The 57,671-nt window shown below is 41.2% G+C and carries 44 protein-coding genes, 3 tRNA genes and 3 rRNA genes (1 of these 50 only partly in view); 29 read left to right on the top strand and 21 right to left on the bottom strand.

All coding sequences use genetic code 11. The annotated features are described in order from the left end of the window. Both C6N34_RS05505 and C6N34_RS05500 read left to right on the top strand, forming a co-directional pair. Positions 1-1,000 carry the 3' portion of a VWA domain-containing protein gene (locus C6N34_RS05505; RefSeq protein WP_057179111.1) on the top strand. It extends 728 nt beyond the left edge of the window, so 1,000 of the gene's 1,728 nt are visible here — the last part of the coding sequence; its start codon lies beyond the left edge, outside the window; the stop codon is at positions 998-1,000. Positions 1,001-1,033: 33 nt separating this feature from the next. Then, on the top strand, positions 1,034-1,405 hold the full coding sequence (locus C6N34_RS05500) for a hypothetical protein (RefSeq protein ID WP_057179110.1): 372 nt from the start codon (positions 1,034-1,036) through the stop codon (positions 1,403-1,405). A gap of 38 nt (positions 1,406-1,443) precedes the next feature. On the opposite strand, the gene dnaK is transcribed toward C6N34_RS05500, so the two are convergent. Together dnaK and C6N34_RS05490 are read right to left on the bottom strand one after the other, a co-directional pair. Continuing rightward, positions 1,444-3,342, bottom strand: coding sequence for a molecular chaperone DnaK (gene dnaK, locus C6N34_RS05495; RefSeq protein WP_006278041.1), 1,899 nt, complete (start codon positions 3,340-3,342; stop codon positions 1,444-1,446). Positions 3,343-3,877: 535 nt separating this feature from the next. Beyond that, complete coding sequence (locus tag C6N34_RS05490; RefSeq protein WP_115538940.1) at positions 3,878-4,570, bottom strand: hypothetical protein; 693 nt, start codon at positions 4,568-4,570, stop codon at positions 3,878-3,880. Between C6N34_RS05490 and C6N34_RS05485 the strand changes: the two genes are divergently transcribed. Further along, on the top strand, positions 4,557-5,579 hold the full coding sequence (locus tag C6N34_RS05485; protein ID WP_236107419.1) for a hypothetical protein: 1,023 nt from the start codon (positions 4,557-4,559) through the stop codon (positions 5,577-5,579). The two genes, C6N34_RS05490 and C6N34_RS05485, sit on opposite strands and share 14 nt — an antisense overlap. A gap of 347 nt (positions 5,580-5,926) precedes the next feature. Here C6N34_RS05485 and C6N34_RS05480 read toward each other — a convergent pair whose 3' ends face one another. From C6N34_RS05480 to C6N34_RS05455, 6 genes are all read right to left on the bottom strand, one after another. After that, positions 5,927-6,835 (bottom strand): hypothetical protein, encoded by a 909-nt coding sequence (locus C6N34_RS05480; RefSeq protein WP_115538938.1) that lies wholly within the window; start codon positions 6,833-6,835, stop codon positions 5,927-5,929. A gap of 322 nt (positions 6,836-7,157) precedes the next feature. After that, positions 7,158-7,275, bottom strand: a 5S ribosomal RNA gene (gene rrf, locus C6N34_RS05475). A 77-nt stretch (positions 7,276-7,352) separates the two neighbouring features. Next, positions 7,353-10,173, bottom strand: a 23S ribosomal RNA gene (locus tag C6N34_RS05470). A 127-nt stretch (positions 10,174-10,300) separates the two neighbouring features. After that, positions 10,301-10,373: transfer RNA gene (locus C6N34_RS05465), tRNA-Ala, on the bottom strand. A gap of 3 nt (positions 10,374-10,376) precedes the next feature. Beyond that, positions 10,377-10,450 (bottom strand) — tRNA-Ile (locus tag C6N34_RS05460). Positions 10,451-10,565: 115 nt separating this feature from the next. Next, positions 10,566-12,053: ribosomal RNA gene (locus C6N34_RS05455) — 16S ribosomal RNA — on the bottom strand. The 16S, 23S and 5S rRNA genes sit together here with 2 tRNA genes alongside, the layout of an rRNA operon. A gap of 408 nt (positions 12,054-12,461) precedes the next feature. Between C6N34_RS05455 and glyQ the strand changes: the two genes are divergently transcribed. The 5 genes from glyQ (at position 12,462) to C6N34_RS05430 (ending at position 18,596) form a co-directional block, all read left to right on the top strand. Beyond that, positions 12,462-13,349 (top strand): glycine--tRNA ligase subunit alpha, encoded by an 888-nt coding sequence (glyQ, locus tag C6N34_RS05450; RefSeq protein WP_057177606.1) that lies wholly within the window; start codon positions 12,462-12,464, stop codon positions 13,347-13,349. After that, complete coding sequence (locus tag C6N34_RS05445) at positions 13,346-15,685, top strand: ComEC/Rec2 family competence protein (RefSeq protein WP_057177607.1); 2,340 nt, start codon at positions 13,346-13,348, stop codon at positions 15,683-15,685. Before glyQ ends, C6N34_RS05445 begins: the two co-directional genes overlap by 4 nt. A 146-nt stretch (positions 15,686-15,831) precedes the next feature. Next, a tRNA-Ser gene (locus tag C6N34_RS05440) sits at positions 15,832-15,916 on the top strand. A gap of 30 nt (positions 15,917-15,946) precedes the next feature. Next, positions 15,947-17,758, top strand: coding sequence for a proline--tRNA ligase (gene proS / locus C6N34_RS05435; protein ID WP_115539115.1), 1,812 nt, complete (start codon positions 15,947-15,949; stop codon positions 17,756-17,758). Between the two features lie 226 nt (positions 17,759-17,984). Further along, positions 17,985-18,596 (top strand): GerMN domain-containing protein, encoded by a 612-nt coding sequence (locus C6N34_RS05430; protein ID WP_006276251.1) that lies wholly within the window; start codon positions 17,985-17,987, stop codon positions 18,594-18,596. A 54-nt stretch (positions 18,597-18,650) separates the two neighbouring features. Here C6N34_RS05430 and accB read toward each other — a convergent pair whose 3' ends face one another. Together accB and efp are read right to left on the bottom strand one after the other, a co-directional pair. Continuing rightward, positions 18,651-19,133 (bottom strand): acetyl-CoA carboxylase biotin carboxyl carrier protein, encoded by a 483-nt coding sequence (accB, locus tag C6N34_RS05425; RefSeq protein ID WP_006276250.1) that lies wholly within the window; start codon positions 19,131-19,133, stop codon positions 18,651-18,653. Positions 19,134-19,413: 280 nt separating this feature from the next. Next, a complete protein-coding gene (gene efp / locus C6N34_RS05420; protein ID WP_006276249.1) occupies positions 19,414-19,986 on the bottom strand; it encodes an elongation factor P in 573 nt (190 codons plus the stop codon). A gap of 153 nt (positions 19,987-20,139) precedes the next feature. On the opposite strand from efp, the gene C6N34_RS05415 reads away from it, so the two are divergent. Further along, positions 20,140-21,237, top strand: a complete 1,098-nt coding sequence (locus C6N34_RS05415) for a peptidylprolyl isomerase (protein ID WP_006276248.1) — start codon at positions 20,140-20,142, stop codon at positions 21,235-21,237. A gap of 19 nt (positions 21,238-21,256) precedes the next feature. Here the strand turns inward: C6N34_RS05415 and C6N34_RS05410 are convergent, their stop codons facing one another. Next, positions 21,257-22,336: an AI-2E family transporter gene (locus C6N34_RS05410; protein WP_057177609.1), complete on the bottom strand. Its 1,080-nt coding sequence runs from the start codon at positions 22,334-22,336 to the stop codon at positions 21,257-21,259. Between the two features lie 378 nt (positions 22,337-22,714). Here C6N34_RS05410 and C6N34_RS05400 point away from each other — a divergent pair, with 378 nt between their 5' ends. From C6N34_RS05400 to C6N34_RS05385, 4 genes are all read left to right on the top strand, one after another. Next, positions 22,715-23,383 (top strand): DUF1614 domain-containing protein, encoded by a 669-nt coding sequence (locus C6N34_RS05400; protein ID WP_096545670.1) that lies wholly within the window; start codon positions 22,715-22,717, stop codon positions 23,381-23,383. Between the two features lie 152 nt (positions 23,384-23,535). Next, positions 23,536-25,473: an ATP-dependent zinc metalloprotease FtsH gene (gene ftsH, locus C6N34_RS05395; protein WP_096545668.1), complete on the top strand. Its 1,938-nt coding sequence runs from the start codon at positions 23,536-23,538 to the stop codon at positions 25,471-25,473. 453 nt (positions 25,474-25,926) lie between these two features. After that, complete coding sequence (locus C6N34_RS05390) at positions 25,927-26,394, top strand: hypothetical protein (RefSeq protein ID WP_057177613.1); 468 nt, start codon at positions 25,927-25,929, stop codon at positions 26,392-26,394. Positions 26,395-26,410: 16 nt separating this feature from the next. Continuing rightward, positions 26,411-29,185: a KGGVGR-motif variant AAA ATPase gene (locus C6N34_RS05385; RefSeq protein WP_115539114.1), complete on the top strand. Its 2,775-nt coding sequence runs from the start codon at positions 26,411-26,413 to the stop codon at positions 29,183-29,185. Here the strand turns inward: C6N34_RS05385 and C6N34_RS05380 are convergent. Next, positions 29,153-30,601, bottom strand: coding sequence for a TM0106 family RecB-like putative nuclease (locus tag C6N34_RS05380; RefSeq protein ID WP_040008294.1), 1,449 nt, complete (start codon positions 30,599-30,601; stop codon positions 29,153-29,155). The two genes, C6N34_RS05385 and C6N34_RS05380, sit on opposite strands and share 33 nt — an antisense overlap. A gap of 69 nt (positions 30,602-30,670) precedes the next feature. On the opposite strand from C6N34_RS05380, the gene C6N34_RS05375 reads away from it, so the two are divergent. The 11 genes from C6N34_RS05375 (at position 30,671) to C6N34_RS05325 (ending at position 44,185) form a co-directional block, all read left to right on the top strand. Next, the gene (locus C6N34_RS05375; RefSeq protein WP_115539113.1) at positions 30,671-31,864 is read left to right on the top strand and encodes an aminotransferase class V-fold PLP-dependent enzyme; all 1,194 of its coding nucleotides are present in this window, start codon (positions 30,671-30,673) and stop codon (positions 31,862-31,864) included. A gap of 10 nt (positions 31,865-31,874) precedes the next feature. Continuing rightward, positions 31,875-32,963, top strand: a complete 1,089-nt coding sequence (locus C6N34_RS05370) for a glycosyl transferase (RefSeq protein ID WP_115539112.1) — start codon at positions 31,875-31,877, stop codon at positions 32,961-32,963. Further along, on the top strand, positions 32,960-33,373 hold the full coding sequence (locus C6N34_RS05365) for a secondary thiamine-phosphate synthase enzyme YjbQ (protein ID WP_006276236.1): 414 nt from the start codon (positions 32,960-32,962) through the stop codon (positions 33,371-33,373). Before C6N34_RS05370 ends, C6N34_RS05365 begins: the two co-directional genes overlap by 4 nt. A gap of 143 nt (positions 33,374-33,516) precedes the next feature. Then, positions 33,517-34,305 (top strand): Nif3-like dinuclear metal center hexameric protein, encoded by a 789-nt coding sequence (locus C6N34_RS05360; protein WP_115539111.1) that lies wholly within the window; start codon positions 33,517-33,519, stop codon positions 34,303-34,305. Between the two features lie 186 nt (positions 34,306-34,491). Then, entirely contained in the window at positions 34,492-35,160 is a 669-nt protein-coding gene (locus C6N34_RS05355) for a hypothetical protein (RefSeq protein WP_057177619.1), read from the top strand. A 198-nt stretch (positions 35,161-35,358) separates the two neighbouring features. Next, positions 35,359-37,995, top strand: a complete 2,637-nt coding sequence (gene alaS / locus C6N34_RS05350) for an alanine--tRNA ligase (RefSeq protein ID WP_115539110.1) — start codon at positions 35,359-35,361, stop codon at positions 37,993-37,995. An 86-nt stretch (positions 37,996-38,081) separates the two neighbouring features. After that, positions 38,082-38,564, top strand: a complete 483-nt coding sequence (locus tag C6N34_RS05345; protein WP_115539109.1) for a hypothetical protein — start codon at positions 38,082-38,084, stop codon at positions 38,562-38,564. A 198-nt stretch (positions 38,565-38,762) separates the two neighbouring features. After that, a complete protein-coding gene (locus C6N34_RS05340) occupies positions 38,763-39,806 on the top strand; it encodes an agmatinase family protein (protein ID WP_115539108.1) in 1,044 nt (347 codons plus the stop codon). A gap of 36 nt (positions 39,807-39,842) precedes the next feature. After that, positions 39,843-40,601, top strand: a complete 759-nt coding sequence (locus C6N34_RS05335) for a TIGR00297 family protein (RefSeq protein WP_057177623.1) — start codon at positions 39,843-39,845, stop codon at positions 40,599-40,601. A 178-nt stretch (positions 40,602-40,779) separates the two neighbouring features. Further along, entirely contained in the window at positions 40,780-41,538 is a 759-nt protein-coding gene (locus C6N34_RS05330; RefSeq protein WP_057177624.1) for a foldase protein PrsA, read from the top strand. Between the two features lie 115 nt (positions 41,539-41,653). After that, positions 41,654-44,185 (top strand): type I secretion system permease/ATPase, encoded by a 2,532-nt coding sequence (locus C6N34_RS05325; RefSeq protein ID WP_006278241.1) that lies wholly within the window; start codon positions 41,654-41,656, stop codon positions 44,183-44,185. A 176-nt stretch (positions 44,186-44,361) separates the two neighbouring features. Here C6N34_RS05325 and C6N34_RS05320 read toward each other — a convergent pair whose 3' ends face one another. The 3 genes from C6N34_RS05320 to gyrA form a co-directional block, all read right to left on the bottom strand. Continuing rightward, positions 44,362-44,826 carry a DUF29 domain-containing protein gene (locus tag C6N34_RS05320; RefSeq protein ID WP_115539107.1) on the bottom strand — a complete coding sequence of 155 codons (465 nt, stop codon included), beginning with the start codon at positions 44,824-44,826 and terminating at the stop codon, positions 44,362-44,364. A gap of 327 nt (positions 44,827-45,153) precedes the next feature. Further along, positions 45,154-45,333: a chlorophyll a/b-binding protein gene (locus tag C6N34_RS05315; RefSeq protein ID WP_057177627.1), complete on the bottom strand. Its 180-nt coding sequence runs from the start codon at positions 45,331-45,333 to the stop codon at positions 45,154-45,156. 210 nt (positions 45,334-45,543) lie between these two features. Continuing rightward, positions 45,544-48,060, bottom strand: coding sequence for a DNA gyrase subunit A (gyrA, locus tag C6N34_RS05310; protein WP_115539106.1), 2,517 nt, complete (start codon positions 48,058-48,060; stop codon positions 45,544-45,546). Positions 48,061-48,397: 337 nt separating this feature from the next. Between gyrA and C6N34_RS05305 the strand changes: the two genes are divergently transcribed. Then, on the top strand, positions 48,398-48,808 hold the full coding sequence (locus C6N34_RS05305; RefSeq protein ID WP_057177629.1) for a response regulator: 411 nt from the start codon (positions 48,398-48,400) through the stop codon (positions 48,806-48,808). A gap of 7 nt (positions 48,809-48,815) precedes the next feature. On the opposite strand, the gene C6N34_RS05300 is transcribed toward C6N34_RS05305, so the two are convergent. Continuing rightward, on the bottom strand, positions 48,816-49,694 hold the full coding sequence (locus C6N34_RS05300; protein WP_115539105.1) for a tetratricopeptide repeat protein: 879 nt from the start codon (positions 49,692-49,694) through the stop codon (positions 48,816-48,818). A gap of 313 nt (positions 49,695-50,007) precedes the next feature. On the opposite strand from C6N34_RS05300, the gene C6N34_RS05295 reads away from it, so the two are divergent. The 3 genes from C6N34_RS05295 to C6N34_RS05285 are packed head-to-tail and all read left to right on the top strand — an operon-like array spanning position 50,008 to position 53,510. Further along, positions 50,008-51,474 carry an efflux RND transporter periplasmic adaptor subunit gene (locus C6N34_RS05295; RefSeq protein ID WP_115539104.1) on the top strand — a complete coding sequence of 489 codons (1,467 nt, stop codon included), beginning with the start codon at positions 50,008-50,010 and terminating at the stop codon, positions 51,472-51,474. A 17-nt stretch (positions 51,475-51,491) separates the two neighbouring features. Continuing rightward, on the top strand, positions 51,492-52,709 hold the full coding sequence (locus C6N34_RS05290) for an ABC transporter permease (RefSeq protein WP_115539103.1): 1,218 nt from the start codon (positions 51,492-51,494) through the stop codon (positions 52,707-52,709). A 24-nt stretch (positions 52,710-52,733) separates the two neighbouring features. Next, the gene (locus tag C6N34_RS05285) at positions 52,734-53,510 is read left to right on the top strand and encodes an ABC transporter ATP-binding protein (RefSeq protein WP_057177634.1); all 777 of its coding nucleotides are present in this window, start codon (positions 52,734-52,736) and stop codon (positions 53,508-53,510) included. Positions 53,511-53,796: 286 nt separating this feature from the next. On the opposite strand, the gene C6N34_RS05280 is transcribed toward C6N34_RS05285, so the two are convergent. Genes C6N34_RS05280 through C6N34_RS05270 form a run of 3 tightly spaced genes read right to left on the bottom strand, consistent with a single transcriptional unit; the run spans position 53,797 to position 55,862 of the window. Continuing rightward, positions 53,797-54,507: a hypothetical protein gene (locus C6N34_RS05280; protein ID WP_057177635.1), complete on the bottom strand. Its 711-nt coding sequence runs from the start codon at positions 54,505-54,507 to the stop codon at positions 53,797-53,799. A 41-nt stretch (positions 54,508-54,548) separates the two neighbouring features. Next, positions 54,549-55,385: a 4-hydroxy-tetrahydrodipicolinate reductase gene (gene dapB / locus C6N34_RS05275; RefSeq protein WP_057177636.1), complete on the bottom strand. Its 837-nt coding sequence runs from the start codon at positions 55,383-55,385 to the stop codon at positions 54,549-54,551. A 54-nt stretch (positions 55,386-55,439) separates the two neighbouring features. Further along, positions 55,440-55,862, bottom strand: coding sequence for a DUF29 domain-containing protein (locus tag C6N34_RS05270; RefSeq protein ID WP_006278230.1), 423 nt, complete (start codon positions 55,860-55,862; stop codon positions 55,440-55,442). 76 nt (positions 55,863-55,938) lie between these two features. Here C6N34_RS05270 and C6N34_RS05265 point away from each other — a divergent pair, with 76 nt between their 5' ends. Further along, complete coding sequence (locus C6N34_RS05265) at positions 55,939-56,313, top strand: hypothetical protein (RefSeq protein WP_231922741.1); 375 nt, start codon at positions 55,939-55,941, stop codon at positions 56,311-56,313. Positions 56,314-56,344: 31 nt separating this feature from the next. On the opposite strand, the gene C6N34_RS05260 is transcribed toward C6N34_RS05265, so the two are convergent. Both C6N34_RS05260 and hisF read right to left on the bottom strand, forming a co-directional pair. Then, positions 56,345-56,536 carry a hypothetical protein gene (locus C6N34_RS05260; RefSeq protein WP_057177637.1) on the bottom strand — a complete coding sequence of 64 codons (192 nt, stop codon included), beginning with the start codon at positions 56,534-56,536 and terminating at the stop codon, positions 56,345-56,347. A 101-nt stretch (positions 56,537-56,637) separates the two neighbouring features. Beyond that, positions 56,638-57,411, bottom strand: a complete 774-nt coding sequence (hisF, locus tag C6N34_RS05255) for an imidazole glycerol phosphate synthase subunit HisF (RefSeq protein WP_006278227.1) — start codon at positions 57,409-57,411, stop codon at positions 56,638-56,640. Between the last annotated feature and the right edge of the window lie 260 nt (positions 57,412-57,671).

Raw genomic sequence — 57,671 nt, 5'->3', positions numbered from 1 at the left:
TCATCAACAGAATGGTCAACCTTTAACTACCTTAGATTTACAATCTCCCAAAGTCAATTCTTTATTTCAAGCTTTTCAAAAACAAGTTTTAGTAACGGGATTGACCACATTGGAACTAAAGGATATTGCCATAAGAGATCCTAAAAAACTATCTGTTTTTGTAAGTGAAGGATTGACCTTTAATGCGTTGAAAAAAATTCCTGAATTTGCTAACTCAATTTTTATTCCTTTTGGGGTTCCCCATAATAATCCTTTAGTTAAATTTAAATGGACAACTCCGGAGCAACAGCAAGGGTTAGAACAATTTGCCAAATTTGCTCAATCTGATACAATGCAAAATTTAGCACCTCAAATGCCTCCAGAAGTTGCACAATATCTCGCACAAAAACAGGTCCCTCCTGTTCCTTCTGGCAAGGTTTTAAGTTTAGGACAAACATTTTGGAAAACACAAAAAGACACAGGAAAAACGGTTTATTTAATGGCCGTTATTGATACCAGTGGCTCTATGTATGGAGATCCTTTAAATGCTGTTAAAGATGGCCTACGCATTGCCAGCCAACAAATTAATCCAGGCAATTATGTGGGCTTAGTTACCTATGGAGATCAGCCTGTTAATTTAGTGAAACTGGCCCCCTTTGATGACCTTCAGCACAAACGTTTTTTGGCAGCTATAGACAATTTGCAAGCAGATGGTGCCACGGCAATGTATGATGGCATGATGGTGGCTTTATCGGAACTGGTACAACAAAAGAAAACCAATCCTAATGGTAAGTTTTATCTGTTATTACTGACGGATGGTCAAACCAATCAGGGGTTCAATTTTGAAGAAGTAAAAGAGATTATTGAATACAGTGGTGTGCGCGTTTATCCCATTGCATATGGTGAAGTCAATGAAGCAGAATTAAATGCGATCGCAGCTTTGCGGGAATCTACTGTGAAAAAGGGAACTCCTGAAAACGTGCAAGAGTTGCTCAAGGGATTATTCCAAGTCAATTTATAGGTTCATTGAGTATTTTCAAATAGGAGTGTCAGCATGAAGAGCGTCCTCAACCACAGATTAATTACCATTGTTCTCACCGGTTGGATCAGCCTTTTCGTTTCTGGGTTAGTGCTGGTGTTAGCAACCCCCAGTATTACAGTAATTATAGATCGTAGCTATTGTCCTTCCGATCAGTGGCAAACCCAAGTGGTTATTCCCTACCGAGATCTGTATCAAAAACATCAAGATAAACAGTTAAAAATTGAGTCAATTACCCTCTTGAGTGATCTCGGTCAAGAATCCTCCAAAAAAATTCCCACACCAGAAGAAATTGCTATCCTAAACACCTATGGAAAGTTAAGTAGCGATCGCCAAAAGTCCCTAGAAAAACTGTCCCAGAAGGCAAAACTATTGCGGTGTCTATGATCTATAAGACGGGGAATTGACTCCCCGTCCTTCAACTCTTAGCGAGTTTCAGTAAAGTCGGCATCAATGACATCATCACCACTAGAAGATCCAGTAGTTCCACTGTTGGGGGCTTCAGCATCAGGAGTAGCACCACCGGGTTGCTGATAGATGTTGCTACCTACAGCAAACAATGCTTGTTGCAATTCCGGTGTTAACTTCTTAATTTGCTCATCATCTTCCTTAGCTACAGCTTCCCGCAGCTCTTTGACTAAACCATCAATTTTGGTTTTGTCCGCTTGTGGTACTTTATCCCCTAGGTCTTGCAGTTGCTTCTCTGCTTGATAAGCTAAAGAGTCAGCCTGGTTTTTGCGCTCAATCTTTTCACGACGTTCCTTATCTGTGGAAGCATTTTGTTCCGCTTCCCTAACCATGCGCTCTACATCAGACTTATCTAAAGTAGAAGCACCAGTGATGCTAATAGACTGTTCCTTACCAGTTCCCTTATCTTTGGCGGTAACGTTGAGGATACCATTAGCGTCAATATCAAAAGTCACTTCAATTTGTGGAACACCACGGGGTGCAGGAGGAATACCATCCAAACGGAAAGTTCCTAAACTCTTGTTATCATTAGCAAATTCCCGTTCACCTTGGAGAACATGAATTTCCACATTGGTTTGACCATCTACCGCAGTAGAGAACACCTCAGACTTCTTGGTAGGAATAGTAGTGTTCCGAGGAATAATCTTAGTCATTACTCCGCCCAGGGTTTCCACACCCAAAGACAGGGGAGTCACGTCTAATAATAATATACCCGTTACATCACCAGCAAGCACACCAGCTTGAATCGCAGCACCTACAGCTACCACCTCATCTGGGTTAACGCTTTGATTAGGGTCTTTACCTAAAACTCGCTTTACAACCTCTTGAACTGCAGGAATACGGGTAGAACCACCCACTAGAACCACTTCATCAATATTGCTCTTATTTAATTTGGCATCGCGCAGCGCATTTTCCACCGGTATGCGACAGCGGTCTATTAAATCGGAGCAAAGCTCTTCAAATTTAGCTCGAGTTAAGGTAGTATCTAAATGCTTTGGACCATCCTGAGTAGCGGTAATAAAAGGAAGGTTAATTTCCGCCTGAGTAACGCTGGAAAGTTCAATTTTAGCCTTTTCAGCTGCTTCAGTCAATCTTTGTAGAGCTTGTTTATCTTTTCGCAGGTCAATGCCCTCTACTTGCTTGAACTGCTCCGCCAAGAAGTCAACTATTTTCTTATCAAAGTCATCACCGCCCAGGTGGGTATCACCAGAGGTGGCCAACACTTCAAAAACGCCATCCCCCACCTCTAGCACAGATACATCAAAAGTACCACCACCAAGGTCAAATACTAGAATAGTTTCATTACTCTTCTTATCAAAGCCATAAGCCAAAGAAGCTGCTGTGGGTTCATTGATAATCCGCAGTACCTCAATGCCCGCAATTTTACCAGCATCCTTGGTAGCTTGGCGTTGGGAATCGTTGAAATAAGCGGGGACAGTAATTACTGCTTGAGTAACGGTTTCACCCAGATACTTACTGGCATCTTCTACCAATTTACGCAGGACTTTAGCAGAAATTTCCTCCGGTGCAAACTGTTTACCAGCACCGGGAGATTGTAATTTAACATTACCGCTACTACTAAGAACTTTATAGGAAACTTCTGTAGCTTCATTGGTAACCTCATCAAAACGGCGACCGATAAAGCGTTTTACTGAATAAAAAGTATTTTCAGGATTCATCACCGCTTGACGCTTAGCGATCTGACCCACTAGGTTATCACCATTTTTAGCGAATGCTACCACAGATGGAGTGGTTCTAAAACCCTCAGCATTAGCAATCACAGTAGGTTTTCCACCTTCCATTACTGCTACGCAAGAGTTAGTTGTGCCTAAATCAATTCCTACTACTTTTGCCATTTTAGCTGCTGCTTCCGTATAACTACAAATGAATGGGATTATAAAGGGCTGTATGTTTAACCTTTTGAACCAACTGATGACAATCAGCAGTTAGTTGAGCATCATTTAACCAGTTTTTAGTTGAAACCGTAAATTACGCCGATATATATACTGAACTTGTGTAGTCAGTCCCTGAAGGGCGGTTTCCCGAACCTAAATGGGGTTTGAAACGGTTTGCTCATGGATTGAACTTGTCATTACCTGTGAATAATGTATGGGAATTAATACGTTTCCGAATTGGTGTCAACCGTAATTTTTGAGTCGTATTTCCCGTTAAGAGGGGGGAGTGTAATATTCCGACACCGTAATAGTTATAATGCTTTTTAGCAAGATGTAACGCAACAAAAGTAGTCTTTTTACGTCAATATTTAATATGCAGGCTCTCTCATTCTTCTCAGGCGATCGCACTAGATTTTGCCAGGAGAACAGCTAGCCCGCTTTTCTGAGTAGTATGTATGCCATAATAAGAGTATAGCAATATTTGGTGATTAATTAGCTAATTTTCCTTATCAAAAGCCTTACTTAAACGTTTCAACACTTGACCAATAGTTGTAAACTCTACGTTCCTAGATAACGCAGTGACCGTGGCATCATCACTTGTGTCAATAATCTGGTTAAATATGAGTATTGCCCTGTTTAACCGCACAGGCTCTATAGTTACACTTTGAACTAATTTAGAGTTTGATTCTGATTTATTCTTAGGATCGGAGGGTAGTGTACTACTGTTTACGATATTACTAGCTAATGAACTCAGAAGCTGACCTTTCTCCAATTTTGGCTCAAGGGTCTGGTTTGTGCCAATTACCATTAAACCGGACAAACTATTGATCAAGTCCGCTACCTGAGTAAAGTTTGCTCCGGTTAGAGCTATGCTAGTGCCAGTTTGTATCTGGGATATAGATAATTCAGCGGAAGTGGCTGTGGCAATAAACCCGGCAGCGTTAGCAATTTGGTTAGATGTGCCTTTCAAGACTAAATTCAGGGTTTGTCTATTGGCAGTTGTAACGGTTGCAGTGGTTGATAAGGTTTGACTATCGGCAGTAGGGCTTATGGGTAAAATACGTACTGCGGTTGTGTTGCTAGTGACCTCCACTCCTTGCCCTAACGATATTTGATCTGCAACACTTCGACCGGCTTGTAATGGTGTTGCTACTATTGCTGAGTTATTGATACTTGTGGGGATCGTCACTGCCGTTACGGGAATACTAGGAATTACAGATGTTGTTGCTGAGTTATTATTATTTGTGGACGTAACCACGGCTGCAGGAGTGCTGGACGTTGCTGAGTTATTATTATTTGTGGATGTTGTTGCTGAGTTATTATTATTTGTGGACGTAACCACGGTTGCAGGAGTGCTGGACGTTGGGGATGTAACCACGGTTGCAGGATTGCTGGGCGTTGGGGGTGTAACCACCGTTGCGGGACTGCTAGGAGTTGGGGATGTTGCCACCGTTGCGGGAGTGCTAGAAGTTGGAGGTGTTGCCACCGTTGTAGGAGTGCTGGGAACTGCTGGTGTCACCACCGTTGCGGGAGTGCTAGAAGTTGGAGGTGTTGCCACCGTTGTAGGAGTGCTGGGAACTGCTGGTGTCACTACCGTTATGGGAGTGCTAGAAGTTGGAGGTGTTGCCACCGTTGTAGGAGTGCTGGGAACTGCTGGTGTCACTACCGTTGCGGGAGTGCTAGAAGTTGGAGGTGTTGCCACCGTTGTAGGAGTGCTGGGAACTGCTGGTGTCACTACCGTTATGGGAGTGCTGGGAACTGCTGGTGTCACTACCGTTGCGGGAGTGCTAGAAGTTGGAGGTGTTGCCACCGTTGTAGGAGTGCTGGGAACTGCTGGTGTCACTACCGTTATGGGAGTGCTGGGAACTGCTGGTGTCACTACCGTTATGGGAGTGCTAGAAGTTGGAGGTGTTGCCACCGTTGTAGGAGTGCTGGGAACTGCTGGTGTCACTACCGTTATGGGAGTGCTGGGAACTGCTGGTGTCACTACCGTTATGGGAGTGCTGGGAACTGCTGGTGTCACTACTGTTATGGGAGTGCTGGGCACAGTAGAGTTACTATTCGTAGTAATTGTAATCTCATTAACTGGACTACTCACAACTACGGGCGTTGTAGATATAACTGTATCTGCCACAACTGGTGCTGTTACTTGTATTTCTCCTAAGGTCTGGCTAGCAGTCTGGTTTAATATAACTTGAGTATCTGGGCTGATAATAGGTGCTGCAGGCGTTGTTTGCGTAGGGGGAGTCTCTGCAGTAGGAGTTGCAATTTCAGGGGGCGGAATTATTGGTGGTGAAATATTACTTGTGTCTAAAGAGGTTGGCAGAGTGACTCCGCTTGCTGCTCCCACGGGAACGGAACCAGCAAGGGTGGGCATGATCGACATGCTAAAAGTAAATCCCAAACTAGAAAGAATCGTCAGCAGAAATACAGGTTTCATAAAAGGAAATCTCCAGAGTTAGTACATTGGTAAATTGTAGCATAGCCGGTTTAAAACCATGGCATCAGTAGTTATATACTTTACGTATGTTAAATTACCCATAATTTAGTCAGTAAAGTTAAAACCATAGCCAAGACTAAAACTCAATACAGATCCAGGTTCTGTGTTTTGAAACACATCCCCATAAATTACATTGAGAGACATAGGTAAGGTCCGCACTGGTAAATAGGAGACTCCAAGATTTAATCCTTTCCCGCTCCATCCGGTACTGACTCCAATATTTGGGGTTACTTGAATACCAGCTCCTGCAATTATTCCCAGACCGGAGTTGGAAAAAAGCGGAGCTTCGCCCACTCCCAAAGATATATTTACTGGTACGGGATTTGCTGACTTGGGATTGAGAAAGTGGTAAGCACTAACCACACCGTAAACACTCGAGGGAGTACCCACGAATTGCCCATTGATTATTCCAGCATCCCTGTCATTCTCACCATGTCTGGCAAAGTTATTCCAACCAATGGCGGTGGCAATATAGGTGTTAGGATTGGAATAAACAATTCGGTGGACTTTGGCATTAAAAGAGCCATTTCTGCCAAATTTCCTTATACTAAGGAGACTGTAACTTAACTCCAGACCGAGAATATCCCTAGCATTGCCAAAACCTAGTGCAACCGATGCACCCCCATCAATAATCTCTCTTCTCACCCTATTTGCAGTTGCACCCGCAATGGCAAAATACAAATCTCCCCAATTGGTGCCAAACCCTGAGGGAATACCAGCGGATGTACCTGGGGAATAAACCCGCTGGGTATTTATCCTTATGGGCTTAACTCTCAATTGCTGGCGCAATATGGCTGGATCCACGGTCTGATTATCAAGAGAACTCAAGTTCCCAGCACCATTCTGAACCTCCTGTACTACGCCTACTGGCTCCGCTTGTGCTGAAAAGGGAGCAATTATTGAGGAAATTACTAAAATATTTGTGGTAGCTGTTCTTAACTTGAAAAAAAACATGATGAATACGATAGTTGAGAAATTTTGGGTAAAATCAAACCGCCCACCCTATAATACAACCAATTCACGTACACCATAATTAATAGTGGGGTTTGTTGGGTTTCGTTCCTCAACCCAACCTACGGTAAATGTTTTTAAAAATAGGCGATCGCTGTTTTGAAAGTAAAACCGAACCGCCCATAATTAACAGTGGGGTTTGTTGGGTTTCGTTCCTCAACCCAACCTACGGTAAATGTTTTTAAAAACAGGCGATCGCTGTTTTGTAAGTAAAATCAAACCGCTCACCCCATAATACATGGAATGAGCGGTTATGTAATAATAAACCTGGCATCGAGCTATTTTGACATGGGGCAACCCCCATACTATCGTCGCCGCAACAGCGTTTCACCTCTGAGTTCGGGAAGGGATCAGTGTGGTTCCACCGCACCATAGACACCAGGAAAACTCGTCGATTTTAAAGTTTCCACTTCAAAACCCTGAAGACTGCATATATTTTGATAAGAATGAATTACCTTTTGAGGTCAAGCCCTCGGTCTGTTAGGACTTCTCTGCTACATACATTACTGTACTTCCACATAAAGCCTATCAACGGGTGTTCTCCCCGTGACCTTACCTACTCTCGTAGTGAGAACACTCATCTTAAGGTGGGCTTCCCACTTAGATGCTTTCAGCGGTTATCCTCTCCGAACTTGGCTACCCAGCGTCTACTCCTGGCGGAATAACTGGTACACCAGCGGTTCGTTCCTCCCGGTCCTCTCGTACTAAGGAGGACTCCTCTCAATGTTCTTTCGCCTGCACCGGATATGGACCGAACTGTCTCACGACGTTCTGAACCCAGCTCACGTACCGCTTTAATGGGCGAACAGCCCAACCCTTGGGACGTACTTCCGCCCCAGGTTGCGATGAGCCGACATCGAGGTGCCAAACCTCCCCGTCGATGTGGACTCTTGGGGGAGATCAGCCTGTTATCCCTAGAGTAACTTTTATCCGTTGAGCGACGGCCATTCCATGCTGCGCCGTCGGATCACTAAGGCCGACTTTCGTCCCTGCTCGACTTGTTGGTCTTGCAGTCAAGCTCTCTTTTTGCCTTTACACTCGTCGCACGGTTTCCAAGCGTGCTGAGAGAACCTTTGCGCGCCTCCGTTACCTTTTAGGAGGCGACCGCCCCAGTCAAACTGCCCACCTGAAACTTTCCTCTCACCGGCTTACGGTGATTAGTTAGAATTCTAGCTTCGCCAGAGTGGTATCTCACCGTTAGCTCCCTTCCCCCCTCAAGGAGAAGTTCTTCGCTTCCCACCTATCCTGCGCAAGCCAAGCCCGAACACAATTCCAGGCTACAGTAAAGCTTCATAGGGTCTTTCTGTCCAGGTGCAGGTAGTCCGTATCTTCACAGACATTCCTATTTCGCCGAGTCTCTCTCTGAGACACCATCCAGATCGTTACGCCTTTCGTGCGGGTCGGAACTTACCCGACAAGGAATTTCGCTACCTTAGGACCGTTATAGTTACGGCCGCCGTTCACCGGGGCTTCGGTCGTCAGCTTCATGTTTCCACTGACCAACTTCCTTAACCTTCCGGCACTGGGCAGGCGTCAGCCCCCATACGTCCTCTTTCGAGTTGGCGGAGACCTGTGTTTTTGGTAAACAGTCGCCTGGATCTCTTCACTGCGACCTGCCTTTCGGCAGGCACCCCTTCTTCCTAAGTTACGGGGCCATTTTGCCGAGTTCCTTAGAGAGAGTTATCTCGCGCCCCTTGGTATTCTCAACCTCCCTACCTGTGTCGGTTTCGGGTACGGGTACTATATGTTCATCACAACCCTAGCTTTTCTTGGCACTTTCCTTCACCACTCGACCGTCGTAACGGTCTTCCCAATCCATTCAGGGCGTGGCTATCTTTCATGCGTCCCTAGTTCTGCTCCCATATTGTAGTCCGGGATTGTTGACCCGGTCTCCATCGACTACGCCTTTCGACCTCGCCTTAGGTCCCGACTAACCCAGAGTGGACGAACCTGCCTCTGGAACCCTTAGGGTTTCGGGGCATTGGATTCTCACCAATGTTTGCGCTACTCAAGCCGACATTCTCACTTCCGTCTCGTCCACAGCTGCTTGCCGCTACTGCTTCTCACTACTACGGAACGCTCCCCTACCGATTATTTCTAATCCCACAGCTTCGGTACATCACTTAGCCCCTTTCATTTTCGGCGCAGGATCGCTTGACTAGTGAGCTATTACGCACTCTTTCAAGGGTGGCTGCTTCTAGGCAAACCTCCTAGTTGTCTTTGCAACCCCACCTCCTTTTTCACTTAGTGATGATTTGGGGACCTTAGCTGGTGGTCTGGGCTGTTTCCCTCTTGACGATGAAGCTTATCCCCCACCGTCTCACTGGCAATGTGCTCCTTGGGTATTCTTAGTTTGCCTCGATTTGGTACCGGTCTCCCAGCCCGCACCGAAACAGTGCTTTACCCCCCAATTTTTTCATTACCGCTGCGCCTCAACACATTTCGGGGAGAACCAGCTAGCTCCTGGTTCGATTGGCATTTCACCCCTAACCACCGCTCATCCGCCGATTTTTCAACATCGGTCGGTTCGGACCTCCACTTGGTTTTACCCAAGCTTCATCCTGGCCATGGTTAGATCACCAGGGTTCGGGTCTATAAATACTGATTAGCGCCCTTTTCAGACTCGGTTTCCCTTTGGCTCCAGCATTCCCGCTTTAACCTACCAGTACCTATAAGTCGCCGGCTCATTCTTCAACAGGCACGCGGTCATCCGTTTAATCGGACTCCCACTGCTTGTAAGCTCACGGTTTCATGTTCTTTTTCACTCCCCTCCCGGGGTTCTTTTCACCTTTCCCTCGCGGTACTTGTTCTCTATCGGTCACACAGTAGTATTTAGCCTTACGAGATGGTCCTCGCTGATTCATACGGGATTTCTCGTGCCCCGTACTACTCGGGATTCAGCTTCTATCCTTTGACTTTCGACTACAGGACTTTCACCCCCTCTGGTGCAGTATTTAGCTGCTTCGTCTAGTCTCTAGATTCGATGTTGCTGTCCCACTACCCCAAGAGGTATACCCCTTGGTTTAGGCTCTTCCCCTTTCGCTCACCACTACTCGGGGAATCTCTTTTGATTTCTTTTCCTCTGGCTACTAAGATGTTTCAATTCGCCAGGTTCGCTCTTTCCTGTCTATATATTCAACAGGCAGTGTTCAGGGTTGCCCCATTCGGATATTTCCGGCTCTCTGTTTGCTTCCAACTCCCCGGAACTTTTCGCAGGTAACCACGTCCTTCTTCGCCTCTGTGTGCCTAGGTATCCACCATGAGCCCTTATTAGCTTGACCACTTGGTTCTTCACTTGCTTCTATCTTTCGATTTCGGCTCTCTTATCTATCTATATGCAGTTTTCAAGGTTCTGGCTGGTTCTCACCAGCAGTCTAGGTCTTTCCTAGTTGCTGATAATACCTAATGTGGAGGTTAGCGGACTCGAACCGCTGACATCCTGCTTGCAAAGCAGGCGCTCTACCAACTGAGCTAAACCCCCAGGTGGGCCATCCTGGACTCGAACCAGGGACCTCACCCTTATCAGGGGTGCGCTCTAACCACCTGAGCTAATAGCCCGCGAACCAAATATTAGTTTGAAAGACTTCACAATCTCACGTCATCGACCTAGAGTAGACCATTTGATTCTCTATTCGCCTTCGGCTTTCGATTCTTCAATGGGTAGGTCTCCCTAAAAGGAGGTGATCCAGCCACACCTTCCGGTACGGCTACCTTGTTACGACTTCACCCCAGTCACCAGTCCTACCTTAGGCATCCCCCTCCTTTCGGTTGGGGTAATGACTTCGGGCGTGACCAACTTCCATGGTGTGACGGGCGGTGTGTACAAGGCCCGGGAACGAATTCACTGCAGTATGCTGACCTGCAATTACTAGCGATTCCTCCTTCACGAAGGCGAGTTGCAGCCTTCGATCTGAACTGAGCTACGGTTTCTGGATTCGCTTGCCATCCCTGGCTCGCTGCCCTCTGTCCGTAGCATTGTAGTACGTGTGTAGCCCAAGACGTAAGGGGCATGCTGACTTGACGTCATCCTCACCTTCCTCCGGTTTGTCACCGGCAGTCTCTCTAGAGTGCCCAACTTAATGCTGGCAACTAAAAACGAGGGTTGCGCTCGTTGCGGGACTTAACCCAACATCTCACGACACGAGCTGACGACAGCCATGCACCACCTGTCTCTGCGCTCCCTAAGGCACTCCCAGCTTTCACCAGGATTCGCAGGATGTCAAGTCTTGGTAAGGTTCTTCGCGTTGCATCGAATTAAACCACATACTCCACCGCTTGTGCGGGCCCCCGTCAATTCCTTTGAGTTTCACACTTGCGTGCGTACTCCCCAGGCGGGATACTTAACGCGTTAGCTCCGGCACGGCTCGGGTCGATACAAGCCACGCCTAGTATCCATCGTTTACGGCTAGGACTACTGGGGTATCTAATCCCATTCGCTCCCCTAGCTTTCGTCCCTCAGTGTCAGTTACGGTCTAGCAAAACGCTTTCGCCACCGGTGTTCTTCCTGATATCTACGCATTTCACCGCTACACCAGGAATTCCTTTTGCCCCTACCGCACTCTAGTTCTGTAGTTTCCACCGCTTTTATTTGGTTAAGCCAAACTCTTTAACAGCAGACTTTCAGTTCCACCTGCAGACCCTTTACGCCCAATCATTCCGGATAACGCTTGCATCCTCCGTATTACCGCGGCTGCTGGCACGGAGTTAGCCGATGCTTATTCCTCAAGTACCGTCACTTTCTTCTTCCTTGAGAAAAGAGGTTTACGACCCAAGAGCCTTCCTCCCTCACGCGGTATTGCTCCGTCAGGCTTTCGCCCATTGCGGAAAATTCCCCACTGCTGCCTCCCGTAGGAGTCTGGGCCGTGTCTCAGTCCCAGTGTGGCTGATCATCCTCTCAGACCAGCTACTGATCGACGCCTTGGTGGTCCCTTACACCACCAACTAGCTAATCAGACGCGAGCTCATCTCCAGGCAATAAATCTTTCACCTCTCGGCACATCCGGTATTAGCAGTCGTTTCCAACTGTTATCCCCGACCTGGAGCCAGATTCTCACGCGTTACTCACCCGTCCGCCACTAGATGCCTAAGCATCCCGTTCGACTTGCATGTGTTAAGCATACCGCCAGCGTTCATCCTGAGCCAGGATCAAACTCTCCGTTTTGTTAAGTTTGTTTTTAGCTCTTTCTTTGACTGATTACCTCAGTCAGGTATTATTTTCTTGACTTGACGAGTAGATTGCTTTATACTGTCTTTCAAACTATATTATTTTCAAGGTTCGGGTGGACTTGGGAGTCGCTGTTTCCTGCGTCTCTCTTAGCCACTTATTCAATATAGCGAACCTCTTTGAGAATGTCAACTACTTTTTTCACTTTTTTTGAAAAAAGTTTTTTACCAAAATTTTAGGGGCTGAAACCTCCCTAGAATACCGTCTTTGGGCAATAATGGTTTGGCAGTCGCCACCAAAACCATTATAAAAATAAGGATAGTCACATTTTAGCTACATTTATGGGTTTATAGGTGCTAAGACTCCTTTAATCAAGCTAAAAATTTTCTAGGCGTGGAGGTTACAGTGAATTTTCAGTCGGTAATAGCAGCTCTACATCAATTTTGGGGACAGCGTGGTTGTTTAATTGCTCAACCCTATGACATGGAAAAAGGTGCGGGAACTAAAAACCCCCACACCTTTTTAAGGGCTTTAGGTCCTGAACCCTGGTCAGTAGCTTATGTTGAACCCTGTCGTCGTCCTACCGATGGACGCTATGGTGAAAATCCTAATCGGTTTCAACACTACTATCAGTATCAAGTTTTAATTAAACCTTCACCGGATAATATCCAAGAGATTTATCTTGATTCTTTAAGGGTTTTGGGTATTCTTCCAGAAGATCACGATATTCGGTTTGTGGAGGACAATTGGGAAGATGCAACAGTTGGTGCGTGGGGCACCGGTTGGGAAGTTTGGTTGGATGGTATGGAAATTACCCAGTTTACCTACTTCCAACAATGTGGGGGGATTGATTGTCGTCCAGTTTCTATTGAGATTACTTATGGACTGGAAAGATTAGCAATGTACCTCCAACAAGTGGAAGCTATCACCAAAATTCATTGGACAGACCACATCACTTATGGTGATGTTCATCTTCAAGGTGAAATTGAACAGTGTGTCTATAACTTTGAGGCCTCCAATCCCGAAATGTTGCTCAATCTCTTTCATATATATGAGCAAGAAGCATCTCAGCTTTCAGAAAAGGGTTTAGTTTTACCTACTTTGGATTATGTTATCAAATGCTCCCACACCTTTAACCTGCTTGATGCTAGGGGTGTGATTTCTGTAACGGAACGAACCCGATATATTGCCCGAATTCGCCACCTAGCCAGGAAAGTAGCCCATTTATATGTGGAGCAACGCCAAAAACTGGGGTTCCCCCTGCTGAAAAATAATGGAGGTAGGGAAGGTTGATTATTTGTCTTGCTTATATTTTGGGTCTACTACTGAGTATTTTTCCCTGGGGGGGATTTTTTATCTTAGCATTCGGTGTGCTGGCGGCAATTTCTTTGCGGAGAGTTTTCCTCGCTGTGAAAAGGTTTTTTCCCTATCACATCAAATCTATTACTCAAGGACAAAAAGGGATAAACGCTCCCTTAACTCTACCTCATCCGCGAGTATGGTTAATAGCTGGTTTAGTAGGTTTAATAGCCAGTTTTTATTGTCAATTTCGCACTCCTCAACCGGGATCCCAAGACATTAGTTCATTTATCTCCAGTGAAAATAATACTAATCAGGCCCAGTTGGTGGTTGTTCGCGGTGAAGTTGTAAATACCCCCCGGTTAACTCGTAGTCAGCGAGGACAATTTTGGTTCCAAGCTAAACAACTGGATGAGGTGAAAAATGATCGCGGTCCTGCTGGTTTACCTAGGGTAGTAACTGGTAAATTATATGTAACAGTACCTATACTACAAGCTACGGGTTTATATCCTGGTCAACAAATCACTGTTACCGGAATGTTATATAAACCTAAACCAGCTGATAACCCTGGGGGTTTTGATTTTCAAAAATACCTCCGTCAGGAGGGTAGTTTTGCTGGTTTGATTGGTAAACAGGTTAATCTGATTGATGAGGATATCCCTTGGGGATGGTGGCAAATTCGCCAACAAATTGTCCGCTCTCAAGTTCGTTTTTTAGGTGTACCTGAAGGTCCTTTAGTCAGTGCTATGGTTCTGGGTAATAAGGCGGTTGATTTACCCTATAATGTTCGAGATTTATTTGTTAATGTGGGTTTGGCTCATGCTCTAGCTGCTTCTGGTTTTCAAACTTCTCTCATTCTGGCGGTGGTTTTACAGTTAACCAAGTCCGCCAATAAAAAAGTGCAACTTTTTTGTGGAGCTTTGGGGTTGATAATTTTTCTGGGTTTGGCTGGGTTACAACCATCTATCCTGCGAGCAGTAATTATGGGATTTGCTGCTTTAATTGGTTTGGCTTTAGACAGAAAGGTTCAACAATTGAGATCTTTGCTCTTAGCAGCTACACTTTTACTATTATTTAACCCGGTGTGGATTTGGGATTTAGGTTTTCAATTGAGCTTTTTAGCTACTTTGGGTTTGATGGTTACCGCAACCCCTATTACTCAACGCCTGGATTGGTTACCTCCCCTATTTGCTACTTTGATTTCCGTTCCCCTTGCAGCTACAATTTGGACTCTCCCCTTACTGCTACATATTTTTAGCACTGTGGCTATTTACAGTGTCCCCCTCAATATTTTTGCCACCCCTCTGATTTCTATTCTTAGTATGGGAGGAATGATTAGTGGGTTGGTAAGTTTACCCCTGTCAGATTTAGGTGGCTATGTGGCAACTTTATTATATTATCCTGCTCATATATTAATTAAAATGGCAGAATTTTTTGATAATTTGCCGGGAAATTCTCTAAATATTGGTAGTATATCAATTTGGCAGATGTTGATTATCTATGGCTTAATTGTTGCTACTTGTTTAGTACCTTGGTGGCAAAAAAGATGGTGGTTGGCTGGTTTGATTGCTACTATTTTGGCAGTTGTTCCTATTTGGTACTACACCAGCAATTTATTAAAAATAACCCTCCTGGCAACCAATAGTGAGCCTGTTTTGGTAATTCAAGATCGGGGCCAAGTTACTCTCATTAATAGTGGTGATCCTGGCACAGGACGTTTCACTATTTTACCTTTTCTTCGTCAGCAGGGAATTAATCATATTGATTGGGCAATATCTACTAATTTTTCTGGAGATGCAAATAATTCCTGGTCTGAGGTTATCAATGATTTACACATTAAAAACTTCTTGGATTATACCTCCCCCCAAATTAATCCGGTAACTACCCAGGCACTTCGAGAACTCTTACGACAAGAACAAACTAACTATCAACCTTTATCATCGGGTCAATCGGTTAATACGGGTTCAGTGATGGCAAATTTTAATAATGATAAACTACCAATTCTCCAATTACAAGTTTTTGGACAAAATTGGTTACTAATTGGCAGTGTTAAGTCTCAACAAATTGCTCAACTGGCACAAGATGGCAACCTGTTATCTCCTCAAGTGGTATGGTCCCCATCAGAGTCTTTAGAAGATTTAACAACTGCTTTAAAACCACAAGTGGCGATCGCACCTACCAATAAGGTTAATAAGAATAGTTCAGATCAAATACTACAAGGGAAAACGAAACTTTTTTTTACAGGTAGGGATGGAGCTATTCAGTGGGATCCTCAACAAAATTTTCAGTCTTTCATCCAAGTGTCGGAAAATGAATCTTCCAATTTGTAGTCTTTACCCAAGATCGGTTAATTATCATTGGCCAACCTACGAGGTTGGGCACTATCCCCTTGACAAAAATAACAGGTATGGTTTACAATTACAACTCGAGTTGGTATTCAGTAATTAACTTAGTAAGTCTTAGTAGGTTAACATGGGGAGAGGTGGCAGAGTGGTTGAATGCGGCACACTCGAAATGTGTTTTGGGGCAACTCAACGGGGGTTCGAATCCCCCCCTCTCCGTTTTGAAAGGCTCCACAAAAAGGAAAAATGATGCGCTTATCACAGAAGTTATTTGTTACGCTTAGGGACGATCCAGCGGATGCGGAAATTCCCAGTCATAAATTGTTGTTGCGTGCAGGTTATATCCGTCGTATTGGTAGTGGGGTCTATGCCTATTTGCCATTAATGTGGCGAGTTTTACAGAAAATCTCCCAGATAGTCAGGGAGGAAATGAACGCCACAGGTGCAGAAGAATGTTTGCTACCACAACTACAACCAGCTGAGTTATGGAAGGAGTCAGGAAGGTGGGATACTTACACCAAGGCGGAAGGAATTATGTTCTCCTTAATTGATAGAAGGGAACAACATCTAGGCCTAGGTCCCACCCATGAAGAGGTGATTACTACTATTGGCCGTGACATGATTCGCTCCTATCGCCAACTTCCAGTACATTTATATCAAATTCAAACTAAGTTTCGAGACGAAATCCGCCCCCGTTTCGGTTTGATGAGAGGTAGAGAGTTTATCATGAAGGATGGTTATTCTTTCCATACTGATGAGGAAAGTTTAAAGAAAACCTACCAGGATATGTACCAAGCCTACAGTAACATATTGCGGCGTTGCGGATTGGCTTTTAGAGCAGTAGAAGCTGACTCTGGTGCAATTGGTGGTTCTGGGTCAACAGAATTTATGGTTCTAGCGGATGCTGGGGAAGATGAAGTCCTCTATACTCAGGATGGCAAATATGCAGCAAATGTGGAAAAGGCAGTTTCCTTACCTGCTGATGCGGAACCATCTAATTTTAAAACTTGTGAAAAAGTGCCAACAGCAGCAACAGAGACAATCGAAAAAGTATGTGATTACTTGAAATGTTCCCCTACCCAAGTAGTGAAAAATGTTTTATATCAAACTGTTTATGATCAGGGGTTAACAGTTTTAGTGTTGGTGAACATTCGGGGAGACCAGGAAATTAACGAAGTCAAATTACAAAACGAACTGACCAAATTAGCTCCCCAATTTCATGCCAAAACGATAATTAGTCTCACAGTGCCTAATCAGGAAGCGATCGCCAGTTGGGCAACCAAGAGCTTACCCTTGGGTTACATTGCTCCTGATTTGAGTGATGATTATATTGCTACCCGTGAACAGGTACATCCAAAATTCATCCGTCTGATTGATCAAACAGCGGTAGAATTAAATCACTTTGTGACAGGAGGAAATGAATCCGGATTTCATCTAGTTGGGGCCAACTGGCAAGAGCAGTTTAAACTACCCGAACTAGTAGTAGATATTCGGAAAGCAAAACCAGGCGATCGCTCGGTGCACGATCCCAGTCAAACCTTAGAAACGGCCAGGGGTATAGAAGCGGGTCATATTTTCCAACTAGGAACAAAATATTCCCTAGCCATGGGTGCAACTTATACCAACGAACAAGGAGAAGAAAAGCCCTTAGTCATGGGTTGTTATGGTGTAGGTGTATCCAGACTGGCCCAGTCAGCAGTTGAACAATCTTATGATGGGGATGGAATAATTTGGCCAGTGGCGATCGCTCCTTATCATGCCATTATTAGCATTCCCAATATGAAAGATACTCACCAGGTAGAGATTGCCGAAAAAATCTATACAGAGCTGAACAAAGTAGGTATAGAGACCTTATTAGATGACCGAAACGAAAGAGCAGGGGTAAAATTCAAGGATGCAGACCTAATTGGCATTCCCTACAGAATAGTGACTGGTCGTTCCATCAGCCATGGTAAGGTAGAAGTAGTTACAAGAGCAACTCGTGAATCTCAGGAAATTGCCATTGAGAACCTAGTAGACACACTAGAAAGCTGGATTAGTCAAAGAGATGTAACAACCTAAATTACCTCATATTAACCTATAAGTAGGGAGACACAATTATTTGTAGGATGGATCGAGGAACGAAACCCTTACGGGCGTTGAATTTCACACTTCAACCCAACCTAGGTTCATCTTATATTTAATTTCACCCACCCACTTACATGTTGCAGATGAAAAATATCAACCTAAAATTAGAGATAAGTCTGGTAATAAACCATTTGAGTTTTATGTTAAGCAGGTTTTATATATGAACGACCAACCAAGAACAAATCGTAATATTTCTTCAGGAGTAATAGCCGCTGTTTCAGCTACAGTAGTAGCAATAAGCGGTGGTGTTGCGTGGTTGAGTTCTCAAACACCCAATGCTCCCATACAAGGTAACCCCAACCAAAGTATAGAAAAGCAAAAACCATTAACAAGCCAAACAGGTCAAGAACAAACGGCTAATATATATTGGCTAAAACCAACAGCAAAAAGTTTTCAGTTAGTTGCTCAACCCGTAAAAATTGCTAGTGACCAACCAGGTCAAGCATTAGAAAGTGCTTTAAACACATTGTTAGAGGGTCCAAAAGAAACCAAAGACTCAACAACTATTCCCCCAGGTACAAAATTGCTGAGTCTGAAAATAGAGAACAATGAAATTCATGTAAACCTGTCAGAAAATTTTACTGGTGGAGGTGGTAGCGCTTCTATGGTGGGTCGGGTGGGTCAGGTTGTCTACACTGCTACAACCCTAGATCCCAATGCTAAAGTTTACCTAGAAATTAATGGTAAACCCTTAGAAGTATTGGGTGGTGAAGGAGTAGAAATAGAACAACCACTAACCCGTAAAACCTTCCAGGAAAACTATCCTCTTTAGCGGGTATTCACCAAACGAAGTGTGGTGAAACTTTCCGAAATTAGGCAAATCCGACTAATCAGGATTAACTCGCATTAAAGGTTGACCATATTCTACGGGTTGACCATTTTGCACCAGAATTTCCATCACCTGTCCAGAAACCTCAGCTTCAATTTCATTCATTAATTTCATGGCCTCAATAATGCAGACGGACTGACCTACCCGAACCCGGTCTCCCACCTCTACAAAAGGTGCTTCACCGGGAGCAGGAGCGCGATAAAAAGTTCCCACCATAGGAGACTGGACCTCCATAAATTTAGAAGCAGCTGCATTAGTTAGGTGTCCCCCGGTAGGACTATCTCGGTGACTAACTGACTCTGGTAGCTGAACCGGTGCGGTTTGAGTCACCGTTGGTACAACCGGTGCTGACACAGGGAAATTATTTCCCCCTTTAGAGACTCTCAGCTCAAAATCATCGCTTTTGAGTGACACCTCAGTAATATCAGTTTGTGCAATAGTAGCTAACAATTGGCGGATTTCATTAAAATCTAATGGCACAGTATTTTTTACCTCGACCTAACCGTAAATTTCTTTTTTCCATCCATCACAATCACCAGATAAATTGGTATTAATTATGACGCTATTACGACGCTAAACAATTATTCGCTAGTCAATACTAGACAACAGGAAATAATCAAAACACTTAAATAATTGTAGACGTTAATAGTAAGTGCTAACATTTATTAACGTATATTGTTGATAATTAGGGCTTGCTGAATATTACCGACAAATTTTGTTAATCTTGCCCATTTTAGGAGGTAATATTCACCAACAAGGCCTATTCTCGCCCTAAGTATTTATCTTCTCTAGTGTCTATCTTGATCCGTTCACCTGTAGTAATAAACAAAGGAACCATGACAATTGCATTAGTTTCCAATTTTGCTGGCTTAGTGCCCCCGGTAGCGGTATCACCCTTGACACCTGGGTCAGTTTCTACCACCTCCAGAACTACAGAATTAGGGAGTTCAACTTCTAGAACCTGTTTTATATTCTCTTCTTTTGACCAAAAGGTGACATTAACTTCCATACCTTCTTTCAGGTACTTAACACCATCACCAATTTGGGTGGCCTTTAATCTATCTTCCTCATATGTTTCCATATCCATAAAGACAAATTCATCACCTTCCTTATAAGTATGTTGCATGGTAATTTTCTCTAAACTTGCTTGAGGTACGGTTTCCCCAGCGCGGAAAGTTTTTTCCACCACGTTACCATTTTGGACATTTTTTAATTTAGTTCTGACAAAGGCGGAACCCTTACCGGGTTTAACGTGAAGAAATTCAACTACTCGCCAAACGGACTGGTCTAACACGATAGAAACGCCGGGTCGAAAATCATTACTGGAGATCATGAAACTTACAAATATTAGAAGACAATCGGGATTTATTGTAACCGTAAATTAGGACCTGGTGAATAAACAAGGATGCGGTAAAGACATAAGAAGATATAGAGCCCCAATATGGGAAGATGGATAGTTGGTTACTTCCTGCATTTGAGAAACTCCATGTTTAAGTTTATCAGGTCTGGGCTAATATATAGCCTAAAAGTCATACTGCTGGGAATGATATTTTTAGGAACCAGCACCACCGGGTGGACTTCCTACGCAGCTCTACCGTCTGGGAATGCTATTACAGATGGTAAGGCTTTGTTGAGATATGCACTTCCCATAGAAAATCAACCAGTACGCAAACTGCAAGCCAGTTTAGAGGATATTTCCAACCAACTACGTGCTAATAAGCGATGGGGTGCGATTTCCAGGGATCTGAGTCAAGCATCGCGAATTCTTGACAGACCCTCCCAAATCTTAACCAGCATTCCCCCAGAACGCCAACCCCAAGCTGAATTTTGGATTGGGGAGTTAAAATCTGGCATAGGAGAACTGCAAGAAGTAGTGAAAACTAGACAAAAAGCCCCCGTTTTGGAAGGGAGAGCCAAGTTACTCAATCTTGTGAGTTTATTAGAAGAATCCATGGTTAAGGGGTTTCCCTTTGAAGTTCCTGCTGAATTTAGTAACCTACCTCAACTCAAAGGTCGTGCTACTATTGCCATAAAAACAAACAAGGGAGATCTAACTGTAGTAGTAGATGGTTACAGTGCTCCAGTGACAGCTGGTAATTTTGTAGATCTGGTACAAAGAGGCTTTTATAACGGATTAAAATTCACCCGTTCTGAAGAGTCCTATGTTTTACAAACGGGAGATCCAGAAGGCAAAGAAGTTGGTTTTATTGACCCTGTAACGGGTAAATATCGAGCTATTCCCCTAGAGATTTTAGCCGAAGGGGATAAACAACCAACTTACGGTATTACCCTAGAAGATGCGGGACGTTATCTAGATATGCCAGTATTACCATTTTCTTCCTTTGGAGCATTAGCGATGGCGCGTCCTGAGGGTGATCCGGATGGTGGTTCTTCCCAAATTTTCTTCTTTTTATTTGAACCAGAATTAACCCCAGCAGGGCGTAATCTTTTGGATGGACGCTACGCCGTATTTGGTTATCTGGTTGAAGGTAAAGAGATTTTGGATAAGCTGAAAGCAGGTGATATAATCCAGTCAGCTCAAGTTATTCAAGGAATTGAAAATTTAGTTGAGCCACCAGCATAAGAGGAGGGAGGGGAGTTGACTACTCCCCTTGGGAATCATCATCAGTAAGAATTACTAAGTCAACTTCATCATGACCATGGTGTTCCCAGCAATCTAATACGTCCTTAACCAATACTTCCTGAATCCAAATTTTTGCTACCACCGTCAGGGGTAATGCTAGAAATAAGCCTAAAAATCCAAAAAAGGTGACAAAAAATAACTGAGAAATTAGGGTAACAGCTGGTAATAGAGAAACCTGGTGTGCCATCACCATAGGAGTAATAAAACTGCTTTCAAGCTGTTGGATAAAAAAGTAAAGAATTAGGACAAAAATTGGTTTCCAAGGAGAATCTAAAAGAGCGATCGCCATAGCTGGAACCACACTCATAGTGGGGCCCAAATTGGGAATTAAATTCATCAATCCTGCCAAAACACCCAAAGCCAAAGCTGCTTTGACACCTAAAATTGACAGACCAATTAAGCTCATCAATCCCACCAGACAAACAGCGATAAAAGCTCCTGTCAGCCATCTTTCTAGCGAATCCTCACACTGATTCAAAATTCCCTCTACTCGTCGTCGATAAAAGGAAGGAAAGAGTCTAACAAATAACTTTTGATAAGCTGCAGGATTAGTTAGAAACATTGCGGTTAAAACTAAAACCAATAAAATATTGAGAACAAGTACTAAAGAACCAGAAACAAAAGCAAAAGAATTACCCAAAACCCGATTAATTAAGGGTTGAGCTTCCGCGATCAAACGATTAAGATCAGGGATGACAGGTTCCAATTCCTGGGGAATATGACTTCTTTGTTCATCTACCCAGGTATTAACCCGTTCAAAACCTTGAGGTACTCGTAAAGTCAGTTCTTGGAATTGGTGAACAAAGGGTGGCACAATTACCCAAAAAAAAGCAACTATACCCACCAGAAAAAACATCACGGATAAAAAGACAGCTAGTCCACGTTTAATTCCCAGATTTTGACAGGTTCTGGCCAATCTATTTAGGGTCGTAGCTAAGACCACAGCAGCAAATATCAATAGTAATACTTCACGTAGTTGCCATAATATGTACAGAGATACAACTAAAGCAATTAAACCAATCCATTGACCAAGTTTCACGGATACACTCCCCAAGTTTGTTGAACTGTAGCTTTAACTTTGTCTTTTTGAGACCATGGGTAAAACAAGAAAGGATATCATGAATATGGTCGGAAGCAACACCATCATGAGCGCATTTACTGCTGTAGGTGGGAACAAGAATATAGGACCTACATATTTAATCAAAGCTGAAATCAAAGTTGAAAGCAGAAGTAGCTTGACCAGGAAAAAGAGTTGATTATTCATAGGGGTGTGGTGATACCCATTTTGGGGTTGGGTAGATACGAATTAGAAGTTCACTGTGTAGTCTCTATAATAGAAGAGAAACTGATTATTCGCAGAGTGTGGGTTTTACGGGAACTAAGTGCAGGAACTAAAAAGGAGGGAAACAATTAAGATATGATCTATCTACCAGTTTCAATACTGTTATTTCTGGTGTTGCTGTTACTTTTACCCTTTATTTGGTTTGCTCTAGCAGTAGACATAGTAGAAATTGCCGTAGCCAAGTTAGGTTTTTCTCCTCAAATTGCCTTCTTCCTCTTTTTGCTAGTAATAATTACTAGCACAATCAATATTCCCTTATACCGACTGGAAAACACCATAGAAGTAGTAGACGAATTTGCCACCCTGTGGCTAAGGGAATTTTGGGGAATCCCGTTAAGAAGACTAGACCGGTCTACAGTTGTAGCACTAAACGTAGGGGGTGGTTTAATACCCGTACTTTTAGCGTTATACCAAATTTCCCGAGGAAACCTGTTGGCAATTACCCTGGTAACCACCATTGTATCAGTGGTTGGTTATTTTGCAGCTCGGATAGTTCCCGGAATTGGAATTCAAATGAATCCGTTATTAGCTCCTCTAACTGCGGTTATATCAGCCATGATAATAGCCCCTCATGCAGGGGCTCCCGTAGCATTTGCGGGAGGTATTCTAGGCACTGTTATTGGTGCTGACCTATTACATCTTAAAGATATTCAATCCATGAGTGAGGGCGTTTTAAGTATTGGTGGTGCGGGAGTATTTGACGGTATTGCTTTGTGTGGACTATTTGCTTTATTATTAAGTTAATTAAGTTCATGACTAGGTTAATCAACCAATTAGCAATTACTCAACTAAGAGGGTGGGTGGAATTAAATATAAGATAATTGTGCCTACCTACTTATCAAGTTGTTAAGTCAACCATAAAGTAATCAATTATCAAACTTTTGAGGTAAATTATCGTGCCTGTAGAAACTAACAATAAGAACCAGATGCAAAAGCCAAAACTGCGACAGTTTGGCGGAAGTTTCTTAATCTTAATGACCATTTTATTACTGTTGAATTTAATAGTTCCCAGCATTTTGGGACCTAGGTTACAACAAGTACCTTACAGTGATTTTATTAATCAGGTAAAAGCTGGTAAAGTAGATAAAGCAATTGTGGGAGGAGACCGGATTGAATATGCGATTAAAACCCAAACTCCCGAAGGAAAAATTGTGGAGCAGGTTTTTAGAACCACACCAGTGGCCATAGACTTAGACCTACCGAAAATTCTGCGAGAAAATAACGTGGAATTTGCCGCCCCACCCCCCAATGAAAATGCCTGGATTGGTACAGTTTTAGGTTGGGTTGCACCTCCCTTAATCTTCTTTGGTATTTGGGCTTTTCTCATGAGTCGTCAGGGAGGGGGACCTGCTGCATTAACTGTGGGAAAAAGTAAAGCTCGAATTTATTCAGAAGGTAGCACCGGTGTGAAATTTCCCGATGTTGCAGGTGTTGATGAAGCCAAAGCGGAATTGGAGGAAATAGTTGACTTTTTAAAAAATGCTAGTAAGTACACAAACTTAGGAGCAAAAATTCCCAAAGGTGTATTATTAGTGGGACCACCGGGAACAGGTAAGACCTTATTAGCAAAAGCCATTGCAGGTGAATCAGGAGTACCATTTTTTAGTATTTCTGGGTCAGAATTTATTGAATTATTTGTAGGTGTAGGTGCTGCTAGGGTAAGAGATTTATTTGAACAAGCCAAAAAACAAGCTCCCTGTATAGTCTTTATTGATGAATTAGATGCTCTAGGCAAATCTCGGGGTGGAGCTAGTGGTTTTGTAGGTGGTAATGATGAAAGGGAACAAACCCTAAACCAATTATTGACAGAAATGGATGGTTTTGACGCTAATACAGGCGTGATAATTATTGCTGCTACTAACCGTCCTGAAGTTTTAGATCCTGCATTACGTCGTCCCGGGAGGTTTGACCGTCAAATTGTGGTAGACAGACCAGATAAAATAGGTCGAGAGGCAATTCTCAAGGTTCATGCTAGAAGTGTGAAATTAGCAGAAGATGTGAACTTAGAAATTATTGCGACTCGCACCCCAGGTTTTGCTGGTGCAGATTTAGCGAACCTAGTTAATGAAGCTGCATTATTAGCAGCGAGAAATAATCGTCAAGCTGTTCTAATGGTAGATTTTAACGAGGCTATTGAAAGATTAATTGCTGGGTTAGAAAAACGCTCCCGTGTGTTAAATGAATTGGAGAAGAAAACGGTTGCTTACCATGAAGTTGGTCATGCTATTATTGGGGCCTTAATGCCAGGAGCAGGTAAGGTAGAGAAGATTTCCGTTGTTCCCCGGGGTGTGGGAGCATTGGGTTACACAATTCAAATGCCAGAGGAAGATAGATTTCTTATGGTAGAAGATGAAATTCGTGGACGGATTGCTACTTTATTGGGTGGACGTTCATCGGAGGAAATTGTGTTTGGGAAGGTTTCTACTGGTGCATCTGATGATATTCAAAAAGCCACAGATTTGGCGGAAAGATATGTGACTTTGTATGGTATGAGTGATAAGCTTGGACCAGTAGCTTTTGAGAAAAGTCAACAGCAGTTTTTAGAAGGTTATAGTAATCCCCGTCGTGCTATTAGTCCCCATGTTGCTGAAGAAATTGATCGGGAAGTGAAGGAGATAGTTGATAATGCTCATCATATTGCATTGAGTATTTTGCAATGTAATAGGGATTTATTGGAGGAAATTGCTCAGGAATTATTACAAAGGGAAATTTTGGAAGGTGGTTATTTACGAGAAAAATTAACCCGATCTAACCGACCAGATGAAATGGATGAGTGGTTAAGAACTGGTAAGTTAAATGGTGATCAGCCATTACTACAAACTGTTTTGGGTTAGATTAGCTCAGAACCTAAATTCTCACCAGGTAGAAGCAAAATGCGATCGCATTTCCTTGGATAGGTTTGCGATCGCACAACTTTTTTTACCTACTATATTCGCTGTATTTGTCTCTCCTATGCTTAACTTATTCATGAAAATATCGCCAGAGTTTGAGTCGTTAAATTCTCAGTCTTTGTCAGTTGTTTATCATTGTATCTAAACTGTTACAGCATTACCAAATTGCTTGTATGCTGCATTATCATCTTGATGAACAATATAAATATAAGATGAACATAGGTTGGGTTGAAGTATGAAACCCAACACCCACATGTATCTCGTTCCTCGACCCATCCTACAAATAATTGCGCCTCCCTACTTATATCTAACTATGTAAAATTTTGTAACGACATTTAACATTTATAGATACTACCATGGTAGAATGAAAATCGGAATTTCAATTAGTCATTCTCAATGGCAATAATTTTCACGCAGCGTGAGATGCAGAAAGCTTGGCGTGATCACTTTTTCGCTTATCAAAAGGCCACTTTCATACACAAAAATAATGCTCACCGGTTAAATTTGTTTTATGCCGTTGAATGTGGACTTAAAGCAGTCCTAATGAAAAGGCAAAGACAAAATCGTACTGATCTCTGTCAGGATATCACAGAATGCCAGCATGACATTAATAAGTTATTAGACAAGGTGTGGTCTGGTGAACTATTAAAGTTACCAAAAATATCAATCAGCGAAATAGTAGATACCAAGGGGAATCCTATTGACCGAAAAATAAATAGTGGACAAATCAACCAAGTGTGGCGATATGGTGCAGAAGTAATTAGAATAGTAGAAGCTAATAGAATTCAAGTTGCCACAGATAAAGATATTGAAGATAGGTTGTTGAAAATATCAAAATGGATTCAAAATGAATTGAAAGATTAAAAAGATTAGCAAAACTATGAACAGATTTTTAACATGGTTGGATGTGAGAAGAAGGATTCGTCAGGAAACTAGACGTGACAGGGAACTGATAAATAAAGGTATAGTCAGAGTTAACTGCTTTTCTGACGCTGTAGAAATAGGAATTACTGATGATAAAGAATCCGCCAAAAGTGCCAAAAGTACTGTCAAACAGTGGTTTGGCGATTGGTATTTAGAAGAAGAATCAGTAATTCAACTGGATATGGGAGATGATAAGTTACCGGTAGAATTTACTGGACCGGAGGAAATAGAGATTAATCCTATTGAGATCCGTCCCTTTTGGGAAGAGATTGCCTACTTACCGGAAATAGAGACTTTACAAAAGAGTGGAATTAATCTACCAGAACCATATACTCAAACAAAAACAAATAAAACTGAATTATTAGCTTTCTATTCTTTTAAAGGTGGTGTAGGTAGAACCTTAAATTTGGTAGCCTATGTTTTGGCATTACTGGAGAGATCTAAGGAATTAAATCAACCAATAAATATCTTGGTTATTGATGCTGATTTAGAAGCACCAGGTTTGACCTATTGGAATGGTGTCAAGAATCCAGAAGTTTGTTTCCTGGACTTTTTAGAAGTTTATCATTATTCTCACCTACCCATAGAACAGACACTATCATTATTTGCTAAAAAACTGAAAAAAAATTTAAGTAGTCATATAAATGAAGACAGATCAAAAGTGTATTTTTTGCCTGCTTGTTTAAATGACCAGCAGTTGTTAGATAAACCAATCTTACCAGAACATTTAGTTAGGGGTGCTGGTGGAGTTTGGGAGTACAGTAATGCTATCAATCTTTTAGGTCAAGAGCTTGACATAAATTATGTATTTATTGATTTAAGAGCTGGACTAAGTGAGATATCTAGCCCAATAATCTTTGATCCTAGAGTTGAAAGGTTTATTGTTACCACCATTAGCGAACAGTCTATTCGTGGTACTAATCTAGTTTTACAACAAATCGGTAAAGTAGCACCATCACAATCGGATATACAACATGAGAAATATTATGATCCATGGTTATTGATTAATATGTTGAAGCAGGAAGTTATAGATTCACCCCGTTATAAAAATGCCGTGGATGGATTTTACCAAAATTATATTCAACCGGAAGATACAGAAGATGTTTATAGCAAAAGGTTGGAAATTATTGAGGCTTTCTTTGCAGAAGAACTACTCTATGTTAATAGTTGGGAAGAAGCTCGATCAAGACTATCAGCGACTACATTAATGAAGAATGCTAGAAAATGGGCAGAAACAAAGTTGATAACTGCTGATAATGCTAATAATCAAGAGGTTTTATCTGAAGATTTGTTCAATAAAAAGTTAGATGATTTGAAAAAAATCAGAGACTTATGTGAGAAATATCGATATGCAGAAACTGGCAAAGGAGAAAATTTATTGATTATAGAACCTCTACGAAATTTGGCAACTGACTTCTCGGATAAATTACCGAATGTTTTATGTATTGGTGCTAAAGGATCGGGAAAGACTTTTAATTATATACATCTATCACGGCTTAGGAATTGGGAAAGTTTTTTACATCGTGTAGATGGTAGTCAAAATCATGAAGAACCGAGAAACAAAACTTATATATTTCCTTTGCTTCAAAGTCAGTATGTTGAACCTGATGCTCAAAATATTATTGACGAGGCCAGGAAGGAAGTTCGATCAGCTTTGAAAACTACGTTAGAATTTAGCCACTCAAACTACACTGATGAAATTCAAAGGTCCCTAGAAGAAAACTGGAATGAATCAAAGTGGACAGAATTTTGGATTAGTAAGATTATTGCCAAGTCAATTGATATTAATTTGGATAGTGGTCATAATACTCTCATGGCCATAGACCGAGAATTAAAAGAAAGAAAATTAAATATTGTATTTCTTTTCGATGGTTTGGAAAATATTTTTCCAGATATTTATACCGATACTCAACAAAGGAAAGCTCTAAAAGCTTTAATTGATGACATACCCACAAAGATTTCAGAAATTAGAAAAGCAAATATAGGGGTCATTATATTCTTGCGCCGGGACTTTCTCAAGCATACTATTACTCAAAATTTAGCACAGTTTGAAAATCGCTATTCTTCCTATGATTTATCTTGGGATAGAGATTCATTTCTCCGTCTGGTCTATTGGATTTGTAGCGAATCTGGAGTCATAAATGCAGACAAAAACAGGATTTATGATTTAAGTACAGAAGATTTAAAGGGAGAATTACAAAAATTATGGGGACAGAAGTTAGGTTCTGATAAATCAAAGGAGGCCAATACAGCTTCCTGGATATTTGCTGCGTTAACTGATTTTAAGGGTAATCTGCAAGCTAGAGATATAATTCGCTTTTTATATTTTGCCACCGGTCGTACATTGGATACCTCAAAGGAAACCTCAAAAAAATGGTTTTCTACCCGATTGCTACCACCCCAAGCAATTCGTCAAGCACTTCGACCTTGTAGTCAGCAGAAAGTCGAAGAAGTGAAGGAAGAATATCCCCGGTTCAAAACCTGGGTAGACACAAAACTATCTTCATTAACAGAAAGGAAAATTCCTTTTGATGTGCAAGACTTAAAAGCTGACCAGGATACTATCAGAGTATTGGAAGAAATAGGTGTAATTTATGAAGATAAGGATAAGGATGAAATTGCCAGATTTTATATTCCAGAAATATTCCGCGAGGGTTTAGGTTTTTCAGGGACAACGGGACGACCCCGCACTTTAGCTTTAAAGCAAAAAATCTTTGGTAAAGGTAACTAACCAATCTTTTACCCGACGGGTAGCATAACAATCATCCTCATTGTAAACCTGAATCATTTTTAAAAACTCCCGATCGCCTGTTTCTAACCATTGATCATACCAATAAATACATTTGGCACCATTTGCTTTGGGATCTCGCCATGTAAATCCTAACCAATTGGCGATCGCCTTGAGTGCATAACTTTCTATTGGCAAGGCCACGGTTTCAATTAATAGTTCATAAATATCCACAAACCGAGTGAGAATCATCCTAGTTATAGAATCAGGTGTGCCATAAAGTTTCCCCAATTTATTTACTGTTTCTACTTCATAATTACAAAAGTGATAAATAGGAGAGTGGGGATATTGGCAAACTAGATCCACAAATTGCTGCCAAATTAATTCCTCTTCTTCGGGTTTTGTGGCTAAAAATGAATAAAAGGTTTCTTGCTTATTTTCTATATCAACTACTAAAACCCCTAATAAATAATTCAAATTTAAATCCGGTTGAGCTTCAATATCAAAATACAGCTCAATGCCCACATTAGATATTAGATTTCCTCTTACCACTGTTTCGGGTAACATTAAAGCGGTTTGTCTTAATGCGGACTGGGCCTGTACTACTAACTTCCACGCTATCTTAGAATCAAACCCAGTTACATTTTCTAAACTACTAGGTTGGGTTTTTGCAAGCAAATCTAAACTATTAATAGCTTTACTTCGTAAATAATTATAACGAACTGGTGTCACTCCCGGTAATAGGGAAAGATGCTGCTGCTCTCGAGCAATACTATAACACTGGTTATACCAGTGACAAAGATTACATTTTTGCCTAGCTATAAATACTTCAGGTGCTTCTGGTGAACTCATTACTTGAACATAGTCCGCCAAAATATCTAACATTTGTGGTCTCCACTTATACAAATCCACCGCATAAGTTGTTTCCTTGCTGCGTAACACCAACCAACATTCTGCTAGCATTACCTCCTGTAAAGCTCCCGCAATTTCCGCGTGAAAAGCAGCTACCACTTGATATTCTTGTTTAGGACGTTTACCTAGTTGAATATCCACGGGTACATACAACCAATCTCCCAAACTAGATTTCCCTGGTTGTTTAACCAGTAGATCCGGACAACTGAGTAAGGTATACTTATCCTCGTAAGTTGCTAACAACACTCCTCGGTAAATCATATTAACCCCCTGCTGCATTAACTTAATAGTTGCTGCTGCTCCCATTTCCCAGTTCCGAGGGGGATAGTCAGGTTGATTGTAGGTCAAGTGTTCTAACACGTTTGACCTGTGTGTAATCTTGTCTTGCTGCATTTTTACCAACAGCTCATGGGGAGTATCACGTTGCTGATAATCGCCGTGAACATCTAAGAAAGATCTTCGTTTACACCGTTGATATTGAAGGAGAAGTTCAGCATTAATGATCATTAAATTAAAATTAGACTTAAATTAACTTTTTCCCTAACCTTTCCTAGAACCGTTTTAACGGGTACTTTTATGTTGCATCACCATCGCCAAAAGTTTCCAGCTCTCACAAACAAGATTTACTTCAATTATGGGGGACAAGGACCAATGCCTCAAAGCGCAATAGATGCTGTCACCCGCACCCAAGAATATATCCAGGAAATGGGACCTTTTGGAGCTGAGGTTTATAGCTGGATATCACCTCAAATGCAGTCTACCAGAGAAGCGATCGCCTCTATTTTAGGAGTAACAAAAGATACTATTACTCTCACAGGGAATGTCACGGTTGGCTGTAACATTAGTATGTGGGGAATCAATTGGCAAGTGGGAGACCACTTACTAATTTCCGACTGTGAGCACCCGGGAGTAATTGGGACTGCTAAAGAAATTAGTCGGAGATTTGGGGTAGAAGTTTCCACCTTTCCCCTAATGAAGACCTTGAACTTGGGAGACCCTGTTAGTGTTATTGCCGAAAATCTAAGACCTTCCACCAGACTAGTGGTTTTAAGTCATGTTTTATGGAATACTGGTCAAGTTTTACCTCTTGACAAAATAGTCAAGTTGTGTAAGGAACCCAGTAGGGGAAATAATTGCTTGTTGTTGGTGGATGGAGCCCAGTCTGTGGGAGTTCTCCCTTTAAATAATCTAACAAATTTAACAGAACTGGGGGTAGATTTCTATGCTTTTACTGGACATAAATGGTTATGCGGTCCTGCAGGTGTGGGAGGTTTGTATGTCCATCCCCAAGCTAGGGAACAATTACATCCGACTTTTATTGGTTTAGATGGAGTAATTACCAATTCACAAGCACAACCCATAGGTTGGCAACCGGATGGTAGAAGATATGAAGTTTCCACCCTGTCAGTACCATTGTATAGTGGTTTAAGAGAGGCGATCGCCACACATAATGAATGGGGAACAGGAGAAGAAAGGTATGAACAAATTTGTCATAAAAGCGCCTATCTATGGCAAAAACTAACAGAATTACCTCACATCAAATGCTTAAAAGATTCCCCACCTGCAAGTGGTTTAGTTTCCTTTCAAATGACCAATAATCAGCCTAGTAGCAAATTAGTCCAATATCTGGAATCTTCCTTCCCAGGGGCAAAAATTCTGACCCGGACAATTGCTAACCCCAACTGCATTCGGGTGAGTATTCATTACTTGACCTTAGAATCAGAAATGGATGAATTAATAGTAGCCATCCAAAAGTTTACACAAGCATAAACTAACTAATATGAAAAGACCAATTGTATATATAAGTATTACTAATCATGGATTTGGTCATGCTACTCGTAGTGCATCAATCGGAGCAACAATTCAAAAATTGTGTCCTGATGTGCTCCTAATTCTAGCTACGAATGCACCCAGATGGTTGTTAGAGTCCTATATTTCGGGAGATTTTATCTGGAGACAAGTAGCATTTGATGTAGGTGTGATTCAAGCTGACAGTTTAACAATGGATAAAACAGCAACCTTAGAAAAGCTGAGGGAAATTAAAAAGCAGCAAAACTCACTAATTGCCAGGGAAGTGAATTTTCTGAGGCAAAATCGGGTTGATTTAATATTAGCAGATGTTCCCTTTCTAGCAGCGGGATTTGCTAAAGCGGCGAATATTCCCTGTTGGATGATTAGTAACTTTGGCTGGGACTTTATTTATGAAGACTGGGGGGGAGAATTCACGGAAATTGCTCACTGGATTAGAGATTGGTATCATGAGAGTAACTTATTGTGGCGATTGCCATTTCATGAACCAATGTCAGCTTTTCCCCAGGTGATAGATATAGGTTTAACTGGGGGGTCTCCCAAATTCAGTCCAGAAGAAATACGCAGCTATTGGGGAATAAACACCCCACCAGAAAAAACCATTTTATTAACATTTGGAGGTTTAGGTATACAAGCTATACCATATCACAACATTAGTAAATTTCCCGATTGGCAATTTATCACTGCTGACGCTAAAGCACCGGATCTACCCAACTTAATTAAAACGAGCAATAGCCAATATCGTCCTGTGGATTTCATGCCAATTTGTGGTAAGGTAGTGTCTAAACCGGGATATAGTACCTTTGCTGAATCCATACTTTCAGGAGTACCCATTGTCACCATACCTCGTGATGAATTTGCTGAAGGGGTCTTTTTATTAGAGGGAATTGAAAATTATCATCACCATCAAATTATTGCACCCCCAGAATTGTTTGGTGCACACTGGGATTTTCTGTATGAATCACCTCAACCACCGAAACAATCACAACCCATAGACAAGAATGGTAATGAGACCCTGGCCAAAGCAGTAGTCAATTATTTGCAAGAGAGCAGTCTATGACACATTATCAAAAGTTGCTAAGAATACCTACCACAGGTAAATCATTTCAGAATATCACAGCTAAGGTAGCATCCCTAGTGACTGAATCCGGGGTGAAAACTGGACTTTGTACCTTATTTTTGAGACACACCTCAGCAAGTCTAATTATTCAAGAAAATGCCGATCCTGATGTGTTGACAGATCTGGCAAATTTCATGTCGAAACTAGTCCCGGAAGGTAAATACTACATACATGATGCGGAAGGACCAGATGATATGCCAGGACACATAAGAACAGTCTTAACTCGTACTAGTGAAAGTATTCCCATTAACAATGGGAATTTAGTTTTGGGCACATGGCAAGCTATTTACATTTGGGAACACCGTCAGTATAATCATAATAGGGAGTTAGTGGTTCACATTTCCGGTTAAAGCTAAGTAGGGAGGCACAATTATTTGTAGGATGGGTCGAGTAACGAGACCCATGGGGGTGTTGGGTTTCATGCTTCAACCCAACCTACGTTGATCTTATATTTAATTCCACTCACCTACTTATATCAACCTCAACCTAATAGATGAAAATTGCGGATTTAATTACCTGGTTTGAAGAATGGGCAAATCCAGCTTGGAGCGAAAGTTGGGACAATTGTGGTTGGCAAATCCAACCAGGAATTTTAGAACAAAAGGCACGAGTATTAGTCTGTTTGACCCCTACCTTGGCAGTAATAAAAGAAGCGATCGCCTTAAAAGCGAACTTGGTATTTGCCCATCATCCGCTGATTTTTCATCCACTCAAATCCATACAGGTTGGGGAACCAGTAGGAGAAATCCTCAAGCTGGCTTTTACCCACAATATAGGTATATATAGTGCCCATACAAACTTTGATCAAGTAGGGGATGGAACGGCGGATGTTTTAAGTAAGATTTTAGATTTAAAAGAGGTGTTACCCATAGTCCCTACACAATTAGGTTTAGGCTATGGTAGAGTAGGCAAATTAGATCCAGCTATAAAACTAGAAGAACTACTGAAAATAATTCAAGCCAAACTAAAACCACCAAGACTAATTTTTTCACCCCATGGTAATCTTGGGGAAGAAATATGGAGAGTAGCAGTTTTGGGGGGATCCGGAGCTGGATTTATTTCCGCAGTAGTAAAAACAAAAGCTCAAGTCTATTTAACTGCTGACTGTAAGTTCCATCAGTTTCAAGAGAGTAGAGATCAGGGGTTAATTTTAATTGATGCTGGTCATTATGCAACAGAGCGTCCAGCTTGTGATTATTTAGTGAAGAAATTAAAATCCTTGAATTTGGAATGGGTGAAGTTAAGCGATGAAGATGAAGATTTTCGGCAGTTTTGGAATTGACCAGTCAAATAGATTTCTTTTCTATCAGTGGGTCAGTGGAATTAAATATAAGATGAACGTAGGTTGGGTTGAAGTATGAAACCCAACACCCGCATGGGTTACCCTAACCCATCCTACAAATAATTGTGCCTCCCCACTTAAACCCTTTTTTATAAACTCTTTTTTATAAACCATTGTGTTAGCACCATGAATCAAACCGCCATTAATCTAATAGCCATCTGTGTTTTTTTGATGACCCTGTCTACCCTATTAGGTCCACTAATCCACCTGTCACCCACCATTCCTGCACTAACCATATTAGGATTCCTAGGAATTGCCACCCTAGATAATTTTGGATTTGAGGGAAGGGGAGGAACCATATTTTTAGATTGGTTAGCGAGATTTTCCCCCACCTATCAAGAGCGAATTATCTATCATGAAGCGGGACACTTTTTAGTCGCCCATCTATCAGGAATCACTGTTACAGGATACACCCTAAGCGCATGGGAAGCATGGAAAATTGGACAACCAGGACAAGGAGGGATAATTTTAGGAGACGATGAGATTGCTCCCCAATTAGAGCGAGGAAAAATAGGAGTTTCTATGGTGGAAAAATATTGTACTATCTGGATGGCCGGGATAGCAGCAGAACTGTTGGTTTTTAAATCCGCAGAAGGTGGTGGTGATGATAAAGCCAAATTAAATCAATTTTTGACAGTCCTAGGTTTTCAAGAAACACTTTTTGAACAGAAACAAAGATTTCATTTATTACAAGCGAAAAACTTGCTGGAACAAAATTGGCAGACCTACCAAAATCTAGTTCAAGCTATGAGAAATAGATTGGATGTGGAAGAGTGCAAAAAATTGATTGCTTGAGCACCACTAACCAATCAAATAAGATTAACATAGGATAAGTAGGGAGGCACAATTATTTATAGGACGGGTCGAGTAACGAGACCCGTGCGGGTGTTGGGTTTCATACTTCAACCCAACCTACGTTAATCTTATATTTAATTCCACCCACCCACTTAGTCATATTGGCCCCATCAACTGAAATAGATTTTATCAAACCTCATGTCATCAAAGTATCTTAGCGGTAACCATATTCGTCAACTATTCCTTGACTTTTACACCCAAAGACAACACCAACCCCTCCCCAGCGCTTCCCTAGTACCAGAAGATCCCACAGTGCTGCTGACAATTGCGGGTATGTTGCCGTTTAAACCCATATTCTTAGGACAGCGCGCAGCAGAATTTAAACGAGCTACTACATCGCAAAAATGTATTCGTACTAATGACATTGAAAATGTGGGAAGGACAAAACGCCATCACACATTTTTTGAAATGTTAGGCAATTTTAGTTTTGGTGACTATTTCAAAGAACAAGCAATTGCTTGGGGGTGGGAAATATCCACACAGGTTTTTGAACTCCCTCCAGAAAGATTAGTAGTTAGTGTATTTGAAGATGACGACGAGGCCTTTAATATTTGGAAACAACAAGTAGGTGTCCCAGAAAAACGCATTAAGCGGATGGGTGCTGACGATAACTTTTGGGTTTCTGGTCCGACAGGTCCTTGTGGTCCTTGTTCAGAAATTTATTATGATTTTCACCCAGAATTGGGAGATGATCACATTGATTTAGAAGACGACAGTAGATTTATCGAGTTTTATAACTTGGTATTTATGCAATATAATCGGGATGTTTCCGGTAACCTCACACCCTTGCAAAATAAAAATATTGATACTGGCATGGGTTTGGAGAGAATGGCACAAATTCTCCAAAAAGTTCCCAATAATTATGAAACAGATCTGATTTTTCCCATTATTGAAACTGCGGCGAAAATCGCCAAAATTAACTATCATGACAGTGACGAAAATACCAAAGTTTCCCTAAAAGTTATTGGTGACCATGTGCGGGCTGTAGTACACATGATTGCCGATGACATTCGTGCATCCAATGTTGGTAGGGGGTACATTTTACGTCGCTTGATTCGTCGCGTTGTCAGACATGGAAGATTAATAGGAATTCCTGGAGAATTTATCAATCAAGTTGCAGAAACGGCAATTTCCCTTTCCCAGTCTGTGTATCCCCATTTACGCCAAAGGGAAGCAGTGATTAAAGCTGAGCTACAACGGGAAGAAGGTAACTTTTTAAAAACTTTGGACAGGGGAGAAAAACTACTGGAGGAAATTATTCAAGAGGTAAAACAACAGGGTTTAACTGTCATTTCTGGGGAAAGTGCTTTTACCCTATATGATACCTACGGTTTCCCCTTAGAGCTAACCCAAGAAATTGCCCAAGAGCAAAATCTAAGCGTGGATGTTGAAGGGTTCAATACAGAAATGCACAAGCAAATAGAACGTGCCAAAGCTGCACACGAAACCATTGATTTAACAGTCCAGGGTTCCCTAGACAAACTAGCAGAACATATTCATTCTACTGAGTTTATTGGTTATGGACAATTAGCTACAACAGCCAAAATTGCCGTCTTGTTAGTGGAGGGTATTGCTCAAGCAACAGCACCAGTGGGAACTAACGTGCAAATTGTCCTGGATAAAACCCCATTTTATGCGGAATCTGGTGGACAAATTGGAGACCAAGGTTACATTTCCGGTGACGGACTTTTAATCAAAATTGAAGATGTCAAAAAAGAATCGGATTTCTTTATTCATTTTGGCAAAATAGAAAGGGGTACGGTGAAAGTGGGGGACAGTGTAACTGCTCAAGTTGACACTGGTAATCGTCGTCGCGCCCAAGCTAATCACACGGCAACTCATTTATTACAAGCTGCACTAAAGAAAGTTGTAGATGAAGGAATTTCTCAAGCAGGTTCCCTAGTTTCATTTGACAGATTGCGATTTGATTTTAACTGTCCTAGATCCTTAACTGAAGATGAGGTTCAACAGGTGGAGGATCTGGTAAATGCTTGGATTTCTCAAGCACATCCAGCTCAGGTAGAGATATTACCATTACCGGAAGCGAAAGCTAGAGGTGCGGTGGCCATGTTTGGGGAGAAATATGGTGACCAGGTGCGGGTAATAGATTTCCCTGGTGTTTCTATGGAGTTATGTGGAGGAACTCATGTGAATAACACTGGAGAAATTGGGGTTTTCAAAATTATTTCTCAAGTGGGAGTTTCTGCAGGAATCAGAAGAATAGAAGCAGTATCAGGTGCAGCAGTTTTGGACTATTTAAATGTCCGCGATAAGGTGGTCAAGGACCTAAGTGACCGATTTAAGGTCAAACCGGAAGAAATTCCCGATAGAATCACCATTTTACAAACTGAACTTCGCCACAATGAGAAGGTAATTCAAAATCTCAAGTCCCAGTTAGCTATAGTTAAATCTGACAGTTTACTACAAACCGCCCAGGTAGTAGGGGAACATAAAATTATTGTGGCACAAATGACCGATATTGATCCAGAATCCCTCAAGGATGCTGCTGAAAGACTATTGCAAAAAATTCTCAATGGAGCAGTGGTTTTAGCTTCCATTCCCGAACCTGGAAAGGTCAGTATAGTTGCTGCATTTAGTTCTGATGTTAATGAAAAAGGTTTGCAAGCTGGTAAGTTTGTTGGTAATATAGCAAAACTCTGTGGTGGGGGAGGTGGTGGAAAACCCAATCTTGCTCAAGCTGGAGGTAGGGATGCTAGTAAGTTACCACAAGCTTTAGAAAGTGCTAAAGATAATTTGTTAAGGGCCTTGAAATAGCTCAGGAATGCAGGCGATCGCATTTCCTATTGACCTGGTTGGATTGGGATCTTTATAAGGCGGTTAATAATTTGTGAGGGCGTATGATGAAGGATTTACCAATTGTCTCTAGACCTTTAAATTTTAATCAAAGATACCCATGTCCATCCTGTCGCGTTGGTAAAATTGAGACCATGCCTTTAATGGAAGCAATGTTTTGTGACTTTTGTCAAGAAATTTTTACGGTCAACTTACAATCACAGCAGGTCAAGATGCCTTCCCGACAACCTCCCCTAATATGGCATTGGAATGGTTATAATTGGAGTCAAGGACAAATAGAAGGTATGGAGTTGGGGTGGGGTTATGCTGTAGCTGGGATAGCTTTTGTCATGGTTCCTACATTCTTGATTGGTATAAGTGCTTATTATTTGCCCTCAAGTCCCATGCTGTTTTGGATACCTTATATTTGGACCTTGTTGACCTTTGTGCTACATCTAGCCATTGTGATCTGGGTATTTATAGAAATTTATCAGATCCCTTTAGCAGCATATTGGCGGGCTGTGGCACGCTGGGTAAGCTCTGGTGAGTAGCGTACTCCTATAGATTTAGCAAGATACTCCAGAAAGTTGATTTGTCATAGAACTGGGAATAAATTAGTTGAGTACGTTGTTAAGCACAGCAATTTTGGAGGTTTGGCTAGGGTCCAAACCTTTTTTTTGCTTTATGGTAGTATAGGAGTTGTATTAAGTAGTCGTGCAAAATAAACCATAAAACTATGAACTATAACCATGAGCAATATTCAAGACTACGATCCCAGTGGTATATCACAAATCAATGGTAATCTGTTAGGGTTACCAGACACTTATGATTCTGCTAATTTAATAATCTTCCCCGTTCCCTGGGAAGTAACCGTTTCATATCGGACTGGAACTGGGAATGGACCACAGCGGATTTTGGATGGTTCCTACCAAATAGATTTATTTGACCTTGATAACCCTGACGGTTGGAAACAAGGGATTTTTCTCATGGAAATCTCCCAAGATATTCTAGATAAAAATCATTATTATCGTCAACAAGCTGCCAAAATTATTCAAAGACAAGCAGAGGGTAAAGCTCTAAAAGCAGAGCCAGACTTAACCGGTATACTAGCGGAAGTAAACCAAGCAGGGAGAGACTTGAACAAGTGGTTATTTGACCAGTGTCAACAGACAATCTCCCAGGGGAAAAAAGTAGGGGTTATTGGTGGTGACCACAGTTCACCCTTGGGTTATTTACAAGCTCTAGGGAGTCAATACTCTGATTTTGGTATTTTACATATAGATGCACATGCAGATCTAAGACCTGCTTATGAAGGATTTGAATTTTCCCATGGGTCAATTATGTTCAATGCACTGGGAATACCCCAGATATCCAAATTAGTCCAGGTTGGTTTACGGGATATTTGTATTGACGAAGTAGAAATTATCAAAGGTTCAAATAATCGCATTGTGGCTTATTATGACCCAATCATTAAACAGCAGCAATATGCTGGTAAAACCTGGAATGACCTATGTGAAGAAATAGTGGCTAATTTACCCCACCATGTTTACATCAGCTTTGATGTTGATGGTTTAGATCCCAAACTTTGTCCTCACACTGGAACCCCCGTACCTGGTGGATTGGAATTGGAGCAAGCTTATGGTTTATTCAGGAAAGTGGTCAAAACTGGTAGAAAGATTATTGGTTTTGATGTGTGTGAGGTTGGTGACGGGGAGTGGGATGGTAACGTAGGTGCGAGAATTGTTTATAAGTTAGCGAATTTATTACACTTAACCTATACTGATTGTGGTTAAATACCCTAGATAGCCATAATTTATAATTGATTTACCATGTTAGAACTATTCAACACCATTAATCCCTGGTTAGCAGGTGGAGCATTAAACGCTGCTTTACTGACATTGGTTGATAGGATCCCCAATAAACTATTGACCCCCGCGGGTATTCGTCATGCTTGGTTATTGGGTGTGATCATCTGGGGAACATTAGGATGGCCAGGATATTTAGTAGTGGGATTTTATTTTATTGTTGGTTCGGGAGTGACTCGCATTGGGATTAAACAGAAACAAGTTCAGGGAATTGCGGAAAAACGCTCTGGTGCTCGAGGTCCAGAAAACGTTTGGGGGTCTGCTTTAATTGGAGCTTTATGTTCCCTGGGAGTATTATTACTACCCGCTTGGAGTTATTTGCTATGCTTAGGTTATGTAGCCAGTTTTAGCACCAAATTATCTGATACAACTGCTAGTGAAATAGGTAAAGCATACGGAAAACGTACATTTTTAATCACTACCCTACAACCAGTACCCAGAGGTACAGAAGGTGCAATTAGCTTAGAAGGAACTCTAGCTGGTATGGTCGGTTCAATTTTAGTGGCCATTGTGGGATGGAGTGTAAATTTAATAGATATGCCAGGAATTTTTTGGTGTGCGATCGCCTCATTTATTGCGACTAATTTAGAAAGTGTAATTGGTGCAACATTGCAATCTAAATATACGTGGCTAACTAATGAAGTGGTGAATATTTTCAATACATTAATAGGGGCAATTGTGGCAATGATATTAGCAGTAGTTTTTCAAAGAGTATTAATTTAATCAGTTTGAAATAAATACAAAGAGGAAGATGTAAGAGAGCGGGGAGAGATAAGAAATTTTCTTGATTACTAATTTATAAAATCTTTATCATAATGAACCTTATTTTCCCCAATAGTTATCTATTATTTAAAGAAAAGACCCAGCTATAGATTGGTCACATTTTCATCATATTAATTTTATGGAATCCTCATCATTTTTTACAATCAATGACGAACAAATTGAACTTTCTCAGGTAGTTAATTATTTACAAGTTTCTGGTAGACTCAATCAGTTTATTAATGATGTAGTGAGGCAATATATACTAGAAAAAGAGATAAAAAATAGAAATGATGTAGATATTAGCACAGCATTAATCGAGCAAGCAATAATTGATTTTAGGTTAAAAAATCAACTGACAGACCAAGAGCAGTTTCAAAATTGGTTAACCAACAATGGTACGGATTATGGAACATTTTATGAATCCGTGAGTTTTAGTTTCAAACTAGAAAAACTCAAGGTAGTAATTACCGAGCCAAAAATACCGGAATATTTTATAGAAAGGAAGATTTATTTAGATCGGGTTGTGCTTTCTCGAATTATGGTGAGTACGCGAGAATTAGCGGAGGAGTTGCACACACAGATACAAGAAGGAGGTAGTTTTGAACAACTGGCAAAAGAATATTCTTTAGCAGATGAAAAAACCTTTAATGGTATGATGGGTCCTATTAGTCGTGGTAGTTTACCAGATATACTGCGTGCTTCCGTAGATGGAGCGAATATGGGAGAATTGATTGGACCTATAGAAATAGAGGGTACTTTTAACCTATTCAGACTGGAGAATATCTTATTATCTTCCCTAGAAAACGTGCAATTAAAACAATCATTACAGAATGAGCTATTTGAAAAATGGTTGGGAGAGAAGATTCAAAATGTAACCGTAAAATTACAAGTCAGTTAAGAGATTTATTAAGTATCCGTCAATTCTAGGAAATAATTCGGAATGATTGAGAATATTTGTGAATATTCTCAATTATAAAACCAAACATCAAACTTGAAAAATTGTCAGACTAAATGTGTTAGATGCTATAGAGTGGAAAAAATTGCCTTTTTGTTGGTTAAACGCTGATCAGCAAACAGAATTAAAATGTAAATCGGAAATTCGTCAATACCAAATGGGCGAAAAAATTTGGTCACAAGAAACAGGGAGATATCAGTTTTTTATTATTAGTGGTAAAGTGCGATTGCGGGACGAGATGAATAAACCCGTGGTCACTTTAGGGGATGGAGACTGGTTTGGCAACTTGCAGCCAGTTTTTAAAAACTGTAAAGCAGTAGCTGCTAGTAGAGAAGTAAAAATTATTTATTGGGAGACATCCTTATGGAAAGAGTTCAACCACCCCCAAATCGATCAATTTTGGTCTGATCAGGAAGAACAAAACCAACCCACCTTAATTGAGTCTTCAAATCTGAGCACATCAACCACTAAGTCCACCATCGCTAACTATCCTTTTATAGCCAGTGGTAACACTGCATCCGCTTGTCTAACAATGGTGATGCAATATTTAAACAATCCCGTAGCTATAGACTGGGTGCAACGTCAACTAGGAGGAGAAACCCCCAAAAATTTAATAGAAACTGGGGGAAAAATCGGTTTAATAGTCCGGAAAATTCAAGTAAGCTGGAATGATTTAAAACAATTAACTTTCCCCGCTCTCTTACAGTGGAAATCCTCCCATACCTGGGTAGTAGTTTATGGAATCAAAGGTGAAGACTTAATTATTGCTAACCCCCTGAGTGTTGAATGTGAATGTTTAACACAATCTGTAGTGGAATCATCCTGGGATGGTATATTATGGCAAACTGAATTAATTACTGAACAGGAAAAATTCAATCTCTCCTGGTTCGCACCCGCAATTTGGAAATACCGTAAGTTATTGAGTGAGGTCTTATTAGCATCCCTTACTTTACAATTATTGGGTTTAACAACACCATTGATTACCCAGGTAATTATTGATAAAGTTATGGTACAGGAGAGTTTAGCAACTCTCGATGTCATGGCGATCGCTCTATTATTGGTTAGTGTTTTTGAATCGGTTTTAGGAATTTTAAGGGTCTTCATTTTCACCCATACAGCAAGAAGGTTAGATTTAAGTTTATCTGCTCAACTTTTTCGCCATTTAATGCGTCTACCCTTGGCATATTTTGAAGCTCGTCGAGTGGGAGATACGGTTGCTAGGGTTCAAGAATTAGAACAGATTCGACAGTTTTTAACTGGTACAGCTTTAACGGTAATTCTGGATAGTATTTTTGCCATAGTATATTTGGCATTGATGTGCTACTATAACATAACTCTTACTTTTGTATCCCTAGCAGTTTTACCACTATTTGCAGCTTTAACAATTATTTCCACCCCCATTTTAAGAAATTGGTTAAATCAGACTTTTAACCGTAGTGCGGATAGTCAGGCATTTTTGGTAGAGACAATTACAGCTATTCATTCTGTAAAAGCACATGCAGCAGAACCAGTAGCTAGGGAAAGATGGGAAGGACTATTTGCTAAGTTTATCCGTACCGGATTTAAAGCTTCTACAACTTCCAATATCAGTAGCAATATTGGCAATTTTTTCACTAATTTTTCTAACTTATTAATACTTTGGGTGGGAGCGAGATTAGTGATTGACCACCAAATCACTGTAGGTCAATTAATTGCTTTTCAAATGTTATCAGCAAGAGTAACAGGACCTTTATTACGATTGGTGCAACTATGGCAAAATCTCCAACAGGTTTTACTATCTGTAGATAGAATTGGCGATATTCTTAATGCTGCACCAGAAGCGGAAATGGGAACGGGATTAGTTCTACCACCACTAAAAGGAGAAGTTAGTTTTCAACAGGTTTTTTTCCGTTACAGTCCCCACACCGAACCGGTGTTAAAGGGAATTTCTTTCCAAGTCCAACCAGGTCAGTTTATAGGGATTGTGGGACGTAGTGGTTCTGGTAAAAGTACCCTATCTAAACTTCTACAAAGACTATATCAAATTGAATCGGGACGTATTTTAATAGATGGCTTTGATCTCAAAAGTTGTGACCTAGCATCTTTAAGAGGACAGATTGCAGTGGTGTTACAAGAGGACTTTTTATTTAATGGATCAATTTTAGAAAACATTAGTTTAGGTAATCCAGATATTACAGCTAAACAGGTAGTAGAGGCGGCTAAATTAGCAGTTGCACACGATTTTATCAGTCAATTACCATTTGGTTATGAAACTAATGTGGGTGAAAGGGGTACAGCTTTATCTGGTGGACAAAGACAAAGAATAGCCCTAGCTAGAATGTTTCTTTCTCCTGCGCCAATTCTAATCCTAGACGAAGCAACTAGCGCTTTAGATAGTGAAACTGAACAGCAGGTTTTATCCAATTTACAAAAAATTTCCGCTCACCGCACGGTGTTTTTAATTGCCCATAGATTTGCTCCTTTAAAGCGTGCAGATCTAATTTTGGTTATGGAAAAGGGGATTATCGCAGAACAAGGCAATCACCCAAGTTTACTACAACAAAAAGGTCTATACTGGTCACTCTATCAAAGACAGCAAATGAGTGTTTAATTTTGGAAAAATCAGGAACAATATTTCATTTGTGGATTAAAACACAACAAATATGATGCATAACTCAAAAAATGTGGTAATTATAATGAAAAGAGCGATTGCGAAATGGGTCGAGGAACGAGACCCATCCTACAAATAATTGTGCCTCCCTACTTGCTGAGTAAAGATCCATAATTTTAAATCGGAAACCAATTCTCATTTAAAATTGTCTCCAGGTTAGTAATAGGTTCGACGGGGAAAGTGGTGAGCGGTAATTGCGATCGCCTGGCAGCAATTTCCCTTGCGTCTTGATAACATTCTATGAATATCTCTTTTAGATAGGTATTGAGGCTAGGACTCGCTTTTAATTCTCTTTTGATCTGTTTACGAAAGTTAGTGATTTCGGCTTGCCAATGCGCTAAATTTGTCGGTTTTTCTGACTCCCAGTAAGTGCTTTTCAACAGGTGTTCTATTAACAGGGTGAGCAAACTTTGCATGCGTCTTTTCTCCCGTCTGCTCAAATCCCGCACCTCATCGATTAAGTTATTCCAGTCAACGGAGTTAAAGTCACGACTCTCCAGTTGTTTTACAGTTTTGAGTATCCAGAGATGGTAATCACTGTCATATAAGGTGGGTTGCACCTGTGATGATTTGGTTTCCATTCTATTACCTTACTTATCCTGCGGTTAGTTTGGACTATTCCTAATTTTAAAGCACGCTGTTTGGTAAGTCACAGTTAAAAGATGCTTCTCGGTTAGGAGTAATTCTTTATATCCTGTGGGTCCGTTGGGTTTCGTATTAAACTCAACCCAACCTACGAGATCCTGGGTCTAGGACACAATAAAGGGCGATCGGGAGGGATCTGGCGAAGCACTGACATTTCATAAAATGTAGGTCGCTCTGTTTACCTAGAGATGATGTTGGATATGAAATTAACCTGGTAGCTAGTAACTACCAGGTTCTCAGGGAAAAACTCTAAGTCTCAAAATCTACAAAATACCCCAAAAATGTAGGAAGCCTTGACCAGAAAACAACTCAATTAAGGTTGCTGATACAAAACCAATCATGGCCAAGCGACCATTCCAGATCTCAGCTTGGGGAGTGAACCCCCAACGCCATGCATTGCGGTCTTCTGGTACGGAGCTAGTGGTTTTTGCTGCATTACTCATGGTTCGCACTCCAGTTTGAGTTTACTAAGTTTTATTGTCTTATGTAAACTAATATAACAAATATTTTCAAAAATGCAACATTCCCGTTTAACTATTTCTCTGGAAATGTTAATTAGGGAGGCACAATTATTTGTAGGATGGGTTTAACCCACGCGGGTGTTGGGTTTCATACTTCAACCCAACCTGCGTTGATCTTATATTTAATTCCACTTAACTTCCGGTTTCTAGGACTAAAACTACTGATGTAATTATTTCATCCCTAGTCATGGGGAGGATGTTCTCCCCCCTAGCGTCCCTATCTAGGATGGGTATGGATTCTATAGATGTTTTGATCACGCGATCTTTATTAGTAACCAGTGCTACTTCCTGACTGCTATTAGTCCTAGTTATGGCCACCAGGTTATCGGTTTTGTTATGGAACTTCAACATCTGTGTACCCAAATCACCTCGATTACCCGCTCTTAAACTACTACTAGATATTTTCTTGGCATATCCCTCCTGGGTCACTAACAATAAATTTTCTTCTTGTCCAATCGCGACACACCCTATAATTTGCTGACTTTTAAGAATACGGAGGGATTGTAAACCCATGGCGCCACGTCCCATAACTGGTAATTGGTCATCGTTAATGGCAAAACGTAAACAACGACCTCCCGAACTGGCTAAAATCAGATTGTGATTAGGATTAGTTAACTGGGCAAAACACAATTGGTCATCATCTTTTACTTTTAATATGGTTATTCCTCGCTTGCTAACATTGGTTAATTCTTCTAAGGAAAGCCGCTTAATTCTTCCTTGTTTGGTTACTATAACCATGTCATGAGTATCTTTGGTTTCCGGGAGAATAAAACGACCCAAAATCCCCTCCACATTGCCTTGAGCTGTGTTAGTGAGCAGGGTAATTAATGGTATTCCCCTGGGAGAACGGGGACTAATAGGGGAAATATCTCCCACTTTCGCAGGATAAACTTTGCCACTAGTATTGAGAATCAATAGATCTTGGTGGGTATTAGTTATTTCAGTTTGAATGAGAAAATCATTGTCTCCCATGATAGTTTCAGCTTTAGCTTTTTTGCTACCAGGAGCAAGACGACGTACGTAGCCACGGTGGGTAAATTCCAAAATGGCGGGTTCTGGTGGTTGTTCCTCCTGGGAAATTTTGGATTTTTCCTTTTCTCCCGGAGAGGATGGCTGATTATTGACTTTATCTGCTTTAACAGCTATCTGCCCAGGTATTAGTTTAGTTCTTCTGGTATCCCCATATTTACGTTTGAGAGTTCGTAAATCCTTTTTTAAGGATTTGAGTAACTCGCGTCGGTCTTCTAAGAGTCTGCGCAGGGAAGTAATCTGCTCATTGAGCTGATCAAATTCTTCCTGTAAATTTTGCCGTTCTAAACTGGTTAAACGACGTAATGGCATAGCCAAAATAGCATCAGCTTGAGTTTCCGTCAGATCCAATTGCTGACAAAGGACCATTTTGGCTGTACTACCATCAGGGGACTGTCGTAGGATTGTAATTACCTCATCCACAGCAAAAAGAGCTTTCAATAAACCAGCGACTATACTTGCTCGGTTTTCAGCTTTGCCCAACTCATAACTGTAACGACGGTTAAGAGTGTCTTCCCGAAAACGCAGGAACTCCTGTAACATTTGTCGCAGGCTTAACTGACGGGGTTGTCCTTCTACTAAAGCTAGCAGAATGGCTCCAAAGGTAGTTTGTAATGCCGTTTGGTGATACAGCTGCCCAATTACCTCCTCCGGGTTAGCATCCCGTTTGAGTTCAATTACTACCCGCATTCCCTGGCGATCGCTCTCATCACGCAAATCCGAAATTCCGTGTAAGCGACCTTGATTAACTAGATCAGCTACCTTTTCAATCCAACCTGCTTTATTGACCTGATAGGGTAATTCGGTGACGATAATTGCCGTGCGACGCCTTCCACCTCGGGTGGAGACAATATCTTCTAGAGAAACGACACCACGTAAGATAATGCCACCTTTACCCGTATTGTATGCTTCCTTGATTCCCCCACTACCAACAATTTGTCCACCGGTGGGAAAATCCGGACCTGGAATTAATTCCAGTAGTTTTTCCTCCGTTAGGTCAGGATGGTCAATTAAAGCGATTAAACCATCGACTATTTCCCCTAAATTATGGGGAGGAATATTAGTGGCCATTCCCACAGCAATCCCAGCACAACCATTGATTAACAAAAATGGCAACTGAGCTGGTAAAACCGTGGGTTCCTGCTGGGAATTGTCAAAGTTACCCACGAATTCTACTGTTTCTTCGCCAATTTCCCGGAGCATTGCTTCATGACCAATTGGTGCCAAGCGGGTTTCCGTATACCGCATTGCTGCTGGTGGATCATTATCCACACTGCCAAAATTACCATGTCCCCCCAATAGAGGATAACGACTGGAAAAATCCTGTACTAATCTCACTAGAGCGTCATATACAGCTTGGTCGCCATGGGGATGGTATTTACCCAACACATCACCAACTACGCGGGCACATTTTCGATAGGGTCTATCTGGTGTTAAACCCAATTCGTGCATGGCATATAAAATTCGTCTATGTACTGGCTTTAGTCCGTCCCGTACGTCTGGTAATGCTCGCCCTACAATCACACTCATGGCATATTCTAAATAAGACCTTTGCATTTCTGTGTGTAGGGCCGTAGAAACTACCTGTCCCGTATTGAGAAGGTTTAACTGTTCTGCCATGAGTTCTTCCCTGAATTCTAGCTATATAAAACTCGTTGTAATTGAACACTTTAACAACTGCTGCACCACTGAAATATATGGGAGATGGGATCTCCTAACTAATTTTTACAGTTCTTTTGCAAAAAGAACTCTCATATTGTCCCTGATATTGATTCCACTCCCTAGATTATTGATTATTAGGCTGAAATCCATAGCTGCTGCTGTTTTATGGTTAAAACTTAGGAAATTCAAACTAATGTAAATTATTTTCATTAATACATATCCTTATGAATTTATCTACAGTCTTTGGTTATTTTACCTCACCTACCTAAACCTACCTAATTGGATGGAATTTTTCATGAAGACAGTTTTGATTGTGGAAGATGACCTGATTAATGCTCGTGTCTTTGCCAAGATTTTAACCAAACGTGCTGGTTTAGCGGTAAAACACACGGAAAATGTGGCAGAAGTTATCACCATCGCCCAATCAGGGGGAGCTGATTTGATTTTAATGGATGTTTCTCTGTCACATAGTCTTTATCAAGGTGAGTCTGTGGATGGAATCAAAATTACACAACTGTTAAAATCTCACCCCCAAACAGCAAGACTACCTGTAATTCTTGTCACCGCTCACGCTATGGAGGGCGATCGCGAGAATTTTCTCAAACAAAGTGGTGCTGATGACTATATTTCTAAGCCAGTTGTTGATCACCAGCAATTTATTGCTCAAGTTATGAATCTCCTCAATGGTAACCGGGAATCGTCTTGATCCATTGCTACTGATTGTCTGTTGGGCTAGGTGTCTCTTCTTTCGGTTCTAGAGCTGATCTAATCTCAGGTAGTTCTAAAAACTTTTTAGCATCTAACAGTAACTTTGTTCCCCAGAGATTTTCTTTGAGAAAGTCAAGATCCGCATACCTTTGATCTATTTTTAGGGCCTGTTCTCCCTTGGTTAACCCCTGTTGACTTTCACCCCGGGTGTAAAGAGCTACTGCTAACGCTAAGAGAGCTTCCGCTGCTCTCTGGTCTATGGCAATTGCTTTTTCCCATTCTTTAATGGCACCCTTTACGTCTCCCTGTTCGTATTTAATTAGACCAATGTTATTAATTGCTGGCCAGAACTTCTTGTCTTGATTAGCAGCTTGGTTAAGTTGGGCGATCGCTTCTGGTAATCTACCCAACATGTAATAGGTATTACCCAAATTAAATAATCCTTCCGGATCATTTGGTCTTAATTTTAACCCTGATTGATAGTATTTTACTGAAAGTTGATAATTTTTCTGTTGGAAATTAGCTGATCCCAGGGCAAATAAAATATCGGGATTATTGGGGTTGAGTTTTTGGGCTTGTGTCAAAGAGGCGATCGCTTCTGGGAAATCCTTTCTTTGTACATGTAACTGACTTAACAAAAACCATACTTTGTCATTTGTTGGTGCCAATTGCACGGCCATTTTAGCTCTGGGTATGGCCAGCTCAAACTGATCAAGTCGAGCCAGTTGGGCTGCTTCCTGGGCTAGTCTTAACCCTTGCTTTTCTAAATTTGCCCTATTGAGTTGTATAGCATACGGGAGAAGTGCCTGTGCTTGAACAGGATCGGGTAGACTGGATAAACCACAGACAACTAAAACAGAGATTAAACCAAGGTATTTCGGCACACTACCGCCTCTTAAGTCATAAATTAAATCTTCTTTACCATAGCTTAGACGATTTTTACCTGAAACAACATCAAAAATTCTACTCCTAGATGTAAAAAAATCACAGGGTGGGAAATTTTCACTTCCTTAAAGAAATATTACGAATTATGAACTATGATTATAAATAGACACCCATTTATCAAAAATCAGTTCCCAAGGAGAAGTTAATACTCGTACTAGCTTAGGCAAAACAAGTAAATAAAAATCACTGAAACCCAAAGGACCTATTAAATCAGACATTAATTTAATTAAAACTACAAAGAGGTGAGGACAAATGGTTAGCATAAGTAAACACGTTGAGATTCCCCTAATAGGTAAAAAAGGCCAGTATTCCTGGCGTTGGATAATAGGGATCGTGGCATCTGGGGTGTTAATATTGGGAGCAACAACCATCATAAAAGCTGGCAATTCTGAAAATCGTAAACCAGATATTACCAAACTAACGGTTCCAGTAGAAGCCAAAGATCTCACCGTGAGAATTACAGCTAGCGGTAAGGTACAACCAATACAAAGTGTCAATGTGAGTCCCAAAAACGCTGGGTTATTGGCAGAATTAAACGTAGAGCAGGGAGAAAAAGTAGAAAAGGGACAGATAATAGCCCGTATGGATGATTCAGAGATCAGAATGGGAATTTTGCAATTCCAGGCCAATTTAGAACAAGCAAAAGCGCAGTTAGCAGATGCTGAAGCAGGTAGTCGTGTTGAAGACATAGCCCAAGCTAAGGCCAGAGTGAACCAGGCAAAAGCCCAATTAGAAATAATTAGTTCAGGTAGTCGTTCCCAAGAGATTGAACAGGCAAAAGCGAGTGTAGAAGGTGCCAGGTCTCAGTTAGAACTAACCCAAGCAAGACTCAACCGATATCAAAAATTGGCTAAGGAGGGGGCAATTTCCCAAGACACCTTAGACCAGTACATCGCAGAAAATAAAAGGGCAAAATCCAACTTACGAGAAGCGGAAAAACGATTGTCCCTACAGGAAGCTGGCAATCGTGAACAGGAGATTAGAAGACAGCAAGCAGTGGTTACCCAGGAGACAGAAGGACTGAGAAAATTACAAAATGGCAGTCGTCCCCAGGAAATAGCCAGACTCACAGCAGTGGTGGAAGCAGCAAAAGCCCAATTAAAACGACAACAGGTTCAATTGGAAGATACCATTATTCGCGCTCCCTTCGCGGGAATCATTACTCAAAAATACGCCAATATCGGTGCTTTTGTTACCCCCACAACTTCCGCTTCTAGTAGTACATCAGCCACCTCCAGCTCAATTGTGGCCTTAGCAAGAGGTTTAGAAGTGTTAGCGCTAATTCCAGAAGCGGATATTGCTAGAATAAAAAAGGGACAGCAAGTAGAAATCATCAGTGATGCTTATCCAGATCAGGTTTTTACAGGACGTGTTCGCCTAATAGCACCCGAAGCAGTAATAGAACAAGGTGTGACCTCCTTCCAGGTGAGGATTTTCATCGTCAATGGTGGAGATAAGTTACGATCAGGTTTAAATGTGGACGTAACCTTTTTAGGCGATCGCTTGGAAGATGCTATAACCATTCCCACAGTTGCTATTCTCACTGAAGATGGTAAGACGGGGGTATTAGTACCGGATAGTGACAATAAACCGGAGTTTAGGGAAATTAGCATTGGAGCGCAAATAAAAAATGAGACCCAGGTTTTAACAGGAATACAAACGGGAGATTTAATATTTATTAATCCCCCCAAAGACTACAAAAGCAAAAAACCAAACTAAATGAAATATTAAAACCTATGAACTTTGTAGAAACCTTTCAAATGGCAGGTAAAACCCTGCTATCAAATAAACTAAGAAGTGCCTTAACAATGCTAGGCATTATTATTGGCAACAGCTCAGTTATTATGATGGTTGGTTTAGGAGAAGGGGGACAAAGATATGTAGCCCAACAGTTAAATTCCCTAGGTCCCAATGTGTTGTTTGTAATTCCGGGGAACGAAGAAACTCAAAGGGTCTCTCGGGATGTGATTAAGACTTTAGTATATGCAGATGCTGAAGCTATTGAAACTCAAGTTCCTACTATTAAAGCAACTGCAGCAGAACTAAACAGTAGGCAAGTAGTTACCTATAAAAACAAAAATACTAATATCAACATCATTGGTACAACTCCCAATTTTTTGCAGGTGCGTAACTTTGAAGTAGCTACAGGTAGATTCTTTAATGATTTGGATATGAAACGGAGTAACCAGGTAGTAGTTATTGGGAGTAAGTTAAAACAAAAGATGTTTGGCAATCAAAATCCCATTAGTCAACAGATTAAAATAAAAAACTCCAGTTTTCAAATAATTGGTGTGTTGACAGAAAAGGGATCTAATTTAGGTGTTGACTATGATTCATCTGCGCTGGTTCCCATCATGACCTCAGCAAATCGTATAGTTGGCAAAACATCTCCCTATGGATTAGAGGTCACCTATATAACCGCTTCTGCTCAAGATGCTGATAGCGTAGATGCGGCAAAATTCCAAATTACTAATTTACTCAGACGACGCCATAAACTGGTGGGAGAAAATGACTTTACTATTCGTACCCAAAAGGATGCTTTACAAATAGTGGGTCAAATTTCCAATGCTCTGAGTTTGATGTTGGTGGGAATTGCTGCCATTTCTCTGTTTGTTGGTGGTATTGGAATCATGAATATCATGTTGGTTTCGGTAACTGAAAGAACCCAAGAAATTGGTTTGAGAAAGGCCATAGGTGCTACCCAACAAGACATTTTACTTCAGTTTATTATTGAAGCCATTATTGTTTCCGTAATTGGTGGATTAGCTGGTACAGGTATAGGAATTGGTGGACTAAGTTTAGTGTCTTCCCTAGGGATAATAGATGCTACTACTTCCCTTAGTTCCATTTTTATGACCGTAGGTATTTCTGGCGCAATCGGTCTATTTTTCGGCGTTTTCCCCGCTCGTCGTGCTGCTCAACTAGATCCTATCGTGGCTTTAAGAAGTGCTTAGAAAAAGAATATAGGATAAACTTTTATGTCTACAACCTTGATGATTAGTGACTTGGTAAATGAATCTCTGGATGGTAATTCTTGCTCTCAACCAGAGATTATCCGCTTGGAGAACATATTTAAAGTCTATGGAACTGGGGAAACAGAAGTGAAGGCCCTGAATAATATTAACCTAGTAATTAATCAAGGAGAATATTGTGCCATCATGGGTCCTTCTGGTTCCGGTAAATCTACCGCCATGAATATTATTGGTTGTTTAGACCGCCCCAGTGGTGGTAATTATTATTTAGATAATGTGAATGTTGCTGATATGAATGATCAACAGTTGGCACAAATTCGCAATCTCAAATTGGGTTTTGTTTTTCAACAATTTCATTTATTAACTCAATTGACAGCTCTAGAAAACGTCATGCTACCCATGGTTTATGCTGGTGTTAAACCTGGAGAAAGAAAAGCCAGAGCTATAGAAGCTCTGATTAGAGTGGGTTTGGAAAAACGCCTGCACAATAAACCTAATCAACTATCGGGAGGACAACAACAACGAGTGGCGATCGCTCGTGCAATTGTCAATGCTCCAGTGGTACTTTTAGCAGATGAACCAACTGGTGCTTTAGATTCTCGCACTACTCAAGAGGTGTTAGATATTTTTACTGAGTTAAATAGTACGGGAATTACTGTAATTATGGTAACTCATGAAACGGAAGTAGCTAGTCAAACTAAACGTATTGTTTGGTTTCGGGATGGTGAAGTGGTTCATTCCCATCTCACACCCGAGGAACTACATCATTTGGTGAGCAGTTGATTTATTCTTCTTTTGTTTTTAAAAACCATTTTATGGTTCTAGGTATGGAGGGGTTAGCGGTAGGGTAACCCATGGGGGCGTTGGGTTTCATACTTCAACCCAACCTACATTCATCTTATATTTAATATATTTAATTCCACCCACCCAACTTAGCTTGTGCCGGTATCTAAATGCGGCTATAAATATAAAGGCGCGTGGGACACACGCCCTCAAAGCTCAATCAATGTCTTCATAGAAGAGTCGTTGAGAAGCCCACACTCACCTGTAAGGGAGTGTGTGGAGTATGTCACGATTCATCATCATAGTAATCATCTTGGGGTTTTGCTCTATATTTTGGTGTTTGGGAGCGACCACGAGGGGAGCTTCTAATGCGACGACTGACCTCATTAAATAAGTCCTCCCGCACATAAGGATAGTCACTTACCCACAAATTACGACTGGGGATGTAAATATTGCTAAACTCTTCAATTGTGCTTAAATCAGCACTGTTAGACATTACTAACATTTCTGCCACCTGACCACGGGCAATCGCCTTATGGGTGGAACGTAAGGGAGCATCAAATTCAATGCTGAACCCTGTGTTATCGCCAATTTCTAAATTGATCCGCTTTTCCCGATTTTCGATAATGACCAATTCTCCGCGATTATTGACTGTCTCCTGTTTGCCAATTACTTTTTCTGTAATCCACCAGTCTACAATCCTTCCTCGAAAAAAACCACCATATTTATAACTACGATATTTAAAATTACGAATACTCGCTTGATAAACGGGATACCATAACCAAAAAAAACCACCGAAAACACCAAAAACAAATACCAAACCAAAGTCCAATTGCAGGAGGTTTTTAATCAGCAAAATCACCACCACTGTCACCACAGAAATTAACAGTCTTTGGAGAAAATTATTGAATTTTCCCCAGTAGTATTTATACTGGTCGCCACTACCAATCAAAGGAATAATCTGTTCTAGTTTTTGCCGAGTCAGTGGAATAATCATAATCTAATCTTGCTCCCTAAACCTTGATTCCCCATCCGCAATCACAGGATTTTTTCTAATCCATATACCAATGATTTTAACTGATTAATCTTACGAATGGCTAATAAAACTCCTGGCATATAACAAGAGCGATCACTGGTATCATGACGTAGGGTGTAAATTTGACCAGCTGCACCAAAAATTACTTCCTGATGGGCAATAAGTCCAGGTAAACGCACGCTGTGAATCCTTATTCCTTCATCTGCTAAACAACCCCTCGCACCGGCAATTTTTTCCGTTTCTGTTACCTGGGGTGGGTTGAAGGTTTTACCCATATCTGCTAATAATTGGGCAGTTTGAATCGCTGTACCACTGGGTGCATCAGCTTTTTGATTGTGGTGAAGTTCAATAATTTCTACATGGTCAAAGTATTGGGATGCGGTAATTGCTGCTTGTTGTAGCAATACTATACCTATGGAGAAGTTGGGAATTATTAGACAACCTGTACTAGCTTTTTCGGCAAAGTCAGCTAAATTTTCCAGTTGTTGGGGACTTAAACCGGTGGTTCCCACCACGGGACGAATCCCATAGGCGATCGCACTGCGAACGTTATCATAAACTGCATCAGGATGGGTAAAATCAACCATTACTGGTGGTTGTAGTTGTCTTTCTCCTGCAACATAGCCCAATATGGGCTCTAATTGATTGGTGATGGGAACTTCTAGGGCTATGTTTAGACCTGCTAATTCTCCAGCGTCTTTTCCTTGGTGTTCTGGGGAGGTATCAATAGCACCCATCAGGGTCATATCTGATGCTTGGGATATGGCTTTGATCACTTCCCTACCCATTTTTCCTCCAGCACCATTGACGATAACTGGGATGGTTGATTGATTGGTCATATTTTTTTGATCTTGTCTCCAAAAATTGGTTTTTGCTCATTCCACATTCTACAATTATGCCCAATAATTGGAATCTTGGATTTGGAAACTGCTGAAGGGACACTCCTCGGGAAAGTCTTGGTCGTCTAATCCTGTTTCTCTAATGGCTAGGTCTTTACCATCTAACCAAGCTTCTTCTAAGGCTTCATTCCATTTATTTTTCAACCCGGGATTTCGCTCCAGTAAACGGTCGATTTTCCGTCTCTGTTCCCGAATGGTGGCTTTCCAGCTGTTGCTCCTATTAGCGGGTTGATATTTCCATTTCAGCAAATGACCGATCAGAATGCTCAACCGGGAACTTAGTTGGTCATAATGGCGGTTTCCCAAATCGCCAATCTCCTCTGCTAGATGTTGCCAATCTAAACTATTGATTTGGCGATTTAATAGAGCTTGGGACTGTTCCTGAGTCCATGTATAAAAGTCTGTTTCATACAGCATATCGGCTTTTCTGTTTCCAGTTCCTTACTCCTAGTCTAAAATAGTATCTTAATTCTATTCACTTTCTTTCAACTTCATGAACAAAAAATTCCTGTTGACTTTGCTGTCTAGCCCAGTCTTGTTTACATCTGTTATCACTACGGTGATGATCGCTCAACCAGTTCATGCTAGTCCTACTATCACCTCCGGTAAAACTCGTCTCTCCTGCGTGCGATCGCCTCATTCACCTACTACTGGCAAACAAATATGTATACAGATCCCGGAAGCCACCTCTCCTCCAAAGTCTGAATCAATAGTAATAGCCAGCTCACAGCCTGACCAATCAGCAACGGATGAGTTTGTTCTGACTGATGCAGAAAGTGATGAAGCTATTCAGCTATTTGGCTGTGATTGTCCCGTTTGTATTCGAGCTATACGTCAGTTACATGGATTAGCTCCTGGACCGCTTTAAACTATCTTTTCCCCTATTCGGTTGCTCCCTATCAACCGATTTTTAACAGGTAGGACATACAGTTCCCCATGAGGAAATATACCACTAACATGGCTGCTGCTGCTACAGCAACCAATGCACCCGCTAACATCAGGGAAAATTCCTTGTTCTCTATGGCCTTCTCCATTAGATGGAGCGACCAAGCTACCAGTGCTACATCAAAAATTAGAATAGGAATCAACATAATTCTTAATATTTCTTAATACTAGTCAACTAATATTAACACTGTTTTTGAGAACTGTGTCTGACTTTGGTCAGAGATATACCTGGTTGCCAAGAGCGGGATTAACACGGTAAGCGGATGGGAACAGATTGTTCTTGCAAATAATTTTTAATTTGCGCAATGCTTAAATGTCCATAATGCAGTATGGATGCTAATAAGGCGGCTTCGGCTTGTCCTAGAGTTAGAGCTTGGTGAATATGCTGACAATTGCCAGCTCCACCAGAAGCAATGACTGGAATTTCCACAGCTTGGGCGATCGCTCTGGTTAATTCCAGGTCATAGCCAGCTTGAGTACCATCCGCATCCATACTAGTTACTAACAGTTCACCAGCCCCCCTTTTTTCAACTTCCTGTGCCCAGGATAAAGCATCTATGCCTGTATTTTCCCTACCACCTCGCACGTACACATCCCAACCCGTAGAGTCAGGTTCAACTCTCCTTCGCGCATCAATGGCTACCACAATACACTGATTTCCAAAGCGATCGCTCGCCTCGTTAATCAAGTGCGGATTGCGGACAGCTGCTGAATTAATACTAACTTTATCAGCTCCCGCTCGTAACAAATCTTTAACATTTTCTAATGTTTGAACACCCCCTCCCACAGTCAAGGGAATAAAAACCTGGTCAGCAGTTCGGTAAACTACATCAATAATAGTATCACGGTCTTCGTGAGTAGCTGTAATATCTAAAAATACTAACTCATCAGCACCAGCTTCATCGTAAACCCTAGCTAGCTCTACTGGATCTCCAGCATCCTTCAAGTCAACAAAATTGACACCTTTCACAACTCGTCCAGCCTTGACATCTAAACAAGGTAAAATTCTTTTAGATAGCATAGTAATTTCTCTGTCTTTTGATAACTGTTGGCCTAGTCGTTGGCAAAATTGTTGTTGGGTTAGAAACTGGACATTCTACTGTATCCATTTTTTCGGTAAATGCCAACTGGTAGTACTAGTTCACGTAAAAAACCAATTCTTCACAAAGATTTTCCCACCTCTATGCTGGTTGGCTAGTCGCTTATTTTTAGTTCTATTTACCTTGATCTAATGAACTATTGCCTGACCAAGAGTGGAAATTTGTAATTTAAACAAATCAC

This window comes from Cylindrospermopsis raciborskii Cr2010, assembly GCF_003367075.2.
Taxonomy (GTDB): domain Bacteria; phylum Cyanobacteriota; class Cyanobacteriia; order Cyanobacteriales; family Nostocaceae; genus Raphidiopsis; species Raphidiopsis raciborskii.
The sequence above is the reverse complement of the archived record's forward strand: the minus strand, read 5'-3'. Positions and strand labels throughout refer to the sequence as shown.

What these genes read in the sequence shown, in the direction of transcription:
- C6N34_RS05500 (WP_057179110.1), top strand. Translation starts at nt 1,034, where the DNA reads ATGAAGAGCGTCCTCAACCACAGATTAATTACCATTGTTCTCACCGGT.
- dnaK (WP_006278041.1), bottom strand. Translation starts at nt 3,342, where the DNA reads ATGGCAAAAGTAGTAGGAATTGATTTAGGCACAACTAACTCTTGCGTA.
- C6N34_RS05480 (WP_115538938.1), bottom strand. Translation starts at nt 6,835, where the DNA reads ATGTTTTTTTTCAAGTTAAGAACAGCTACCACAAATATTTTAGTAATT.
- proS (WP_115539115.1), top strand. Translation starts at nt 15,947, where the DNA reads ATGCGCTTATCACAGAAGTTATTTGTTACGCTTAGGGACGATCCAGCG.
- C6N34_RS05430 (WP_006276251.1), top strand. Translation starts at nt 17,985, where the DNA reads ATGAACGACCAACCAAGAACAAATCGTAATATTTCTTCAGGAGTAATA.
- efp (WP_006276249.1), bottom strand. Translation starts at nt 19,986, where the DNA reads ATGATCTCCAGTAATGATTTTCGACCCGGCGTTTCTATCGTGTTAGAC.
- C6N34_RS05415 (WP_006276248.1), top strand. Translation starts at nt 20,140, where the DNA reads ATGTTTAAGTTTATCAGGTCTGGGCTAATATATAGCCTAAAAGTCATA.
- C6N34_RS05400 (WP_096545670.1), top strand. Translation starts at nt 22,715, where the DNA reads ATGATCTATCTACCAGTTTCAATACTGTTATTTCTGGTGTTGCTGTTA.
- C6N34_RS05390 (WP_057177613.1), top strand. Translation starts at nt 25,927, where the DNA reads ATGGCAATAATTTTCACGCAGCGTGAGATGCAGAAAGCTTGGCGTGAT.
- C6N34_RS05385 (WP_115539114.1), top strand. Translation starts at nt 26,411, where the DNA reads ATGAACAGATTTTTAACATGGTTGGATGTGAGAAGAAGGATTCGTCAG.
- C6N34_RS05380 (WP_040008294.1), bottom strand. Translation starts at nt 30,601, where the DNA reads ATGATCATTAATGCTGAACTTCTCCTTCAATATCAACGGTGTAAACGA.
- C6N34_RS05375 (WP_115539113.1), top strand. Translation starts at nt 30,671, where the DNA reads ATGTTGCATCACCATCGCCAAAAGTTTCCAGCTCTCACAAACAAGATT.
- C6N34_RS05370 (WP_115539112.1), top strand. Translation starts at nt 31,875, where the DNA reads ATGAAAAGACCAATTGTATATATAAGTATTACTAATCATGGATTTGGT.
- C6N34_RS05365 (WP_006276236.1), top strand. Translation starts at nt 32,960, where the DNA reads ATGACACATTATCAAAAGTTGCTAAGAATACCTACCACAGGTAAATCA.
- C6N34_RS05360 (WP_115539111.1), top strand. Translation starts at nt 33,517, where the DNA reads ATGAAAATTGCGGATTTAATTACCTGGTTTGAAGAATGGGCAAATCCA.
- C6N34_RS05355 (WP_057177619.1), top strand. Translation starts at nt 34,492, where the DNA reads ATGAATCAAACCGCCATTAATCTAATAGCCATCTGTGTTTTTTTGATG.
- alaS (WP_115539110.1), top strand. Translation starts at nt 35,359, where the DNA reads ATGTCATCAAAGTATCTTAGCGGTAACCATATTCGTCAACTATTCCTT.
- C6N34_RS05345 (WP_115539109.1), top strand. Translation starts at nt 38,082, where the DNA reads ATGAAGGATTTACCAATTGTCTCTAGACCTTTAAATTTTAATCAAAGA.
- C6N34_RS05340 (WP_115539108.1), top strand. Translation starts at nt 38,763, where the DNA reads ATGAGCAATATTCAAGACTACGATCCCAGTGGTATATCACAAATCAAT.
- C6N34_RS05335 (WP_057177623.1), top strand. Translation starts at nt 39,843, where the DNA reads ATGTTAGAACTATTCAACACCATTAATCCCTGGTTAGCAGGTGGAGCA.
- C6N34_RS05330 (WP_057177624.1), top strand. Translation starts at nt 40,780, where the DNA reads ATGGAATCCTCATCATTTTTTACAATCAATGACGAACAAATTGAACTT.
- C6N34_RS05320 (WP_115539107.1), bottom strand. Translation starts at nt 44,826, where the DNA reads ATGGAAACCAAATCATCACAGGTGCAACCCACCTTATATGACAGTGAT.
- C6N34_RS05315 (WP_057177627.1), bottom strand. Translation starts at nt 45,333, where the DNA reads ATGAGTAATGCAGCAAAAACCACTAGCTCCGTACCAGAAGACCGCAAT.
- gyrA (WP_115539106.1), bottom strand. Translation starts at nt 48,060, where the DNA reads ATGGCAGAACAGTTAAACCTTCTCAATACGGGACAGGTAGTTTCTACG.
- C6N34_RS05305 (WP_057177629.1), top strand. Translation starts at nt 48,398, where the DNA reads ATGAAGACAGTTTTGATTGTGGAAGATGACCTGATTAATGCTCGTGTC.
- C6N34_RS05295 (WP_115539104.1), top strand. Translation starts at nt 50,008, where the DNA reads ATGGTTAGCATAAGTAAACACGTTGAGATTCCCCTAATAGGTAAAAAA.
- C6N34_RS05290 (WP_115539103.1), top strand. Translation starts at nt 51,492, where the DNA reads ATGAACTTTGTAGAAACCTTTCAAATGGCAGGTAAAACCCTGCTATCA.
- C6N34_RS05285 (WP_057177634.1), top strand. Translation starts at nt 52,734, where the DNA reads ATGTCTACAACCTTGATGATTAGTGACTTGGTAAATGAATCTCTGGAT.
- C6N34_RS05280 (WP_057177635.1), bottom strand. Translation starts at nt 54,507, where the DNA reads ATGATTATTCCACTGACTCGGCAAAAACTAGAACAGATTATTCCTTTG.
- dapB (WP_057177636.1), bottom strand. Translation starts at nt 55,385, where the DNA reads ATGACCAATCAATCAACCATCCCAGTTATCGTCAATGGTGCTGGAGGA.
- C6N34_RS05270 (WP_006278230.1), bottom strand. Translation starts at nt 55,862, where the DNA reads ATGCTGTATGAAACAGACTTTTATACATGGACTCAGGAACAGTCCCAA.
- C6N34_RS05265 (WP_231922741.1), top strand. Translation starts at nt 55,939, where the DNA reads ATGAACAAAAAATTCCTGTTGACTTTGCTGTCTAGCCCAGTCTTGTTT.
- C6N34_RS05260 (WP_057177637.1), bottom strand. Translation starts at nt 56,536, where the DNA reads ATGTTGATTCCTATTCTAATTTTTGATGTAGCACTGGTAGCTTGGTCG.
- hisF (WP_006278227.1), bottom strand. Translation starts at nt 57,411, where the DNA reads ATGCTATCTAAAAGAATTTTACCTTGTTTAGATGTCAAGGCTGGACGA.